The organism is Flavobacterium sp. Flavsp81 (genome assembly GCF_059491325.1).
On sequence record NZ_CP168505.1, the window covers coordinates 3863987 to 3921657 of the forward strand.

The 57671-nt window shown below is 34.2% G+C and carries 53 protein-coding genes and 1 tRNA gene; 36 read left to right on the forward strand and 18 right to left on the reverse strand.

Annotated features, from left to right (window positions below; translation table 11 throughout):
• Positions 1-5: 5 nt before the first annotated feature.
• Together accB and accC are read left to right on the forward strand one after the other, a co-directional pair.
• Positions 6-491: an acetyl-CoA carboxylase biotin carboxyl carrier protein gene (gene accB / locus ACEN92_RS16235; protein ID WP_495639384.1), complete on the forward strand. Its 486-nt coding sequence runs from the start codon at positions 6-8 to the stop codon at positions 489-491.
• A gap of 93 nt (positions 492-584) precedes the next feature.
• Complete coding sequence (gene accC, locus ACEN92_RS16240) at positions 585-1934, forward strand: acetyl-CoA carboxylase biotin carboxylase subunit (RefSeq protein WP_495639385.1); 1350 nt, start codon at positions 585-587, stop codon at positions 1932-1934.
• Positions 1935-2181: 247 nt separating this feature from the next.
• On the opposite strand, the gene ACEN92_RS16245 is transcribed toward accC, so the two are convergent.
• Both ACEN92_RS16245 and ACEN92_RS16250 read right to left on the reverse strand, forming a co-directional pair.
• Positions 2182-3489 (reverse strand): OmpA family protein, encoded by a 1308-nt coding sequence (locus tag ACEN92_RS16245; RefSeq protein WP_495639386.1) that lies wholly within the window; start codon positions 3487-3489, stop codon positions 2182-2184.
• 503 nt (positions 3490-3992) lie between these two features.
• A complete protein-coding gene (locus ACEN92_RS16250) occupies positions 3993-4148 on the reverse strand; it encodes a hypothetical protein (protein ID WP_495639387.1) in 156 nt (51 codons plus the stop codon).
• 543 nt (positions 4149-4691) lie between these two features.
• On the opposite strand from ACEN92_RS16250, the gene ACEN92_RS16255 reads away from it, so the two are divergent.
• From ACEN92_RS16255 to ACEN92_RS16280, 6 genes are all read left to right on the forward strand, one after another.
• A complete protein-coding gene (locus ACEN92_RS16255; RefSeq protein ID WP_495639388.1) occupies positions 4692-4988 on the forward strand; it encodes a hypothetical protein in 297 nt (98 codons plus the stop codon).
• 64 nt (positions 4989-5052) lie between these two features.
• Positions 5053-5349 (forward strand): hypothetical protein, encoded by a 297-nt coding sequence (locus ACEN92_RS16260; protein ID WP_495639389.1) that lies wholly within the window; start codon positions 5053-5055, stop codon positions 5347-5349.
• 26 nt (positions 5350-5375) lie between these two features.
• Entirely contained in the window at positions 5376-5660 is a 285-nt protein-coding gene (locus ACEN92_RS16265; RefSeq protein WP_495639390.1) for a hypothetical protein, read from the forward strand.
• Positions 5661-5671: 11 nt separating this feature from the next.
• Entirely contained in the window at positions 5672-5974 is a 303-nt protein-coding gene (locus ACEN92_RS16270) for a PepSY-like domain-containing protein (RefSeq protein ID WP_495639391.1), read from the forward strand.
• 15 nt (positions 5975-5989) lie between these two features.
• The gene (locus ACEN92_RS16275; protein WP_495639392.1) at positions 5990-6286 is read left to right on the forward strand and encodes a PepSY-like domain-containing protein; all 297 of its coding nucleotides are present in this window, start codon (positions 5990-5992) and stop codon (positions 6284-6286) included.
• A 127-nt stretch (positions 6287-6413) separates the two neighbouring features.
• A complete protein-coding gene (locus tag ACEN92_RS16280) occupies positions 6414-7751 on the forward strand; it encodes a sigma-54-dependent transcriptional regulator (RefSeq protein WP_495639393.1) in 1338 nt (445 codons plus the stop codon).
• Here the strand turns inward: ACEN92_RS16280 and ACEN92_RS16285 are convergent.
• Positions 7748-10183, reverse strand: coding sequence for a hybrid sensor histidine kinase/response regulator (locus tag ACEN92_RS16285; protein WP_495639394.1), 2436 nt, complete (start codon positions 10181-10183; stop codon positions 7748-7750). The two genes, ACEN92_RS16280 and ACEN92_RS16285, sit on opposite strands and share 4 nt — an antisense overlap.
• A gap of 141 nt (positions 10184-10324) precedes the next feature.
• Positions 10325-12226: a S9 family peptidase gene (locus ACEN92_RS16290; protein WP_495639395.1), complete on the reverse strand. Its 1902-nt coding sequence runs from the start codon at positions 12224-12226 to the stop codon at positions 10325-10327.
• 234 nt (positions 12227-12460) lie between these two features.
• Between ACEN92_RS16290 and ACEN92_RS16295 the strand changes: the two genes are divergently transcribed.
• The 4 genes from ACEN92_RS16295 to ACEN92_RS16310 all read left to right on the forward strand — a co-directional run bounded on the left by ACEN92_RS16295 (position 12461) and on the right by ACEN92_RS16310 (position 15735).
• Positions 12461-13573 (forward strand): NAD(P)/FAD-dependent oxidoreductase, encoded by a 1113-nt coding sequence (locus tag ACEN92_RS16295; protein WP_495639396.1) that lies wholly within the window; start codon positions 12461-12463, stop codon positions 13571-13573.
• Positions 13573-14331: a monofunctional biosynthetic peptidoglycan transglycosylase gene (mtgA, locus tag ACEN92_RS16300; protein ID WP_495639397.1), complete on the forward strand. Its 759-nt coding sequence runs from the start codon at positions 13573-13575 to the stop codon at positions 14329-14331. The genes ACEN92_RS16295 and mtgA overlap by 1 nt, the downstream gene beginning before the upstream one ends.
• Entirely contained in the window at positions 14332-15288 is a 957-nt protein-coding gene (locus tag ACEN92_RS16305; protein WP_495639398.1) for a lipid A deacylase LpxR family protein, read from the forward strand.
• A 117-nt stretch (positions 15289-15405) separates the two neighbouring features.
• Complete coding sequence (locus ACEN92_RS16310; protein ID WP_495639399.1) at positions 15406-15735, forward strand: YegP family protein; 330 nt, start codon at positions 15406-15408, stop codon at positions 15733-15735.
• Positions 15736-15952: 217 nt separating this feature from the next.
• On the opposite strand, the gene ACEN92_RS16315 is transcribed toward ACEN92_RS16310, so the two are convergent.
• Complete coding sequence (locus ACEN92_RS16315) at positions 15953-16516, reverse strand: DUF6642 family protein (RefSeq protein ID WP_495639400.1); 564 nt, start codon at positions 16514-16516, stop codon at positions 15953-15955.
• Between the two features lie 187 nt (positions 16517-16703).
• On the opposite strand from ACEN92_RS16315, the gene ACEN92_RS16320 reads away from it, so the two are divergent.
• The gene (locus tag ACEN92_RS16320; protein WP_495639401.1) at positions 16704-16877 is read left to right on the forward strand and encodes a hypothetical protein; all 174 of its coding nucleotides are present in this window, start codon (positions 16704-16706) and stop codon (positions 16875-16877) included.
• 53 nt (positions 16878-16930) lie between these two features.
• Here the strand turns inward: ACEN92_RS16320 and ACEN92_RS16325 are convergent.
• A tRNA-Ala gene (locus ACEN92_RS16325) sits at positions 16931-17004 on the reverse strand.
• 107 nt (positions 17005-17111) lie between these two features.
• Between ACEN92_RS16325 and ACEN92_RS16330 the strand changes: the two genes are divergently transcribed.
• The 3 genes from ACEN92_RS16330 (at position 17112) to ACEN92_RS16340 (ending at position 19351) form a co-directional block, all read left to right on the forward strand.
• Positions 17112-17876, forward strand: coding sequence for an enoyl-CoA hydratase/isomerase family protein (locus tag ACEN92_RS16330; RefSeq protein WP_495639402.1), 765 nt, complete (start codon positions 17112-17114; stop codon positions 17874-17876).
• Between the two features lie 164 nt (positions 17877-18040).
• A complete protein-coding gene (locus tag ACEN92_RS16335) occupies positions 18041-18490 on the forward strand; it encodes a 6-pyruvoyl trahydropterin synthase family protein (protein ID WP_495639403.1) in 450 nt (149 codons plus the stop codon).
• 117 nt (positions 18491-18607) lie between these two features.
• Complete coding sequence (locus ACEN92_RS16340) at positions 18608-19351, forward strand: UDP-2,3-diacylglucosamine diphosphatase (protein ID WP_495639404.1); 744 nt, start codon at positions 18608-18610, stop codon at positions 19349-19351.
• Here ACEN92_RS16340 and ACEN92_RS16345 read toward each other — a convergent pair.
• From ACEN92_RS16345 to recJ, 3 genes are all read right to left on the reverse strand, one after another.
• Entirely contained in the window at positions 19348-19704 is a 357-nt protein-coding gene (locus ACEN92_RS16345) for a PH domain-containing protein (RefSeq protein ID WP_495639405.1), read from the reverse strand. The genes ACEN92_RS16340 and ACEN92_RS16345 overlap by 4 nt on opposite strands.
• Before the next feature lie 168 nt (positions 19705-19872).
• Positions 19873-21153, reverse strand: a complete 1281-nt coding sequence (locus ACEN92_RS16350) for an MFS transporter (protein WP_495639406.1) — start codon at positions 21151-21153, stop codon at positions 19873-19875.
• Complete coding sequence (gene recJ / locus ACEN92_RS16355) at positions 21143-22843, reverse strand: single-stranded-DNA-specific exonuclease RecJ (RefSeq protein ID WP_495639407.1); 1701 nt, start codon at positions 22841-22843, stop codon at positions 21143-21145. Before recJ ends, ACEN92_RS16350 begins: the two co-directional genes overlap by 11 nt.
• A gap of 215 nt (positions 22844-23058) precedes the next feature.
• Between recJ and ade the strand changes: the two genes are divergently transcribed.
• Complete coding sequence (gene ade / locus ACEN92_RS16360; protein ID WP_495639408.1) at positions 23059-24711, forward strand: adenine deaminase; 1653 nt, start codon at positions 23059-23061, stop codon at positions 24709-24711.
• Positions 24712-24788: 77 nt separating this feature from the next.
• Here the strand turns inward: ade and ACEN92_RS16365 are convergent, their stop codons facing one another.
• From ACEN92_RS16365 to ACEN92_RS16375, 3 genes are all read right to left on the reverse strand, one after another.
• Entirely contained in the window at positions 24789-25136 is a 348-nt protein-coding gene (locus ACEN92_RS16365) for a HopJ type III effector protein (protein WP_495639409.1), read from the reverse strand.
• A 176-nt stretch (positions 25137-25312) separates the two neighbouring features.
• Positions 25313-26035, reverse strand: a complete 723-nt coding sequence (gene rsmI, locus ACEN92_RS16370; protein ID WP_495639410.1) for a 16S rRNA (cytidine(1402)-2'-O)-methyltransferase — start codon at positions 26033-26035, stop codon at positions 25313-25315.
• 138 nt (positions 26036-26173) lie between these two features.
• The gene (locus ACEN92_RS16375) at positions 26174-27184 is read right to left on the reverse strand and encodes a DUF8457 domain-containing protein (protein ID WP_495639411.1); all 1011 of its coding nucleotides are present in this window, start codon (positions 27182-27184) and stop codon (positions 26174-26176) included.
• 237 nt (positions 27185-27421) lie between these two features.
• Between ACEN92_RS16375 and ACEN92_RS16380 the strand changes: the two genes are divergently transcribed.
• Positions 27422-28012 (forward strand): thymidine kinase, encoded by a 591-nt coding sequence (locus ACEN92_RS16380; protein ID WP_007806373.1) that lies wholly within the window; start codon positions 27422-27424, stop codon positions 28010-28012.
• Between the two features lie 30 nt (positions 28013-28042).
• Positions 28043-28483, forward strand: a complete 441-nt coding sequence (locus tag ACEN92_RS16385) for a DUF8479 domain-containing protein (RefSeq protein ID WP_495639412.1) — start codon at positions 28043-28045, stop codon at positions 28481-28483.
• 238 nt (positions 28484-28721) lie between these two features.
• Here the strand turns inward: ACEN92_RS16385 and rpoN are convergent, their stop codons facing one another.
• The 3 genes from rpoN to ACEN92_RS16400 all read right to left on the reverse strand — a co-directional run bounded on the left by rpoN (position 28722) and on the right by ACEN92_RS16400 (position 34462).
• Positions 28722-30182 (reverse strand): RNA polymerase factor sigma-54, encoded by a 1461-nt coding sequence (gene rpoN, locus ACEN92_RS16390; protein ID WP_495639413.1) that lies wholly within the window; start codon positions 30180-30182, stop codon positions 28722-28724.
• A gap of 90 nt (positions 30183-30272) precedes the next feature.
• Positions 30273-31718 carry an asparagine--tRNA ligase gene (gene asnS / locus ACEN92_RS16395; protein WP_495639414.1) on the reverse strand — a complete coding sequence of 482 codons (1446 nt, stop codon included), beginning with the start codon at positions 31716-31718 and terminating at the stop codon, positions 30273-30275.
• Between the two features lie 377 nt (positions 31719-32095).
• Entirely contained in the window at positions 32096-34462 is a 2367-nt protein-coding gene (locus ACEN92_RS16400; RefSeq protein ID WP_495639415.1) for an efflux RND transporter permease subunit, read from the reverse strand.
• 179 nt (positions 34463-34641) lie between these two features.
• Between ACEN92_RS16400 and ACEN92_RS16405 the strand changes: the two genes are divergently transcribed.
• The 4 genes from ACEN92_RS16405 to ACEN92_RS16420 all read left to right on the forward strand — a co-directional run bounded on the left by ACEN92_RS16405 (position 34642) and on the right by ACEN92_RS16420 (position 38943).
• On the forward strand, positions 34642-34971 hold the full coding sequence (locus ACEN92_RS16405; protein ID WP_495639416.1) for a DMT family transporter: 330 nt from the start codon (positions 34642-34644) through the stop codon (positions 34969-34971).
• 21 nt (positions 34972-34992) lie between these two features.
• Positions 34993-35754 (forward strand): sensor histidine kinase, encoded by a 762-nt coding sequence (locus ACEN92_RS16410; RefSeq protein WP_495639417.1) that lies wholly within the window; start codon positions 34993-34995, stop codon positions 35752-35754.
• Entirely contained in the window at positions 35717-36436 is a 720-nt protein-coding gene (locus ACEN92_RS16415) for a LytR/AlgR family response regulator transcription factor (protein WP_495639418.1), read from the forward strand. The genes ACEN92_RS16410 and ACEN92_RS16415 overlap by 38 nt, the downstream gene beginning before the upstream one ends.
• 236 nt (positions 36437-36672) lie before the next feature.
• Entirely contained in the window at positions 36673-38943 is a 2271-nt protein-coding gene (locus ACEN92_RS16420; protein ID WP_495639419.1) for a cation:proton antiporter, read from the forward strand.
• A 283-nt stretch (positions 38944-39226) separates the two neighbouring features.
• On the opposite strand, the gene ACEN92_RS16425 is transcribed toward ACEN92_RS16420, so the two are convergent.
• Complete coding sequence (locus tag ACEN92_RS16425) at positions 39227-42358, reverse strand: leucine--tRNA ligase (protein WP_495639420.1); 3132 nt, start codon at positions 42356-42358, stop codon at positions 39227-39229.
• Positions 42359-42544: 186 nt separating this feature from the next.
• On the opposite strand from ACEN92_RS16425, the gene ACEN92_RS16430 reads away from it, so the two are divergent.
• The 6 genes from ACEN92_RS16430 to truB all read left to right on the forward strand — a co-directional run bounded on the left by ACEN92_RS16430 (position 42545) and on the right by truB (position 48616).
• The gene (locus tag ACEN92_RS16430) at positions 42545-42901 is read left to right on the forward strand and encodes a winged helix-turn-helix domain-containing protein (protein WP_495639421.1); all 357 of its coding nucleotides are present in this window, start codon (positions 42545-42547) and stop codon (positions 42899-42901) included.
• A gap of 200 nt (positions 42902-43101) precedes the next feature.
• Positions 43102-45660 carry a TonB-dependent receptor gene (locus ACEN92_RS16435; RefSeq protein ID WP_495639422.1) on the forward strand — a complete coding sequence of 853 codons (2559 nt, stop codon included), beginning with the start codon at positions 43102-43104 and terminating at the stop codon, positions 45658-45660.
• Positions 45661-45825: 165 nt separating this feature from the next.
• Positions 45826-46701, forward strand: a complete 876-nt coding sequence (locus ACEN92_RS16440; RefSeq protein ID WP_495639423.1) for a cell division protein FtsX — start codon at positions 45826-45828, stop codon at positions 46699-46701.
• 80 nt (positions 46702-46781) lie between these two features.
• The gene (locus tag ACEN92_RS16445; protein WP_495639424.1) at positions 46782-47036 is read left to right on the forward strand and encodes a DUF3098 domain-containing protein; all 255 of its coding nucleotides are present in this window, start codon (positions 46782-46784) and stop codon (positions 47034-47036) included.
• A gap of 87 nt (positions 47037-47123) precedes the next feature.
• Positions 47124-47921 (forward strand): undecaprenyl-diphosphate phosphatase, encoded by a 798-nt coding sequence (locus ACEN92_RS16450; protein WP_495639425.1) that lies wholly within the window; start codon positions 47124-47126, stop codon positions 47919-47921.
• Positions 47921-48616: a tRNA pseudouridine(55) synthase TruB gene (truB, locus tag ACEN92_RS16455; protein WP_495639426.1), complete on the forward strand. Its 696-nt coding sequence runs from the start codon at positions 47921-47923 to the stop codon at positions 48614-48616. Before ACEN92_RS16450 ends, truB begins: the two co-directional genes overlap by 1 nt.
• 352 nt (positions 48617-48968) lie before the next feature.
• On the opposite strand, the gene ACEN92_RS16460 is transcribed toward truB, so the two are convergent.
• Entirely contained in the window at positions 48969-49586 is a 618-nt protein-coding gene (locus ACEN92_RS16460) for a thioredoxin family protein (RefSeq protein ID WP_495639427.1), read from the reverse strand.
• Positions 49587-49775: 189 nt separating this feature from the next.
• Between ACEN92_RS16460 and pyrH the strand changes: the two genes are divergently transcribed.
• The 7 genes from pyrH (at position 49776) to ACEN92_RS16495 (ending at position 57056) form a co-directional block, all read left to right on the forward strand.
• Positions 49776-50483, forward strand: a complete 708-nt coding sequence (gene pyrH / locus ACEN92_RS16465) for a UMP kinase (protein WP_026983543.1) — start codon at positions 49776-49778, stop codon at positions 50481-50483.
• 139 nt (positions 50484-50622) lie between these two features.
• Positions 50623-51186 (forward strand): ribosome recycling factor, encoded by a 564-nt coding sequence (gene frr / locus ACEN92_RS16470; protein ID WP_495639428.1) that lies wholly within the window; start codon positions 50623-50625, stop codon positions 51184-51186.
• A gap of 118 nt (positions 51187-51304) precedes the next feature.
• The gene (locus ACEN92_RS16475; RefSeq protein WP_495639429.1) at positions 51305-53800 is read left to right on the forward strand and encodes a DUF5686 family protein; all 2496 of its coding nucleotides are present in this window, start codon (positions 51305-51307) and stop codon (positions 53798-53800) included.
• Between the two features lie 396 nt (positions 53801-54196).
• Positions 54197-55045 (forward strand): alpha/beta fold hydrolase, encoded by an 849-nt coding sequence (locus ACEN92_RS16480; protein WP_495639430.1) that lies wholly within the window; start codon positions 54197-54199, stop codon positions 55043-55045.
• A complete protein-coding gene (locus ACEN92_RS16485; protein ID WP_495639431.1) occupies positions 55045-55518 on the forward strand; it encodes an RNA polymerase sigma factor in 474 nt (157 codons plus the stop codon). Before ACEN92_RS16480 ends, ACEN92_RS16485 begins: the two co-directional genes overlap by 1 nt.
• Positions 55505-56095: a hypothetical protein gene (locus tag ACEN92_RS16490; protein WP_495639432.1), complete on the forward strand. Its 591-nt coding sequence runs from the start codon at positions 55505-55507 to the stop codon at positions 56093-56095. The genes ACEN92_RS16485 and ACEN92_RS16490 overlap by 14 nt, the downstream gene beginning before the upstream one ends.
• A 274-nt stretch (positions 56096-56369) precedes the next feature.
• Complete coding sequence (locus tag ACEN92_RS16495; protein ID WP_495639433.1) at positions 56370-57056, forward strand: zinc metallopeptidase; 687 nt, start codon at positions 56370-56372, stop codon at positions 57054-57056.
• Positions 57057-57198: 142 nt separating this feature from the next.
• Here ACEN92_RS16495 and ACEN92_RS16500 read toward each other — a convergent pair whose 3' ends face one another.
• Positions 57199-57669, reverse strand: a complete 471-nt coding sequence (locus ACEN92_RS16500; RefSeq protein WP_007811264.1) for an Lrp/AsnC family transcriptional regulator — start codon at positions 57667-57669, stop codon at positions 57199-57201.
• Positions 57670-57671 lie beyond the last annotated feature (2 nt).

Here is a 57671-nt window from a genome sequence, read left to right on the forward strand (position 1 = left end):
CCATTATGGATTTAAAAGAAATTCAAAACCTAATCAAATTTGTAGCAAATTCGGGTGTTGCAGAGGTGAAGTTAGAAATGGATGATGTAAAAATCACTATTAGAACAACTTTGGAAACAAATGTAACAGAAGCTACTTATGTGCAACAATTGCCACAGGCTGCATTGCCACAAGCAGTTCCTTCTCAACAAACTGCTCCAGCTGTTGTAAACGTAACTAGTGAGGCATCTGCTCCAGCTGAAGATTCAAAATATATTACTATAAAATCACCAATTATTGGTACTTTTTATAGAAAACCATCTCCGGATAAACCTGTTTTTACTGAAGTAGGTGCTACAATCGCTAAAGGTGATGTTCTTTGTGTAATTGAAGCAATGAAATTATTCAACGAAATCGAATCAGAGGTGTCAGGTAAAATTGTAAAAATTCTTGTTGACGATATGTCTCCTGTAGAATTTGACCAGCCTTTATTTTTAGTAGATCCATCTTAATTTTAGATTTTTAGATTTTAGATTTTCAGAATTATTTATGTCTGAAATCTAATTATCCAATAATCAATTGTCTAATTATCTAATTTTAAAAAGATGTTTAAAAAAATATTAATTGCGAATAGAGGAGAAATTGCACTTCGTGTAATTCGTACATGTAAAGAGATGGGAATCAAAACTGTAGCAGTTTACTCTACAGCCGATGCTGAAAGTTTACATGTTAAGTTTGCTGATGAAGCGGTTTGTATTGGTCCTCCTCCAAGTAACTTATCGTATTTGAAAATGTCAAATATTATTGCTGCTGCCGAAATTACCAATGCAGACGCAATACACCCGGGATACGGATTTCTTTCTGAGAACGCTAAATTCTCAAAAATTTGTCAGGAGCACGGAATCAAATTTATTGGTGCAGCTCCTGAAATGATTGATAGAATGGGGGATAAAGCTTCTGCAAAAGCTACAATGAAGGCTGCAGGAGTTCCATGTGTACCAGGTTCAGACGGATTATTAGAATCTTTCGAACAAACACAAAAGTTAGCCAAAGAATTTGGTTACCCGGTTATGCTTAAAGCTACTGCCGGTGGTGGTGGAAAAGGAATGCGTGCTGTCTGGAAAGAAGAAGAATTATTGAAAGCATGGGAAAGTGCACGTCAGGAAGCTGCCGCTGCGTTTGGGAATGACGGAATGTACATGGAGAAACTTATTGAAGAACCACGTCATATCGAAATTCAGGTAGTTGGGGATTCATACGGGAAAGCATGTCACCTTTCTGAAAGAGACTGTTCAGTTCAACGTCGTCACCAAAAACTAACTGAAGAAACACCTTCACCTTTCATGACTGATGAATTGCGTGCTGCAATGGGAGAAGCTGCTGTAAAAGCTGCTGAATATATTAAGTACGAAGGTGCAGGAACAGTAGAGTTTTTAGTGGATAAACACAGAAACTTCTATTTCATGGAAATGAATACCCGTATTCAGGTAGAGCATCCAATTACTGAGCAAGTTATAGATTATGATTTGATTCGTGAACAAATTATGGTAGCTGCCGGAATTCCGATTTCAGGAAAAAATTACTTACCGCAATTACATGCTATTGAATGTCGTATTAATGCTGAAGATCCTTATAACGATTTTCGCCCTTCACCAGGAAAAATTACTACACTTCATATGCCAGGAGGGCACGGGGTACGTTTAGATACTCATGTTTATTCTGGTTACAGTATTCCACCAAACTATGATTCAATGATTGCTAAGTTAATTACAACTGCTCAATCACGTGAAGAAGCTATTAGCAAAATGCGAAGAGCTTTGGATGAGTTTGTAATCGAAGGTATAAAAACTACAATACCTTTCCACAGACAATTAATGGATGATCCAAGATATATTGCAGGAGATTATACAACTGCATTTATGGATACTTTTAAAATGAATCCTATAGGAGAATAAATTTATTTTAATATATTTTATAAACCGCACATTTTTCTGTGCGGTTTTTTTATATGAGATTATGAATTTAGAATTCAAATCAGATTGTAATAATATTAAGGTAAACAAATATGTTGTAAGTTTATAAAATAATATAAGATTGATGAAAAAAACATAAAAAAAAGCTACATCTAATTGATGTAGCTTTTTTAAAATTATTTAACGGTTTATGAAATTAATTACAAATTCCAGGTAGTTAAACTTTGTATTAATCTTTTATTTTAAAAGTAGCCCTTCTGGCTAGTTTTCTGGCTAATGCTGAGCTTTTATCTACAGAAGTATCTTCACCCGCAGCAACTACAGAAATTCTTGATGCAGCGATATTAGCTTTAAGTAAAATATTTTTTATAGAGTTTGCTCTTTCATTTGATAATTTTTCGTTATACAAAGTATTTCCAATTTCATCAGCATGTCCTATAATCTCAACAGAAGCTGAAGGATTGTTTCTTAAGTAGTTTAGTATGAAATTAATACCATCTATAGAAGAATCAGTTGGGGTTGATTTGTTAAAATCAAAATAAGCTGCAACATAACCTCCGTTAACTAATTTTGTAATTGATTCACTATCTGTTAGCTGAGAATCATTATTAGTTTTGCCTGCACTTCCGTAATTTTTTGTTAAATAGTTTTCTAATTCATCCGGAATTCCGTTACTGTCTAAATCAATAGATTTTCCTTTAGAATTTACCATATGGTCTGGAATAGTACCAGCTTCCTGATCTAAATAATCAGCAATACCATCTTTATCAGAATCTGTCAGGTTATTTTCCAGATTATCAATTCTGCTTTTTAAAGCCAGTATATCTTTATCGACCAAACTATCAACCTTGTTTTTTAAAGCCAATAGATCCTTGTCAACAAGAATAACCCAGTCAGCATGTTTTTTATTTTTGCCTAGGTATAAAGTTAAACCGACAGTGCCGTTAAATAAAATCCCGGAGAAACCCTTGCTGCGACTTACACTTGCAGCATCAAAAGTATGATTTTGACGAGCATTAAGGATTGTTGTAAAATCACCCGTTAAAGCTAATCTATTTGATAATTTAATCTGTCCGGTTACTCCAATGATAAGATTAATCATTTTGTCTTTCATGGCTGAATTTTGATCTTCAAGTTGTGCAACACCAAAACCGGAATGAGCTAATAATCCAATTGTATTAGTCCAAGTTTCAAAATCCATCATTCTTCCTAAATTAGCTACAGCCTGAAGATCAATTCTGTAATATTTTGTATCGAAATCAGTTGATTTTTTTTCGCCTTGAAAACTATTATATCCTAAATCCGCTTTTAAGCCGAATTTAGTATTGAACATATATCTTACACCTAAATCAACTACGTATGGACTTGGAGTTGAAGTGAAATATGTCATTGGTTTTTGCGGTTTGTTAAAGCCTCCCGCTAATTCTATAGACCATTTATTATAATCACCATTTGTTGTAGGTTTGCTAGTATTTGTTTGTGCATCCATTGGTAAAAACCTTGCAATTAGAACAAATAAAAGTGTAATTTTTTTCATTACTATTGGTTTAAAAAATTTATGCAATAATACGATATAATTATTAATATTTATCCTGTTATAATGTATATTATTGAAGTATTATTGGTGATTTTCTAAAAAAAATGATTATAACACAAGGTTTTTCTTTGGACTAAGTATTAATACTTAGTTTGTTGAATATTGAGGAGTAAATGATGTTTTATAAATAGTTATGAATGAAGAAGATGCAGAATTTAATGTGAAATTGAATTGATGCGTAAAATAATTTCTTACCAGCTTGAAACTTCGCAGATGTAAATATTAAAGAGTAATATTTCTTAAATTTCCTGTTTAGAAGGTTTAATATTTAGTTTAAATTTTAACAATTTAGAGCTACTGTTTAAATAATTTCTATTCATGTCACTGAAAATTAAATAGGGAAAAGGTCAGAATTTAAATTTCATTTTATAAATTAAAGAAAAAGAGGGACTGAAAAAGCCCTCTTAAAAAATCTCTGCACTCTAATACATATATTAGCTGTTCTATTCTATTATTTTAAAAGTAACTCTTCGGACTAATTTTCGGGCTACTGAAGAGTTTTTATCTACCGATGTATCTTCGCCGGCTGCAACTATAGTTATTCTTGATGGTTTAATGTTAGCTTTAAGTAAAATGTTTTTTATTGTAGCATCTTTCATCAGATAATTTTTCATTGTATGTAATATCTCCAACCTCATCAGCATAACCTGTAATCTCAACTGTAGAAGGATTGTTTCTCAAATAGTTTAATACAAAATTAATACCGTCAAAAGATGTATCAGTTGGTGTAGATTTATCTCATTGGTTTTAATGGTTTGTTAAATCCGCCCCCGAATTCAATAGACCATTTGTAACACTTTCCCCATTACTTGTCTGGGCATTTACCACCATGAAGGTCATAATTAAGGACAGTAAAAGTAGATATGTAATGAAATTTTTTGTTGATCACTATAAGGAATATTAGACTAGGGGTTTGCTATAGCTTTTGATCTGTGTTTTATTATAAGTAAACACTTTTTGTGTATACTTTTTACACATAATTTTTAAAAAGTATACACTTTTTTGCATTTTATAAAAGTGATGTTTTTTGTTTTAGACCTTTAAATACGGGATGTTTAAGCGCATTGATGGTTTGGTTTAAGTTGCGGCACAATAATTTCATTATCTAAAGCAGAAACAATTATTAAATAAAATAACACATTATGAAAAAGATATTTTTATCAGCCGCAATCGTTTTGGGAAGCTTAACTGCATTTGCTTCAACTTCTCCAATTTCTAATACAATCGAAAAAATTATTTCTGTAGGAGACGAATATACTGAAATCAAATTAGAAGAAGTACCTGCTCCAATAACTGAAGCTTTGAAAAAAGCATATCCCGATGCAGTACTTACAAAAGCATATAAAAACGAAAAATCAGAATACAAATTAGATGTTACTGTTGGAGAAAAAGTAGGTTCTCTTTTTGCTAATGCAGACGGAACCTGGATTAAAAAATAATCATCCAATTTAAATCCATCACAATACATATCAAATAAACAAACAACTATTAAAAGACAATATTATGAAAAATTTATTTTTATCAGCCGCAATTATTTTAGGAGGTTTAACTTCATTTGCTTCAACTGCTCCAATTTCAAATGTTTCTGTAAAAACAATTTCTATTCAGGATGAATATACTGAAATTAAATTGGAAGAAGTACCTGCTCCAATAACTGAAGCTTTGAAAAAAGCATATCCGGATGCAGTACTTACCAAAGCATATAAAAATGCAAAATCAGAATACAAACTGGATGTAACAGTTGGAGAAAAAGTAGGTTCTCTTTTTGCTAACGCAGATGGAACCTGGATTAAAAAATAATTGAACAAATCCTTAAAATAATCATTATGAAAAAGTTAATCTTATCAGCAGCTATCATTTTAGGAAGTTTGTCAATTCAGGCATCAACGCTTAATACTTCAATGATCCAATCAGTGAATATTCAGGATGAATATAAGGAAGTTGATTCTGTACCGGCTGCTATTAAAACAGCATTGGATAATGCATATCCTGGTGTAAAACTGGAAAAAGCATATGTAAACGAGAAAAAAGAATATAAAATTGATATAATCGTTAGAGAAGTAAAGTCCACTGTTTATACAGATGCTCAGGGAAATATCATTAAAAAATAATTATCAGTATTATGAAAAAATTAATCTTATCAGCGACCATTATCTTAGTGGGATTGTCAGTTCAGGCAGGTATTTCTGGAGAACCTTCAATAGTTAATTCAATAATAATTAATTCAATCCAGGATGAATATAAAGAAGTTACTGCAGATGCAGTTCCGGCTGCTGTAAAATCTACAATTGAGAAATCTTTTCCAAATACAAAACTTGAAAAAGCGTATAAAAACGAAAAAAACGAGTATAAATTGGAAATTGCAAATGGTGATAAAAAGTATACTATTTTTACAGATGCTTCAGGCAACATCATTAAAAAATAATTAAAAATCAGCATTATGAAAAAATTAATCCTATCAGCAGCAATCATTTTTGGAAGTTTGTCGATTTACGCGACAACAAATTCAACTGTGGAGCCAGTAAAGATGACAATTCAGCTTCAATCAGAATATAAAGAAGTTACTGCAGATGCAGTTCCGGCTGCTGTAAAAGCTGCATTGCAAACGGCATATCCGGGAGCTAAGCTGGAAAAAGCTTTCGTAAACGAAAAAAAGGAATATAAATTAGAAATATCAGTTGGTGACCAAAAGGCTACTGTTTATTCAGATGTCAATGGCAACTGGTTAAAAATTTAATTAGGTGAATTAGATTTATGTTTTTGGTGAAAAAGAGATTGCTCCTTGCAATCTCTTTTTTTTTTGCATAATTTTATGAAAATACTACTTTAATAGTGTTATTTTAGCAGAAAAGTCCCTAAAACCAATGCCCAAGATATTATTAATAGAAGATGATATTTCATTTTGCAAATTATTAGAGAAATTTCTAATAAAAAAAGCATACGATGTAACTATTGCATTCTCAGCTGAAGAAGCCAGATTAGCCATCAAAAAAGAATCTTTTGATTTGATTTTGACAGACCTTCGTTTGCCTGATTCTGACGGTATTGGATTGATGGCTGAATTTAAGATTTTATATCCTGAAATTCCTGTTATCCTTATGACAGGTTATTCAGATGTGAATACTGCTGTTAAAGCAATTAAAAACGGAGCTGCTGATTATATCTCAAAACCTTTTAATCCTGATGAGGTTTTATTGGTTATTACCAATGCTTTGAAGGTGCCTCAAGCCAAAACTCCAATTAAGGAAAAGAAAACACCTGCCAGAAATACAGCTGTTGACAATGAATTTGTAAAAGGAATTTCTGTTGCATCCAAAAAATTATTGGATCATATCAAATTGGTAAGCCCTACAGATATGTCTGTTTTGATTATTGGAGAAAGTGGTACAGGAAAAGAAATCATAGCCAAAAGCATTCATCAGCAAAGCCATAGAAAAAGCAATAATTTTATAGCAGTTGATTGTGGTGCAATTCCAAAGGAACTGGCAGCCAGCGAATTTTTTGGACATTTAAAAGGATCTTTTACAGGAGCAATCAGCGATAAAATGGGTTATTTTGAAGCTGCGGACGGAGGAACCCTGTTTTTAGACGAAATAGGTAATCTTTCTTATGAAAATCAAATACAGCTGTTGAGAGCGCTTCAGGAACGAAAAATAAAACCTGTCGGGAGCAATAAAGAAATTAATGTTGATATCCGAATTATTACTGCTACAAATGAAGATTTACGTGAAGCAGTTAAAAACGGAGATTTCCGCGAAGATTTATACCACAGAATCAATGAGTTTTCGATTCAGTCACCTTCGTTAACTGAAAGAGGTGAAGATTTAATGATTTTTGCAGATTATTTTTTAGAGAAAGCCAATCAGCAGCTGAACAAGGAAATAATTGGTTTTTCGCCGGAAGTAGTCAGTATTTTTCAAAGATACAGCTGGCCGGGGAATTTACGTGAACTTCAAAACTGTGTGAAACGTGCCACACTTTTATCACAAGGAGATTTTATTGAAAGTGATGTTTTACCTGCAGAATTTTTTCAGGCACAAAAACAAAATAATGAAGGAGTCTTTTCTTTATCGGAAAATGAAAAAGAAACCATTATTCATGCTTTATCCAGAACACAAAACAACAAATCTGAAGCTGCAAAGCTGCTGAAAATTACCAGAAAAACACTTTATAATAAATTAAAACAGTATAATATCGATTAATTGATTTCTCTTTTCAAAGCTTCAAAAAGTACATAAATCTTTGCTTTTAGTGAATTGTAGCTAACTTTCAAATCAGAATCTTCAAAATTAGCCTCCTCCAGAGTTTTCAAAATCTCTCCAATTTCATGAGCCTGAATCTGTCTGAACATAGGAGCAATCCGATGCGCAATTGAATGAATTTCTGTTTCATTTTCTTCGATTATGGCTTTTTCTAAATCATTTAAATTCAGTCTTGTACTTTCCATAAACGATTCAATGAACTCTTTTGAGGACTGATCACTGCCTAAAAATTCCTTCAACGTTGTTAGTGAATACGATTTTGATGTAGGTTCCTGCTCCGTTTTTACAATCTCATTATCTAAAAGGATGTCATCATCTAAAATGCGCTGAATTGTTTCCAGCATGATTTTTGGAGAATATGGTTTTTTTATTACTGTAGAAAAACCAGCTTTTGTATAAACTGAAAAATCCAAATCTGCCCGTCCTGTTATTGCAACAATTGGCTGATTTTTATAAAATGAATTGGTGGTACTTTTTAGTTTTTTAACAAACATAAAACCATCCATTTCAGGCATTTGGATATCGGTAATAATAAAATCAAAATTAGTATTCTGAATAATTTCTAATGCTTCAATTGCTCTGTTAAATGATAAAACTTCATGATTTTGCTGCCTTAAAACGCTACTGGTTAAATTCAGCAAATTAATGTCATCATCAATAATAATAAAAGTTAGTTTTTTAAGGTTTGAAATAGCTTTTTCACGTGTTTTTTCTATAGTAGCACTCGTGTCAAATAACAACGGAAGCTTGATTTCAAAAATGCTTCCTTTTCCAAAAGTGCTTTCCAGATTCAGATCTCCTCCTAAAATAGCTATTATTTTTTGGCAGATAGAAAGCCCTAATCCTGTTCCTCCATATTTTTTTTCTATATTTTCATTGGCCTGTGTAAATTCGTCAAAGATTAACTCCTGATTTTCTTTTTCAATTCCTATTCCCGAATCTTCAATTCTAATCATGAAATAATGGTCATCATTGACAATATCGGCAGTTATTTTTATAAAACCTTCTTCTGTAAATTTATAGGCATTTCCAATAATATTAGTCAAAACCTGTTTTAGTCGAAACGGATCTCCAATAATTTTTGCAGCAAGTTTTTCGTCACTGGAGATAAGGAGTTCAATACTCTTTTGTTTGTAAACTGCCTGAACATTTTTTGCAACTTCCTCTATAACTTCGGGAAGTAAGAAAGGTACTTTTTCAATGGTGATTTTCCCCGCTTCAATTTGCGAGAAATCCAGTAAATCCTGAACTAGTTGTGTAATATATTCTGAAGAATTTTTAATGTTTTTAATGAAATATGATTGTTTGGTATTAATATCAGAATTGTCTAAAAGCTCGGTGTAGCCAACAATGGTGCTTAAAGGCGTTTTTAAATCATGACTTACCGTAGAAATAAGCTGCTCACGGCTTTTGAGCAGATTTTTGGTTTTGAAATTGGCAATTTCAAGCTGTTTTTTATACAATTGCGATTTAGAATAATCACTTACAATTAAAATAGAGAAAAATACGGTTAGCAATAAACCAATAATAGCCGATGCCGTGACAATCTCATTAACTTTTTTAAGTGATTTTTCTTTTAATGAATTGTTTTTTATCGAATTGATAATGATTTCACGTTCAATAAAACGAAGTACCTTTCGGAGTTGTTCAGAGATGGCAATTTCATTTTTCAGCAGTTTATTCTCTTCAAAATTCAGGGATTCTTTCTTCTTTTCAGCTTTTAATTTTACATTGCTTAAAAGCTTTTTCGAATTGGCCAATATAGAATCTGAAGCTTGTTTGCTCAGCGTATTGGTGCTGTCATCGGGAATGTTCTGATTTAGGTAATCTACATATTTCTGAAGCACATTTCGTTGATAACTCCCTAATTCATTTGGGTCTTTAGTAAAATCCTGAAGTTCTAATTTTCGGAGTTTAAACTCCATTTTGGTAATTTCGTCAATAGCAGTATTTACCGATACCTCATCATCAGCTTTGTTTTTTATGGTTTTTAACTGTCTGATATTCTCTGTTTTTTCAGATAATAAATAGGTTACACTATCTAATAATGTTTTTTGATATTGGGTTGTAACAATTTGTTTTAAAGTGTCAATTCTTGATTTTAGTGAATCCGTTTCAATAAGATAGCTTTTAAAATCTTTTTCTGAATTGGTCTGAATTGTTTTTCGGGCTAAACTTTCTGTTTTATATACATTTGAAAAAAGCTTGCTGACTCTCAGAATCTTCGTTTTTTCAAGCGCAATTTTATTTTCTAATTTATTGTAGACTACGTTTTCAGAATATAAAAACCATCCCACAGTAACAACTAGCGCCACTAATACAACATAGCTGAAGAGAATTTTAATTGGCGTATAACTTTTTTTACTCTCCATGGATTTTTATTATGAGTATGTATTTTAAAATTGGATATTGCAATTTATTCAATATTTTCTGTTTTAAAAAGCCAAACTTTCTTTAAAAAAATAACCACAGACTTTATGAATCTGTGGCTAATTGCAATTTTGTTTATTTAATTAAAGCGTTTCGTCCAGCCATTTAAAAAACTCATTCTGCCAAACCTGAGCATTTTGAGGTTTTAAAACCCAATGGTTCTCATCCGGGAAATAAAGAAAACGGCTTTTGATTCCTCTTAACTGGGCTGCCTGAAAAGCTTCCTGACTTTGTCCGATTGGAACACGGAAATCTTTTCCTCCCTGAATAATTAAAATGGGTTTGTTCCAGTTTCCTACTAAGGATGCAGGATTAAAAGTGGTGTATGTTTTTTGAGCAGCAACATTGTCTTTTTCCCAATATGCACCTCCAAAATCCCAGTTGTTAAAGAAAACTTCCTCAGTAGTTCCAAACATACTTTGCGTATTGAAAACGCCATCGTGAGCAATAAAAGTTTTAAAACGATTCTTGTGGATTCCGGCCAGATAAAAAACAGAATATCCTCCGTAACTTGCACCTACACATCCTAAACGGGATTTATCAACGTAGTTTTCTTTGGCAACATTATCAATGGCAGATAAATAATCATCCATAACCTGTCCTCCCCAGTCTTTACTGATTTGTTCGTTCCATTCTACACCGTGACCCGGCATGCCGCGACGGTTTGGTGCAACAACTATGTAACCCTTGGCAGCCATTAATGAAAAATTCCAACGGAAAGAATAGGATTGTGTCAAGGCAGCTTGTGGTCCGCCCTGGCAGAATAATAAAGTCGGGTATTTTTTTGAAGCATCAAAATTTGGAGGTAAAATTACCCAAACCAACATTTTTTTACCATCAGTAGTTGTAACATAACGTTTCTCAGTCTTGCTAAGCGTTAATGTTTTGTAAGTTTCAGTGTTTATATTTGAGATTTGTTTCCAGGTGTTTTTCTTCAAATTATAAGAAAAAATCTCTCCGGCATGATTCATATCCGTTCTGGTTACGATAATATCATCTCCTGAAAAACCAACTAAATCATTCACATCAAAATCCCCATTTGTCAATTGACGAACCTGAATTGCAATTCTGGTCAATCCCGGAAAGTTAACTTCAAAAAGTTGTTTTGTACCATCAATTGGAGCTATGAAAAACACTTTTTTACCATCTTTACTCCATATAAAACTATCTACAGTACCATCCCAGTTTGCAGTTAGATTGGTTTTGATTCCTTTAAATTCAACAATAATATCATTTTTATCAGATTCATAACCATCACGTTTCATTTGTAACCAGGTCAGGTTTCCTGTTGGAGAAAATTGAGGAGCTGTATCGTAACCTAAATTGTCTTCGGTTCTGTTAGTGGTTTTCTGTGTTTCTAAATTATACTCATATATATTGGTATTTGTAGAAATGGCATATTCGGTTCCTGCTTTTTTCTTGCATACATATAAGATGCTTTTTCCGTCCGGTGACCAAATATAATCTTCGTCGCCGCCAAAAGGTTTTTGAGGACTATCAAAAGTTTCTCCTTTTAAGATATCAATACCCACAGCGTCTTTTTTATTTTCTTTATAAAAAACATGGTTAAATTTACCTTCATTCCAGGTATCCCAATGACGATAATCTAAACCATTATAAATTTGCACGTCAGATTTATCCAGATTTGGATAAAAATCCTTACCTAAAACCTTATCAATTTTTACTTCTTCATTGTACAGTAAAAATTTTCCGTCAGACGAAATGTTTTTATCCGCCAAAATATCTTTAGTATCTTTGATTTCAGTTGCATTTCCGCCATTTACAGGCAAAATATAATATTTAGAATTCGATTTGTTTTCTTCTACTGAAGGAGTAGAAACTTTGAAAACCACATTTTTTGCATCTTTAGAAAGCCCAATAGGCGTTACTCTTCCTAATTTCCATAACAATTCCTGTGACATCACATTCTGCCCGATTGCATTTAAACTCATCATTATCAATGTTGTAAATAATATTTTTTTCATAATAAAACTCTGATTTATTCGAGCTAAAAGTACAAAATATATTTTAGCAAGTTTGTTATTCCAGACTGGTGACTGTCATAAATAAATGATAAAAAATAAGTATTTTGTTGTCACTCTGAACGGAGTCGAAGGGCTTTTAAGGTAAAAAGGATTTCGATTCCGCTCAGCCTGACATGAGCTTTAATTTTTGTAGTATGATTTAAAAAAATCAGTATTTTTATAAAAAAATCAGAAATGGAATTGAGTTATTGGGAACTTAAAAACTGGTTTACGAATGTAGATTATACGATTGTCGGCAGCGGTATCGTAGGTTTACATACTGCTTTACGCTTACGCGAAAGATTTCCAGCGGCAAAAATTCTGGTATTGGAAAAAGGAATGCTGCCACAGGGCGCAAGTACCAAGAATGCCGGTTTTGCTTGTTTCGGAAGCCTTTCAGAAATTATGGATGATTTAAAAACCCATTCAGAAGAAGATGTGGTACAGCTTATCGAAAAACGTTGGCAGGGTTTACAATTACTCCGAAAAAGATTAGGAGATTCTGTTATAGATTTTAAACCTTACGGCGGATATGAATTATTTCTGAAAGAAGATGAAATTGGTTTTAATGCTTGTGTAAGCAGGTTACCTTTTATTAATGAAATTCTAAAACCACTTTTCAAAGCTGATGTTTTTACTAAAGAAGTTGATCGCTTTGGATTTGAAAATATTCAGGAGTATTTAATCTTTAACCCGTTTGAAGCACAAATTGATACTGGAAATATGATGCAGGAATTGCTTAGGCAAGCCGTTGCCGCAAATATTTTAATTTTGAACCGGCAAACAGTAAGTTCTTATTCTGATTCGGGCAGTAATGTTGAAGTTGTGCTGAATGATTTTAGTTTTATTTCAAAAAAAATACTTTTTACAACAAACGGTTTTGCAAATTCCTTGACAAAAGGAGCAGTTCAACCTGCCAGAGCGCAGGTTTTGATTACCGAACCAATTCCGAATTTAGATATTAAAGGAACTTTTCATTTAGATCGTGGTTATTATTATTTCAGGAATATTGATGACAGGATTTTAGTTGGAGGAGGTCGAAACCTGGATTTTGAAACGGAAAATACAACTGAATTCGGCCAAACTAAAATTGTACAAAATAAATTGGAAGATTTACTGAAAAATGTAATTTTACCAAACCAGGAATTCCGTATTGCCCATCGATGGAGCGGGATAATGGGAGTAGGAAACAGTAAAAAACCTATTGTTTCACAACTGTCTGAAAACGTGTTTTGTGGAGTGCGTTTAGGCGGAATGGGTGTGGCGATAGGAAGTTTAATAGGAACAGAATTAGCAGATTTAATATAATGGCAGTAAAAAAACCGGCACCAAAGAAAACAACCGCAAACAAACCAAAAGCATCTCCTAAGAAGTCAAATCGAACTTTTTTGGGAAAAGTAAAATGGTTTTTAATTAAATGCCTATTATGGTTTTTCGGACTCTCAATAGGATCAGTCATATTTTTTAAATTCGTTCCGGTACCATTTACGCCACTCATGGTGATTCGTGCCATCGAAAATAAAATGGATGGCAAAGAAGTGTATTTTGATCATGACTGGGAACCGATTGACAAGATTTCCATGAATCTTCAAAAAGCAGTTATTGCCAGTGAAGATGGTACTTTTTTAACACACAATGGTTTTGATTTTAAAGCACTTCAGAAAGCGTATAAAAGCAATGAGCGTGGCCGCAGAATACGTGGAGGAAGTACTATTTCGCAGCAAACCGCAAAAAATGTTTTTTTATGGCAGGGCAAAAGTTACCTCCGTAAAGGACTCGAAGCTTATTTTACGGTTTTAATAGAAATTATCTGGGGCAAAAAACGCATTATGGAAGTTTACTTAAATAGTATCGAAATGGGTGATGGCGTGTACGGAGCTTATGCGGCAACAGAACATTGGTACCGTCGTGATGCTTCGAGCTTAACACCAATGCAGGCAGCAGGAATTGCAGCTATTTTGCCGAATCCGAGAAAGTTTAAAGCAACAGGATCTTCGAGTTATATCAACAGGCGAAAACAAAGAATCGTTCGTGAAATGCGTGCTGTAGGTAAAATAAATTATTAAATGGATTTGAAAAGAAGATTTTTTGCACTTTTGATATTGACATCTGCCTTGGCTTTAGGACAAGGAAAAACTATAGAAATTGGTTTTATTACGGATAATGATTTATATACATCATCCAAAAATGATATGTATTACACCAATGGTATAGAGCTTTTCTACCGGTTTTTATCGAAGAACAGTAACGAAAAAATCAATAAAAAGATTACTGAATTTAGAATTGGTCAATATATTTATAATCCGAGATTTATTAATGAAGAAGCTGTTACAATAAATGACAGGCCATTTACCGGCTATCTTTTCGCCGAAGCTGGTCGAAGTTTTTTCTACAATAGTGAATCGGCTTTGAAAACAGATTTTCAATTGGGTTTTATTGGTCCAAATTCTTTGGGAAAAGAAATGCAGGAAGCTTTCCACCATGTTATCGGATATAAAAAAGTGTATGGTTGGGAAAATCAGATTCATAATGCTTTAGCCGTACAAACACACGTTTTATATTCGAAGAAATTATTTAGAAACATGCACAACGATTTTCTGGATCTTCATTTTCAGTCAGAGGGTAATTTGGGAACTATTTTTACAGGTGTTTCCACTGGATTTTTAACCCGGATAGGTTTTAAAAAATTACTGCCTGTTTACGATTCTAACTTGTATGATGCATCAGTGAGCAACGCACCAGAAGTTAAGGTACGTGAATTTTATATTTATGCCATGCCAAGTGTCAATTACCAGTTTTATAATGCTACAATTCAGGGAAGTTTGTTTAATGATACGAGCCCGGTAACTTTTGATTTGGTTCCTTTGCGTTTCAATGCTGAGTTTGGGATTAAGTACAGACATGATAGTTTTAATTTATCCTACACTTTTATGTACCGCGGAAAAGAATTAAAAGATCCTCTTACCAATACCAATTCGGGATATTTTTATGGTTCGATTCGGGTTTCTTATTTGTTGAAGTAGTTTTGTAAATTTATTTATTTAATAATTTATGGTTAACCGTAAATTTTGTGTTTTTAAGTTTTGTAATTTTATCATATTGTAGCATAAAGCTATTTCTTAACATAAACAAAAAACAGTATGGGGAAATTTGTAATTACCAAGAGAGCCAACGGAGAATTTCAATTTAATTTAAAAGCCGGCAATGGTCAGACCATTTTGACAAGTGAAGGATATTCGAGCAAATCAGCTTGTTCAAACGGAATAGAATCTGTGAAAACAAACTCGCAGGATGATTCAAAATATGATAAAAAAGAATCTTCAAGCGGAAAACCGTATTTTAATTTAAAAGCATCAAATGGTCAAATCATTGGAGCAAGCGAAATGTATGAAAGCACAGCTGCGAGAGACAACGGAATTGCATCTGTAAAAACAAATGCTCCTGACGCCACTACTGACGATCAGGCTTAGGTTATTTGAAAATATAATTGGAAAGCTCTCGTAATCGAGGGCTTTTTTTGTTGAGGTAAAGATTAGTTCTTAAAAATATATAAACCTGTAGCCTAGCCCCGATGGCAGCGGTATCCTTTTTCTGGCTCCTTTAGACAGAAAAAGATATAGCGGACAGCGGGACAAAAGTTCTTACTGAAGCTAAATATCTGCTCCTGAAATGAAAACAGGATGAGATTTAATAATACAATCTAAAATCGAGGAGTGTGCAAAGCTCATAATGCTTTTCGTATAGGGTTTCCACAATTTCCATCAGATCGTCTTCCTTCTGGCATAAGCGAAAGAAAGCTTTGTCGACAGAACTGGTGCTGGTAAATTTGTTAGAGACTGTTCCATAGCCGGAAATCGCTCTTGCACCGGTAATATCCAGGAAATATTGTGCTTCTTCTTCGTTTAAATCCAATATTTTTGAGTTGGCAAAATGCAGAATCTTACCTTTCATTCTCCCTTCAAAGAGTTCGGCAATTTCTTCTAAACTATAATAATATTCATTGAGGCAAATATTGTTTGCTTCGCCTTTCATAACGAGATAGATTATTTCGTAATGTTTAAAGTTATGATCGTTATAAAGCAATGTATTCAGGCTCTCTTCGAGTCCTTCGATGGTATCGCAGGTTTTATAAATACTCGTAATACCTTGATTAAAGGCTAGTTTTTCCAGGTTTTTGACTACTTCAGTAGCTGCGTCGTTTTCTACATCGGGAACACCTTCAAGGCAGAAAATAAATTTATCAGAATCCATGATATTTAATTTAGTGCAGCGAAATCATGTAAAAAAGATGTCGCTCCTTTAATCTCTGAAAGCAATTTAATTATAATTGCTTAGATACAAAAGCCAACCGAAGCAGATTAACATAATTATTGAGGTTTAACATTTTGATAATGTCCTGAGGATTTAAAAACAATAACTTTAATAAAAATTTAAATCTATGGAAATCAATTGGATACTGATAGGAGTTGTGGCAATTGTGTTAATTGTTTTGATTCTGTTTATGATTAAAAAAAATCAAAAGGAGAAAAAGAAGTATACTGAATTACTGAATAATGATTTTAAGAAATCTGAAGAAGATGAAACGGATTTTGATAATACCAGCGAACGGTGATTTAAATTTAAAAAATAAAAAAACCGCATCACAATTAAGTAATACGGTTTTTGTGGAGAATACCGGATTCGAACCGGTCACCTCTTGCCTGCCAGGCAAGCACTCTAGCCAAATGAGCTAATCCCCCATTGCGTTAGGCAAATTAAGTCAATTAATTTTCAAAAAACAAATTTCAAATCGCTTCTGTCAAAAAATAGTTGCCAAAATTGTAACTTTACGTTCAAAACTATTTTTATGAGTTCAGAAAATCAAAACGGATCTTTACAAACTACTTTCCAAAATGCCGTTGCAATAGTGCAATTTGGTCACCCGGCGAGCAATTCTTTCCCGCGTGAATTGTTGGACCGTCTAACAGCCGAAATCAATTTGTTGAGCAGAAATGAAACCATTTCGGTGATTGTGCTGCAAAGCGAAGGTTCTAAAGTATTTTGTTCCGGAGCTTCTTTCGATGAACTTTTAGTAGTACAAAATGAAGAACAGGGGACTGAATTTTTCTCAGGTTTTGCCCATTTGTTAAACGCCATGCGAAACTGTACTAAACTCATTATCGGTCGTGTTCAGGGAAAAGCTGTTGGCGGTGGCGTTGGTATAATTGCTGCCTGTGATTATGTTTTGGCGACACCAGAGAGCGCCATAAAGCTCTCTGAACTTGCAATTGGCATTGGTCCGTTTGTGATTGAGCCTGCCGTTTCCCGAAAAATTGGAAAGCCTGCAATGACCGAAATGACTTTGACAGCGCACGAATGGAAATCGGCAAACTGGGCACTTCAAAAGGGGCTTTTCTCTGCTATTCACGAAATGTCTGAACTCGATACTGCGATAGAAAATTTTAGCCAAAAATTAAGTAGTTACAATCCTGAAGCATTATTAGAAATGAAGAAAATCATTTGGGAAAATACTGAAAATTGGGAATCACTACTTTTCGAACGTGCCGCCATTACAGGAAAATTGGTTCTTTCTGATTTTACCAGAAAGGCTTTACTGCAATTTAAGAAGTAGTTTTTTCAGGAGCTGTTTCCTGCTATCCGTTACAATCTTTTGTGCCGAACCCCGGCACAAAAGGATTTCCTCTACTATCAGGGCTAGAACCGTAAATCAAGACCTTTTTGCAATAAAAGACTATTTCTCGCTTCTATTTCCTAAATTTGCAAAAAAAATAATCGATGAGTAATATCAGAATTACAAAACAATTTAGTTTCGAAACCGGACACGCTTTGTACGGCTACGACGGAAAATGCAAAAACGTTCACGGACACAGTTACAAATTATCGGTGACAGTTATTGGTTCGCCAATCACAGACCGGTCAAATGTAAAATTCGGAATGGTAATCGATTTTTCGGATCTAAAGAAAATTGTAAAAGAAGAAATCGTCGATCAGTTCGATCATGCAACTGTTTTTAACGAAACAACACCGCATATCGAATTGGCAAACGAATTAAAAAATCGTGGTCATCACGTAATTTTGGTTGATTATCAGCCAACCAGCGAAAATATGGTAGTTGATTTTGCAGACAGAATTGTCGCAAGATTGCCTTCAGGAATTAAACTTTTCTCCTTAAAACTTCAGGAAACCGAATCTTCATTTGCAGAATGGTTTGCTTCTGATAATTAGTGAAAAAGGCAGAAGTTATATGTTAAGAGTTAAGCGTAAAGCTGAAATACTTAACTCATAATTTCTAATTTGAACTCATAACTCCTAACATATAACTCCTAACTCCTAACTCACTACATGAAAAAAATATATTTTGCTTCTGATCAGCATTTTGGAGCTCCAACTCCGGAATTGAGTTTGCCACGTGAAAAAAAATTTGTAGCCTGGCTTGATGAGGTGAAACAGGATGCTGAAGCTATTTTTTTATTAGGTGATTTATTTGATTTTTGGTTCGAATATAAAACGGTTGTTCCAAAAGGTTTTGTTCGTGTTTTAGGCAAATTGGCTGAAATTCGTGACAGTGGAATCCCAATTTACTTTTTCGTGGGAAATCACGATTTGTGGATGAACGACTACTTTCAAACCGAATTGAATATCCCGGTTTATCACGATAATAAGGAGTTTACTTTTAACGGAAAAACATTCTTAATTGGCCACGGTGACGGAAAAGGTCCCGGTGATAAAGGATATAAAAGGATGAAAAAGGTATTTACAAATCCGTTTTCAAAATGGCTATTCCGTTGGCTGCATCCGGATGTTGGCGTAAGTTTAGCACAATATTTATCGGTAAAAAATAAATTGATTTCGGGAGATGATGATGTGAAATTTTTGGGTGAAGAAAACGAATGGCTGGTTTTGTACGCCAAACGTAAACTCGAAACCAAACATTATAATTACTTTATTTTTGGCCACCGTCATTTACCTATGATTATTCCGGTAGGAGAAGAATCTAATTATGTAAATCTGGGCGACTGGATTGGTTATTTTACTTACGGTGTCTTTGATGGCGAAACTTTCGAACTTAAAAAATTCGAAAACTAATTTTTGCCTGCACCATACACATATTCATCTAAATCAATTTTAAACAAAGTTCCTTCAACCAAATCTTTTATTGATTTTATTTCTTTCATCGAAACCGCTAAATCCACTTGGGATAAAGGCGTTTTCAATAAAAATTTATGACAGGAATTTTTCAATTCGCAAGTTTCGCAACAAGAGTTTTCAGTAAGGCTATCTTCAATCAAATCACAAAACTGATTTAATTCTGCTATTGTAAGGTAAAATCCTGTTTCCCTAAAAACCAATTGTACTTTGTCTAATATTGTTCCATCTTCCTTTTTCCAGTAAAAGGAAATTCCGAAGTTGTTATGGTATATCTGTTCAATATCTCTCATTGTAGAATGCTTTATTTCAACAAATATAAATATTATTTATATTAATTCTAAATAAAAAATTCATAAAATTGTGAAAAAATATCTTTACCATATAAGTGATAGAAGTTCATTTCAGTTATTGCAATCTTTTTTTTAATTTATATCACTTATATGGTTTAAAAAGTTTTATTACTCCATATTTTGATGATCTTCCATGTCTTTTTGAAGATCCAGATTTCTAAAGGTTGGTGATTTGATCCCGAAGCCCAAAACGGTTAATAATGTCATACTTCCGCCAAATACAACAGAAGTTACAGTTCCCATCAACTTAGCTGTTAAACCGCTTTCAAAAGCACCTAATTCATTCGAAGATCCAACGAACATTGAGTTTACGGCAGCAACACGCCCACGCATATGATCGGGAGTTTTAAGCTGTAAAATCGTTTGGCGAATAACAACTGAAATTCCATCAGCAACTCCGCTTAAAAACAATGCCACAACAGATAACCAAAAAATAGTTGAAATTCCGAACAGAATAATACACAATCCGAAAACAAAAATGGCGATTAAAAGTTTCATTCCCGCTTTTTTATACAAAGGCACATAAGCCGAAATTAACATGGTGATAAAAGCGCCAATGGCCGGAGCAGCCCTTAAAATACCAAAACCTTCCGGACCAACTTTTAGAATGTCCTGAGCAAAAACAGGTAATAATGCTACGGCACCTCCAAAAAGAACTGCAACCATATCAAGTGAAAGTACTCCTAAAATTGTTTTATTATTAAATACAAATTTGATTCCTTCTCTCAGGCTTTCCATTACGGGTTCACCAATTTTTGGATTCAGAATAGGTTTTTTACTGATTTGTGATAAAGCAATTAAAGCAAAAATTGAACAGACTAAAACAGTACACATAGACCAGTGAACTCCAATATAATTAATTGAAAAACCTGCAACGGCAGGTCCTAAAACTGCACCAATCTGCCAGACAGAACTGCTCCATGTAGCCGCATTTGGATACGCTTTTTTAGGAACAATTAAAGATAAAAGCGAAAAGATAGTTGGTCCCAGAAAAGCACGAACCAATCCGCCTAAGAAAACTAAGAAGTAAATAGAATATAAAATAAGATCTGATGAAAACCCACTGACGATTTTTGGCCAGGTAAGTAAAAATAATCCAAGACTAATTACGGAGAAGCCAAGGATACATTTTACCAATAATCCTTTTTTCTCACGCTGATCAACCATGTGACCGGCAAATAATGCCATCGAAACGGCTGGTATAACTTCCATTAATCCAATCATTCCTAAAGAAAGAGGATTTTTAGTTAAGCTGTAAACTTCCCATTCGATTACTATAAATTGCATTGACCAGGCAAAAACCATAGCAAAACGCAACAATAAAAACACGTTAAATTCTCTGTAACGTAACGCCTGGTACGGATCGTTTTTCTTTGTTTTATTCTTCATTTGTTTTAATATCTTTTAACATAAGCTGCGTAGAAACTTTATCATTCCATTCGTTTTCACAAAGGGAATACGCTAACTGAAACGGTTTTTGATTTTTTGTGATGTCGATTTTTTTTCCCAGCCCAAAACCTATCGCGGCAATTCCTTCTGAATTGTCCTGTTTGACGAAAAGTCTCAAATGCTCATCGTCAGCACCTAAAGTTTTGGCGTAACCGGTATCTTTTACATTGGAAGACATAAAAACCGGTGTCATATTCTGTGGGCCGTAAGGTTCGAATTGTTTTAAAATCCGGATTAGTTTCGGAGTAATATCTGAGAAATTAATCTCGGCATCAATTTCGATTTCCGGAGTTCTCATTTCCGGGAGAATGGTTTCTTCGACTTGTTTTTCGAAAGCTTCCTTAAAAGTTATATAATTTTCGGCTTTCAAAGTCATTCCGGCCGCATACATATGACCTCCAAATTGTTCCAAATGCTCAGCACAGGCATCCAAGGCATTGTAAACATCAAATCCTTTTACTGATCTTGCCGAAGCTGCATATTTGTCACCACTTTTGGTAAAAACCAAAGTAGGACGATAATAGGTTTCGATTAATCTTGAAGCAACAATCCCAATAACGCCTTTGTGCCAGTCTTCCTTAAAAACAACCGTCGAAAATCGTTCTTCTTCCTGGTTTTCCAGAATTTGCTGAAACGCTTCTTTAGTGATTTTTTTGTCTAAATCTTTTCGGTCTGAATTGTATTGTTCAATTTCAGAAGCAAATTGCTGTGCCTGTTCAAAATTAAATTCAGTTAATAATTCAACTGCATGATTGCCGTGTTTTATTCTTCCGGCGGCATTTATTCTTGGAGAAATAATAAAAACGACATCCGTAATGTCTAAAGTCTTCTTTTTTATCTGATGAACCAAAGCTTTAATTCCGGGTCTTGGGTCGCTGTTGATAACCTGTAATCCGAAGTAAGCTAAAACACGGTTTTCACCTGTAATAGGAACAATATCCGCAGCAATTGCAGTAGCAACTAAATCCAGATATGGGACTAAATCTTCAATAGTTTCATTTCGATTCTGGCCTAAAGCCTGAATTAGTTTAAAGCCAACACCGCAACCACATAATTCATCATAAGGGTAAGAGCAGTCTTCTCTTTTTGGATCTAAAATGGCAACCGCATCTGGAAGAAATTCTCCCGGTCTGTGGTGATCACAAATAATGAAATCGATGTTTTTTGCTTTCGCGTAGGCGATATGATCGATTGATTTAATTCCACAATCTAAAGCAATAATTAATGAAAATCCGTTATCATCGGCAAAGTCGATTCCTTTAAAAGAAATGCCGTAACCTTCATCATAACGATCCGGAATATAAGTAGCAATGTTTGGATAATGTGATTTTAAATAGGAGGAAACTAAAGAAACTGCAGTTGTTCCATCAACATCATAATCGCCAAAAACCAAAATGTTTTCTTGATTTTCAATGGCAGATTCGATTCGGGCAACGGCTTTATCCATATCCTTCATCAGGAATGGATCGTGGAGATGTTCTAATGAAGGGCGAAAGAAGTTCTTTGCATCTTCGAAAGTTTCAATCCCACGCTGAATCAAAAGTGTTGCCACAAAATCTTCTACATTTAAGGCGGCTGCAAGATGTTTTACCTTTCCTTCTGAAGGTTTTGATTTGATTGTCCAGCGCATAAATAATTATGAATTGAAAATTATGAATTAGGATTTTATGTGAGAGAACAAATTTAGTTTAAAATAGCTAATCATTTTAATCTTCTTCAATGCAAATTTAATCAAATACAAACCTTAGGTTATCTGTCTTAATAAGCTATATTAAGGTCATTTGAGAAAAGAAAAAATGAAAATTTGTTATTACTTTTGATTAAATCATTTTTAAAACAAACAAAATGCAAATTCAGGGACAAATTATTGACATCCAAAACCGACGTATTTATGCTGGGGAAATTACTGTCGAAAACAAAAAAATCACTTCGATAATTGAGAAAAACCACAATGTAAAAAATTACATTATGCCGGGGTTTATTGATGCCCATATTCATATCGAAAGTTCGATGCTCGTTCCTTCTGAGTTTGCAAAAATTGCAGTACTTCATGGGACAGTCGGTACCATTTCTGACCCACACGAAATCGCAAATGTTTTAGGAACGACAGGTGTTTATTATATGATTGAAAACAGTAAAAAGGTACCGTTGAAATTTCATTTTGGCGCACCGTCTTGTGTTCCTGCTACTTCTTTCGAAAGTGCTGGTGCTATCATAGATTCAGACGGAATTAAGGAATTATTGGCTTCTCCCGATATTTATTATTTGGCAGAAATGATGAATTATCCCGGTGTTTTATTAAATGACGAAGAAGTTTTAAAGAAAATTAAATGGGCGAAACATTTCAATAAGCCCGTTGATGGCCATGCACCGGGATTAAGAGGTGAAGCGGTTAAAAAATATATTTCAGCCGGGATTTCTACCGACCACGAATGCTTTACTTTTGAAGAAGCCGAAGAAAAATTATCTCTGGGAATGAAGGTAATTATTCGTGAAGGAAGTGCCGCCAAAAATTTCGAAGCACTCATCGATTTACTTCCGGAAAATTTCGAAAACATGATGTTTTGTTCAGACGATAAACATCCTGATGATTTAATCATAAGTCATATTAATTCGCTTTGCGCTCGTGCAGTTGCGAAAGGAATTGACATTTTTAAAGTCTTACAGGCAGCTTGTATAAATCCTGTGAATCATTATAAAATTGATGTGGGTTTATTGAAAGTAAACGATGCTGCCGATTTTATCGTAGTCGAGGATTTAGTTGATTTCAAAGTGAAACAAACTTACATCAACGGCGAATTAGTGGCCGAAGATGGTGAGTCTTTTATAAAACATATTCTATTTGAAACGCCTAATAATTTCAATATCACTTCCAAAGAAATAAGCGATTTTGAAGTTTCGGGTTCGGGTTCAAAAATCAGGGTAATTGAAGCTTTGGAAGGACAATTAATTACCAATGAAATTCACCATCAATCATTAATTGTTGATGGAAAAATCGTTTCAGATACTGAAAATGATATTCTGAAAATGGCTGTTGTGAATCGTTATCAGGATACCACACGAGGTGAAGCCGAACTGAGCGAAGCTAAACCTGCTATTGCCTTCATTAAGAATTTTGGTCTGAAAAAAGGCGCTATCGCCAGCTCTGTAGCACACGATTGTCATAATATTGTTGTTGTGGGAACTTCTGACGAAGAAATTTGCAATGCTGTCAATCTGATTATTAAAAACACTGGTGGAGTTTGTGCCGTAAATGGTTCTGAAAGCAAAATGTTGCCGTTGCCTGTTGCCGGAATTATGAGCGACAAAAACGGTTGGGAAACTGGAAAATTATATCAGGAAATCGATGCAATGGCAAAAGAATTGGGAAGCAATCTGAAAGCGCCTTTTATGACGCTTTCGTTTATGGCTTTACTGGTTATTCCCGATTTAAAGTTATCCGATAAAGGATTATTTAGCGGAAATAGTTTTTCATTTGTTGATTTGGAAATTATTTAATCATATAAAGGTCGATTAAGAAATAACTTATTTTTCTCAATATTAGTGAAAATCTATTTTATCTGTGGCAAAAATATTTAAGATTTCAAAGTCAAAGCTTCTCCTTGAAATTGAACTCCATCCCATCCTAAATTGATGAAATTTCTAATATTTTGATGATTTGTTCCGTTTGGATCTTTTAAAACTTCTTCAAAATAGAAAGCGCCAAAGCAGGCTAACGTTTCTTCTTTACTTAAGTTTTGCAACTTTGCGAAAGAAAATAATTTGCAGGAACCTGAATTTTCTCCGGCAGCATTGTGTTGCGTTCCATTTTGGAAAGCAGTTGGTGTAAAATTATAATTATCCTCAATTACTGCAATAGTTTCAGGGAATGTTATTTCGTTTGGAGTTTGTTTTACTTTTTCTAAAAAGGCTTGTATTGTCATAATGTTGGGCTTTAGTTTTTTGCCGCAGATTTAGAGGATTGAAGTCATTTTTCACTTTTATTTTTTACCGCAAATTCCGCAAATTCCCGCGAATTAATTTTACATACCCATTTGTGAAAATTTGTGCAATTTGTGGCTAAAAAATTCAATCCATATTAATTTGTAGCATCCATATTTTATTCTTCATCATCATCCTTAGAAAACTTACTTTTCTTAGGTTCTTTAATTATTGTTTTTCCGGCAACCACAACGACAATTTCTCCGCGCGGTGCTGTTTTTTCAAAATGGGTTAGAACTTCTCTTGCAGTTCCGCGTACATTTTCTTCATGCATTTTTGATAATTCACGCGAAACGCAAACTTGTCTCTCTTCTCCAAAATACGTGATAAATTCTGCTAAAGTTTTGACTAATTTATGTGGTGAAACATACAAAATCATCGTTCTGGTTTCTTCGGCTAAAGCCAAAAATCGGGTTTGACGTCCTTTTTTGTCGGGCAGAAAACCTTCAAAAACAAATTTGTCATTTGGTAATCCGCTGTTGACCAAAGCCGGAACAAAAGCCGTTGCACCAGGTAAACATTCAACGTCAATTTTATTTTCTACACAGGCACGTGTCAATAAAAAACCGGGATCTGAAATTGCGGGAGTTCCCGCATCTGAAATTAGTGCGATGGTTTCCCCTGCTTTTAAACGTGCAATTAAATTTTCGGTTGTTTTGTGTTCGTTGTGCATATGATGGCTGTGCATGTGCGTGCCAATTTCAAAATGCTTCAACAATTTCCCACTGGTTCTGGTGTCTTCGGCCAAAATCAAATCGACTTCTTTAAGAATCCGAATGGCACGAAAAGTCATGTCTTCAAGATTGCCAATTGGCGTAGGAACGATATATAATTTAGACATAGTTTTTATATTATAACACGAATTTACTTCGTCAGTTCGCTGTCGCTCGAGTCACTAATTGACACAGATTGTAACTGCTTTTAAAAATTTCACAAAGCAGGAATTCGTATTAATTCGTGCAATCTGTGTTTTATTTTTTTAAGAGAATTTTTTCTCTACAATTCCCAGAAAACGTTCTGCGTAATCATCTTTTCCTTCCCAATTGTTGTAATCCGGTTTTACCATGTTTTCAATAAATTCCTGTGCTTCGGTGTAATTGTCGAAAGTTAATAATTGGTTCAAAACCCGGCTATAATCTTCTGTGTTGTTTCCGAAAAGATTTTTGGTAAATGCGATTCGGTCATTAAGATCAATATGAAAACCTTTGGCTAATTTTTCGTTTAGCGGAACTGTTTTTGGTTTCGATGATTCTAAAATTGCAGTTTCTGCGGGAGCTTTTATCTCTTTAAATTCAGATATCGGCGGAGCAGGAGTGATAGGTTCTAAACTATCTACTTTTACAAACTGTGCATCACCATAATTAATTCCCAAATCTTCAAATGAAATCTGTACAGGATTTGATTTGGAAGAAGCTTCAGGTTGAGGTTCTTCTGCTTTTTCCTTTTCTTTTTCTATCTCAAAGGCAGGTTTAAAGTCAGGAATTGGTTTTAAATCACTTATCGTTTTAAACGAAAGTTCTTCAGCAGCCTCAGTTTCTTTTTTGGTTTCAAAAACGGGTTCTTCAATCTTTTCAGCAATCTCTTCGACTACTTCTATCGGAACATCAACTACAACTTCATGCTTTTCAGCAATTACTTCCGGAGTTTCAGCAACGACTTCTATCGGAGTTTCGTCAATAATTTCTGTTTCGGCAATAGCTTTTGCTTCAATTACAGTTTCTTCAACAGCAACCGGAGTTGTTTCTTCAGCTTTAATTTCTATAGGAAGATTTTCTTCTTTTTCAAAAATAGTTTCAACCTGAGATTCTATTTCGCTGTATCCGATAGTTGGTTTTACCTCGTCGAAATTATCGTCTATAAATTTTAAAACTGCTAGTTTTTCATATAATTTCTGCGTTTCGAGATATAATTGATTGATATCGGATTTGTTTTTAAGTTTTAAAATTCGATGTGCAATGCTGATTAAATCGGCTTCCAATTTTTTTTTCATAACATTTGAAATTATAGTGAATAGGGTATTTTAGTATATTTTGTATTTGAATGTCTTTATAACGAAAAGAAATCAATAATAAATTTTTTTATTTCTGTTAATAAGCGATTGCGAATCTTCGATTTGATAAAAATTTTCTACTTTTGAAAAAACGTAAAAACAGTAATTTTTTGCGTCAATTTATTACCAGTACAAAGTAATAAAAACTATTCATTTTTAAAGGTAGAAAAATACAAAATGTTTCTCGAAAATACAGTAAATCACAAAGAACAATTTGGTTGGATTGAAGTTATTTGTGGATCAATGTTTTCGGGTAAAACCGAGGAGTTAATCCGCAGATTAAAACGCGCCCAATTTGCCAAACAAAAAGTCGAAATCTTCAAACCTGCTATTGATACCCGCTATCATGACGAAATGGTGGTATCGCACGATGCCAACGAAATTCGCTCAACACCGGTTCCTGCTGCAGCCAATATTGCGATTTTAGCACAAGGCTGCGATGTAATTGGAATTGACGAAGCTCAGTTTTTTGATGATGAAATTGTTACGGTTTGTAATGATCTTGCTAATCAGGGAATTCGTGTGATAGTTGCAGGACTTGATATGGATTTTAAAGGGAACCCTTTCGGACCAATGCCGGCACTTATGGCAACAGCCGAATATGTTACTAAAGTCCATGCCGTTTGTACGAGAACCGGAAATTTAGCCAATTATAGTTTTAGAAAAACCGATAATGATAAATTGGTAATGCTTGGTGAAACCGAAGAATATGAACCGTTAAGCCGTGCAGCATATTTTAATGCCATGAAGAAGAACCAGGAAAAATAATTTTCTAACGACATTAAGCTTAAATAAATAATGCAACAAAAGCAAAGTAAAAGAAAACAGAATATTCGACTGCTATTTATAATTGTAATTGCCGTAGTGTTGGTTGCTTCGTTTCAATTGTATCTTTATAAAAGTACTGGTACTGTCAATACTGAAATAGTAGAATTGGTCGGTAAGTATAATAAAAATTGCCCTTTAATAATTCAGGAAGGGATTCGTTTAGATAGTGTAAGCTTACATGAAGAGGATAGGGTTGTTCAATATAATTTGACATTGATGAATGTGGAAAAAGAAACTGCAGAAATCAATATCATACAAAAGGAAATCGAGAAAAGCCTGATAAGCACAGCCAAAGCAAATACTGGTCTTAAAGTTTTCAGAGATAATGATTTTGCATTGGTTTATAAGTACAGTGACAAAAAGAAAGTGTTTTTGTTTAAAGTTACAATAATGCCTGATCTGTATAAATAAGTTGTTTTTTTGAAAACTATTGTCATCCTGAGCCCATTCGGCTACGCTCAGAATAAACTTAGTCGAAGGCTGGCTTTTTTACAAAAGAGCTTCGACTCCGCTCTGCCTGACAGATAGTTAAGCTTAAATGTTTACAAAACAAAACCCGACAAATTCATAAATCTGTCGGGTTTGCTATTTGATATAAATTAAAAACGAACTTAATCTTTCTTAAATCTCTTAATGGCTAGAAAAAAACCTAAATTTTCTTTCTCATTCTTGCCACCGGAATATCAAGCTGTTCACGATATTTTGCAATCGTTCTTCTCGCAATTGGATAGCCTTTCTCTTTTAAGATTTCAGCCAATTGATCGTCCGGTAAAGGTTTCTTTTTGTCTTCTTCTTCAATTGTGTTTTTCAGGATCTTTTTGATTTCTAAAGTAGAAACATCTTCTCCCTGGTCATTTTTCATCGCTTCAGAGAAAAATTCCTTGATCAGTTTTGTTCCGTATGGCGTTTCTACATATTTGCTGTTGGCTACACGCGAAATCGTCGAAATATCCAAACCAACCATATCCGCAATGTCTTTTAAGATCATTGGTTTTAGTTTGGTTTCGTCACCGTCTAAAAAGAATTCTTCCTGATAATGCATAATCGCATTCATCGTTACAAAAAGTGTTTCCTGGCGTTGTCTGATCGCATCGATAAACCATTTAGCCGAATCCAGTTTCTGCTTGATAAACTGAACCGCATCTTTTTGAGCAGTCGATTTATCACGGGAATCTTTATACGTCTGCATCATTTCCTGATAATCCTTGGAAACGTGCAGGGAAGGAGCATTTCTTCCGTTTAAGGTCAATTCCAATTCGCCATCAACAATTCTGATTGCAAAATCCGGAACCACATTCTCTGTTACTTTATTGTTTCCGGTGTAAGATCCTCCCGGTTTTGGGTTTAGTCTTTCGATTTCGTGAATGGCTTTTTTTAGCTGTTCGTTTGAAACCGCATATTTCTGCAATAATTTATCGTAATGCTTTTTGGTAAAGGCGTCAAACTGATTTTCGATAATATCAATTGCTAAATCAACATATTCGCTTGGTGTTTTATGTTTTAACTGTAACAATAAACATTCCTGTAAATCACGTGCACCTACTCCGGAAGGTTCCAGTTCGTGAATTACATGCAGCATTCTTTCGACCATTTTCTCATCGGTGTAAATACCCTGAGTAAAAGCCATATCATCGACCATGTCTGCAATACTCCTGCGGATGTAGCCCATGTCATCAATACTCCCGACGAGGAATTCAGCGATTTCGCGCTCCTCATCATTCAGGATAAAAGTATTCAGCTGATTGATTAAATCCTGATGAAAACTTATTGGCGAAGCAAAAGGCGTTTCACGTTCCTCGTCTTCACTGTAATTATTGGCTTGTGTTTTGTAATCCGGTGTATCGTCGTCGCTTAGATATTCATCAATGTTAATGTCGTCTGCTTCGATTCTGTCAGATTCTGCATCATCATAATCATCGTATTCTTCATTAGCAAATTCATCGGCTTCATATTCCTCTTCTTTTCCAGCTTCCAGAGCTGGATTCTCGTTCATTTCTTCCAATAAACGTTGCTCAAAAGCTTGCGTAGGCAATTGAATTAACTTCATCAGCTGAATTTGCTGTGGAGATAACTTTTGGGATAATTTTAAATTTAAAAATTGCTTTAGCATTTATGTTTTTATTCTTTATAGTTTAATGTTTCAAGTTTCAGGTTGCTGAACGTCCAACAACCTGAAACTTGAAACCTGAAACAAATTTTTCTAAAACTCTGCGTTTCCTGGAGTTCTCGGGAAAGGAATTACGTCTCTGATGTTTGTCATTCCTGTTACAAACAATACCAAGCGCTCAAATCCTAAACCGAAACCTGCATGTGTTGCAGAACCAAATCTTCTGGTGTCTAAATACCAGTATAATTCTTCTTCGTCGATTTCTAAGGCTTTCATTTTTTCTACCAAAACATCGTAACGCTCTTCTCTTTCAGATCCACCAACGATTTCTCCAATTCCGGGGAAAAGGATATCCATGGCACGAACTGTTTCTCTTCCAGGTTCTGTGTTGTCATTCAAACGCATGTAAAACGCTTTGATATTTGCCGGGTAATCGTATAAAATTACCGGACATTTAAAGTGTTTTTCAACCAGGTAACGCTCATGTTCTGATTGTAAATCAGCACCCCATTCTTCGATGATGTAACTGAATTTTTTCTTTTTATTTGGAGCTGAATCTCTTAAAATGTCAATTGCTTCCGTATAAGAAACACGTTTGAAGTTGTTCTCCAAAACGAAATTCAATTTCTCTAACAAAGCCATTTCGCTTCTTTCTGCCTGAGGTTTTGATTTTTCTTCTTCTAAAAGTCTTCCTTCTAAGAATTTCAAATCGTCTTTACAGTTGTCTAAAGCATATTTAATTACGTACTGAATAAAATCTTCAGCCAAATCCATGTTGTCATCAAGATTGTTGAAAGCAACTTCCGGCTCAATCATCCAAAATTCTGCCAGGTGACGGGAAGTATTTGAATTTTCTGCTCTAAAAGTGGGACCGAAAGTATAAATCTGACCCAAAGCCATAGCGAAAGTTTCTCCTTCTAATTGTCCTGAAACCGTCAAGTTGGTATGTTTTCCGAAGAAATCTTTTTTGAAATCAATATTTCCTTCTTCTGTTTTTGGCAAATTGTCAAGTGGCAATGAAGTTACCTGAAACATTTCTCCGGCACCTTCAGCATCAGCTCCGGTGATAATTGGTGTGTTTACATACACAAACCCTTTTTGTTGAAAATAGCTGTGAACCGCAAACGACAATACCGAACGCACACGCATAATCGCACCAAAAGCATTCGTACGCACACGTAAATGTGCATTTTCGCGTAAAAATTCAAGTGAGTGTTTTTTAGATTGCATTGGGAATTTCTCCGCATCAGAATCTCCAAGAATTTCAAGTTTAGTAACCTGAATTTCATATTTCTGACCCGCACCTTTACTTTCAACCAAAGTTCCCGTTACAGAAACCGCTGCCCCGGTAGTGATTCTTTTTAAAGTTTCTTCCGGTGTATTTTCAAAATCAACAACACATTGTAAATTATTAATGGTAGAACCGTCATTAAGCGCGATGAACTGATTATTTCTAAAAGTTCTCACCCATCCTTTTGCATTAACTTCCTGAAGCGTCGTAGTACTGTTTAATAAGTTTTTAACTTTTGTGTGTTTCATTTTATATATACTATTGAAATTAAATTATTTGTTGTGTAATAACTGCAAATATAAACGATAATTATTAAAATTAGAAGCTATTTCCCGCTCTCCGCTATATCTTTTATTGCTTAAAGAAAGCAACAAAAGGATACCGCTGCGATCGGGGCTAGGGCAATCGTTTTCAAATGAACTGAATGTTTTCCGGTTTATTGAAAATTTTCCGTTTTTTTGTCATTCCGAGGAACGAGAAATCTCCGCAAGTGATTCTACAAAGATTATCGATTCTCGGTGCGGAGATTTCTCGTTCCTCGGAATGACAAGTTTGTGTTTTGAACTTTGACAAAGTTCAAACTATCAATTCGTGCTAATTCGTGAAATTCGTGGCAAAAAAAACTTTACCCTTCCAAATTCTCCAGATCCTCTTTCTTAGCTTTCTTCTTTTCAAAAGTCAAAACCAAAGCGGGTAAAACCAATAAGTTGGCAAACATGGCAAAGGCTAATGTGCAGGAAATTAATGCACCAAGAGCAATGGTTCCGCTAAAACTGGAAAGCGTGAAAGTAGCGAATCCCAGAATTAATACAACCGAAGTGTAAAAAGTACTGATTCCGGTTTCTCTCAAAGCACTGAAAACGGATTTCTTTATCTTACCATTGTTTTGCAGGAAATCATGACGATATTTGGCCATGAACTGAATAGCATTGTCTACCGAAATTCCGAACGCAATACTAAACACCAAAATAGTCGATGGTTTCAATGGGATTCCTAAATACCCCATTAATCCGGACGTAATGCAAAGCGGTAAAATATTCGTAATTAACGATGCAAAAACCATTTTGAACGATCTGAATAAATACAGCATCAAAGCAGCAATAACCAAAATTGCAAAAATTAACGATTCAATTAAATTGTCAACCAAATAGGATGTTCCTTTCTGGAAAACCAATGCTTTTCCGGTTAGCGTAACTTCAAAACGATCTTTTGGAAAAATTTCATCAATTTTAGAATGCAGTTTTTTCTCTACTTTCGCCATTTCATCCGTACCAATATCTTTCATGAAAGTGGTGATTCGGGCGTATTGTCCGGTCGAATCAACATAAGCCTTCATTAAATTATCCTTGCTGTTTTTGGTAGCATTTTTGGCATAACCCAAAATAAAAGTCTGTTCCTGTGAAGTTGGTAATTGGTAATATTCCGGATTTCCGTTATAAAAAGCCTGTTTCGAATATTTTACCAGATTTACTATCGAAACCGGTTTTGATAATTCAGGCATCGAAGCAATCGTATTTTGAAGATCGTCCATTTTACGCATCGTCGACAATTTCATAACACCTTTCTTGCGTTTGGTGTCAATCATAATTTCGAGAGGCATCACACCATTAAATTCTTTTTCGTAAAATAAAATATCCTTAAAGAATGAAGCGCTTTTGGGCATCTCTCCAATCAAACTTCCGGAAACCTTCATTTGCGAAACTCCGATAACGCTAAAAATCAAAAGCAAACCATAAATGGCATAAATTACTTTTCGTTTGTTTTTTACAATATTCTCTACCCAATCCAACAAAGTCGAAATATAGGTTCTTGTCAAATGATATAAATGTTTTTCTTTTGGTAACGGCATAAAACTGTACATAATAGGCACAATTACCAAAGTCAGTAAGTAAACCGAAATTACATTGATGGATGTTACGAGGCCAAACTCAAAAAGCAAATCATTACCTGTAATCATAAAGGTGGCAAAACCAATTGCCGTAGTCAAATTTGTCATTAAAGTCGAAACCCCAATTTTCGAAATGATACGCTGCAAAGCTTTTGCCTGATTGCTGTGGAGTTTAATTTCCTGTTGGTATTTGTTAATCAGGAAAATACAATTCGTGATTCCGATTACGATAATCAGCGGAGGAATAATAGCCGTTAAAATGGTAATCTTATAATGAAATAATCCCAGCGTTCCGAATGACCACATTACTCCGAAAATTAAAATACAAATCGAAATAAAAGTTGCTCTGAACGAACGGAAAAAGAAAAAGAAAATCAAAGAAACAACACCTAAAGCTGCACCAATAAAAAGGCCGATCTCACCTTTCATATTGTTTGCATTGATCGTTCTGATGTAGGGCATTCCGGAAACCTTAAGGTCAATACCGGTCGTTTTTTCAAATTTATCAATTTTCGGAACTAAATTCTCCAGGATAAATGTCTTTCTTTCAGCTGTATTAACCAAATCTTTGTTGATGTAAACAGCAGAACGAACGCTTCCGCTTTCTTTATTAAACAGCAATCCTTCATAAAAAGGCAGGTTGGTGAATAAATCGTGTTGAATTCCTTTTAAATATGACGCATCGATTGTTTTTTCCTGATTAATAAATGGAGTAAGGACAAATTTTTCGTTAACGGTATCTTTTTCTAATTTTTTCAAATCATTCAGGGAAACCACCAGATCTATTTCCTTAGACTTTTTAAGGCTTGTCATCAATTCATTCCATGCAGCATAATTTTTTGGCGTAAAAAAGTTAGGGTCTTTAAAACCAATTACAACCAAATTGCCTTCTTCACCAAACTTATCCAGGAATTTTTGATACTCCTTATTTGCTATATGATCTTTTGGAAGCAGGTTGGCTTCGTTATAGGACATAGAAAGATTCTTCCATTGAAAAGCAAGGAGAATGGTTAAGATAACAAGAATAATTAATATTGTTATTCTGTTTTTAAGTATGATTCGGGCTATTTTTTCCCAAAACCCAACTTGTATGGTGTTTTTCATAAATTCTGTAAAAAGGTGCAAATGTAATGAAAAGTGCTATAAATCATAAACAAAGAGCTTTGTTTTTGCGATTTGTTAACATTAATTAACAGACTAATTTTTTAGTATATTTAGATGTTTTGTATAATTCTCCATTAGCTTTTCTCATATTTGTACTTAATTTAAAAAAGCGAAAAAGAATGAACTGGATTTTATTAGTTATTGCCGGACTTTTTGAGGTTGGTTTCGCGTCATGTTTGGGCAAAGCAAAAGAAACGTCAGGAATTGCATCTGCCTATTGGATGGCTGGTTTTTTTGTTTGTCTCTCGATTAGTATGATTTTGTTGTATAAAGCGGCTCAGGTTCTGCCAATTGGTACTGCTTATGCCGTTTGGACAGGAATTGGTGCCGTTGGAACTGTTTTGATAGGTATTTTTATTTTTAAAGAACCGGCAACTTTCTGGAGAATATTTTTTCTTTCGACTTTAATTGCTTCAATCATCGGGCTGAAGTTTGTGTCTAGTCATTAATGAGTTTAATTTATTAGAAATATGCAGGAAAATAACACTGTGATTTATATTTTTTCAGCAATTATTGTATTGTTGATTGCTGTCATTTGTTTTATGGTTTATCAATTAATGGAAGCAAAAAAATCGAAAGAGGATGCTGAAAAGAGTTTTTATGCACTCGAAATGAAAGTGAATGATCTGCAATTAGAAACGTTGGAGTCTAAACTAAATCCGCATCTTTTTAAGAATATTCTAAATTCAATTCAATCGCATGCTTATCAGACTTATTTTGCTTTAGACAAACTGGCCAATGTCCTGGATTATATTTTATACGAAAGCAAAAAGAAATTTGTTACGGCAAAAGAAGAAATTGACTTTGCACTGAATTTAATCGAAATCAATAAAATCAAAATCAGTCCGCTTTTTGAATTAAAGATAAAAACAAACATTAATGATGAAGATAAATTATATGATCAGCCTTTGCTGGCACCGCTAATTTCTATTGATTTAATTGAAAATGCTTTTAAACATGCCGATTTGCAAAGTGCCGATGCTTTTATTTCGGTAGTTTTTGAGTTCAGGGACAATGCTTTTTTTATGACGGTTTCTAATAAAATCTCCGATAAAAAAGTATTAAAAAAGGAGCGGAGCGGTTTAGGGCACGCTACTTTAGAACACCGTTTGCGGATTATTTATAAAAATAATTTCAAACTTGATAAATTCGTAGAAAACGATGTTTATATTGCTCATCTAAAAATTAATCTGCTTGAATACAAAACTGAAATGCTTGCTGCTGGACGATGAATTACCCGGATTAACGTATCTGAAAATGCTTTGTGAACAAATTCCTGAAGTAGAAATCATAAAAACGTTTAATAATCCCGGGAAACTCCTTGCCGAAATTTCGGATCTCGATTTTGATTTATTAATTTCAGATATCGAAATGCCCGGAATTGACGGTTTGCATCTGGCCGAAATGCTGCAGGACAAATTAATTATTTTTTGTACAGCCTATAAAGAATATGCTGCTGACGCTTTTAACATCGATGCGGTAGATTATATTACCAAACCGGTAAAATTAGAGCGTTTGCAAAAAGCGATCTCAAAAGCTTTTGAACGTTTTCATAAACCGGATATCGCAAAGAAATTCATTCAGTTGAATACAGATAAAGGGAAAACCCTATTGTATTTTAATCAGATTCAGTACATCAAAACTGCTGTTAGCGATAGCCGTGATAAAACAGTACTTCTTACTGACGGCACTTTCCTGAATTTGAAAAATGTCAAGTTTGATACACTTTTGAAAGAATTACCGGAAGCTGACTTTTGCCGCATAAATAAAAAAGAAATTGTTGCGGTAAAAGCAATTAAATTTTTTAATCATAACGAAATTGTTTTGCATCATTTAGAAAAAAATGAGAAAAATAGTACCTTAATTTTGAGTGAAACCTATCGTTCTGACTTTTTGAAAAAGGTTAAAGTTTAAAATATTTTTTATTTACAAGAATAAAAATAGTATGCGTCAGGCTAAGCGGAGTCGAAGCCTCTATTTGTGATATAAGCCTTCGACTCCGCTTAGGATGACAGAGTTTTTTCGGCAATAATCTAACTTATTACAAAGTTTTTCAGACTTGTTACATAGATTGAAAATTAGGTTTGAATTTACTTTTTCACTTAAAAATCAGTTTGGATATTTGCCGCAATAAATTTAAAAAACGGGTTATGAATAATTTTAAAAACTCCTTATTTTACATTACTGTTATTGGTGGTTTCACCGCTCTGATATATTGGGTAATTTCAAAAGGCGCTGTACTTGAAGTGGGGCGGGGTATTGTTCAGAAAAAAACAGAAGGTAATCATTGGAATGATTTTCTTCATTCAATGGTTGAAAACTTACAGCATCCATTAGCCATTTTATTAGCGCAGATTGTCACTATTATTTTGGTTGCGCGTTTGTTCGGGTGGTTTTTTAGAAAAATAGGACAGCCTTCCGTAATTGGCGAAATGATTGCCGGTATTGTATTAGGGCCGTCTTTGGTCGGAATGTATTTTCCGGAATTTTCAGCCGCTTTATTTCCAAAAGAATCTTTAGGGAACTTACAATTTTTGAGCCAGATAGGTTTAATACTTTTCATGTTCGTTATAGGGATGGAATTAGATTTGAAGGTGCTTAAGAATAAAGCACATGAATCTGTGGTAATCAGTCACGCCAGTATCGTGATTCCGTTTGCTTTAGGATTGACTCTGGCTTATTTCGTTTATGGTACTTTTGCGCCGGAAGGAGTTGCATTTTCTTCCTTCGGATTGTTTATGGGTATTGCGATGAGTATTACGGCTTTCCCGGTTTTGGCCAGAATCGTGCAGGAACGCGGTATGCAGAAAACAAAATTAGGAACTATTGCCATCACTTGTGCTGCTGCCGATGATATTACGGCCTGGTGTATTCTGGCGGTTGTAATTGCAATTGTAAAAGCGGGTTCGCTTGTGAGTTCATTATATGTTATTGGTCTGGCTATTTTGTATGTTATTATCATGCTAAAAATAGTTCGTCCATTCCTGAAACGTGTTGGAGATTTAAATTCTACTCGTGAAAGCCTGAACAAACCTGTTGTTGCAATTTTCTTTTTAACGCTTTTATTTTCTGCTTATGCTGCTGAGTTAATTGGAATTCATGCCTTATTCGGAGCATTCTTAGCCGGAGCAATTATGCCGGAAAACAATAAGTTCAGAAATATATTTATTGAAAAAGTCGAAGACGTTTCTATAATTGTCCTATTGCCATTATTTTTTGTATTCACAGGTTTACGTACTCAGATTGGTTTATTAAATGACCCGTATTTATGGAAAGTTACCGCAGTAATTATTGCGGTTGCTGTAACCGGGAAATTCTTTGGAAGTGCTTTGGCAGCTAAATTTGTTGGACAAAACTGGAAAGATAGTCTGGCAATTGGAGCTTTAATGAATACTCGTGGTTTAATGGAACTGGTAGTTTTAAATATTGGATATGATTTGGGTGTTTTGTCTACAGAGATTTTTACAATGATGGTAATAATGGCTTTGGTGACCACTTTTATGACAGGTCCGGCTTTAGATTTCATCGGTTTTATTTTTAAGGAAAAGATCACAGCTATTCCACAGGAAATTGGAAACAAAAGCAAATACAAGATTTTACTTTCGTTTGCAACTCCGGAAAGAGGTAAAAAGTTATTGAAAATTGCCAATAGCTTAGTCAGAAAACAACCGGATAACTCGATTGTTACAGCAATGCATTTGTCTTTAAGCACAGAAGTGCATTCATTTGATGTGAAAGACCATGAACGCAAAATGCTGGTGCCGGTTATTGAAGAATCGGAGCGTCTGAACCAAAATATGGTAAGTGTTTTTAAAGTCACAAATGATATTGATACCGATATTATTGATACCGCCAATCAGGGAGAATATGATTTGTTATTAGTTGGCTTAGGCCAGTCTATTTTTGAAGGAACTTTACTTGGAAAAATACTTGGTTTTACGACCAGAATAGTAAACCCTGACCGTTTGATAGATAAGTTTACGGGAAAAGAAGGTTTGTTCGAAAACTCGCCATTTGATGAAAGAACACGTCATATTATAGCGAAGAGTAAAATGCCTGTCGGAATTTTTATCGATAAGGATTTAGAAGAAGTCAATCAGGTTTTTATGCCGGTCTTTAGCAAAGAAGATGCTTTTTTAATTGATTATGCTAAGAAATTAATCAATAATAATGGTTCTCAAATTACTGTTTTAGATGCAAGCGGCGAAGTAAAAAGCACTCGTGATCTTCAGGAAACAATACGTTCTATTGAGCAGATTGCTCCAAATCATATCATGATTATGCACGAAAGAACAATTAAAAAAGAATTTTTAGAAAGTCAGAACTTAATGATTATTAGCCTTGACAGTTGGAAAAAGCTGATAGAATCTCAAAGTACCTGGCTGAATAATACGCCTTCTGTTTTGATTTTGAAACCGTAGAGAGTTTTAAATTCCAAAATTGAAATCCCTAATCCCAATCTTTAAAAATTGGGATTAGGGATTTTGTTTTTATACAATTGTTTTACCACGTTTTATTTGTCAGGAACAAGGAATCTTCGTTAGAAGCTCTACAAAGATTGGCGCTTTTGCTTGCGGAATTTCTAGTGTGATTTCTCTTTCGTCGAAACGACAAACTTTGCGCAAAAACCATAAAAAAACAAAAAATTCCAAACCCCAATCATAAAATTGGAATTTGGAATTTAAAATATTGGAATTTATTTGATTATCCAACCAAATTAATAATCTTCCCGGGAACAATAATCACTTTATTCGGTATTCTTCCGTCTAATTGTCTTAACGTTCTTTCATCCTTCATAATGATTTCTTCGATTTGTTCCTTGGTTAAATCCAAAGGCAATTCGATCGTGAAACGCATTTTTCCGTTGAAAGAAACCGGATATTCTTTGCTGCTTTCTACCAAATGATTCGCGTCAAAAACGGGGAAAGCAACTGTCGAAATGGAACCTTTATGTCCCAATTGCGACCATAATTCTTCAGCAATATGCGGTGCATAAGGCGAAACCAAAATAGCCAATGGTTCTAAAATCGCTCTTGAATGACAATTTTGAGAAGACAATTCATTCACACAAATCATAAACTGGGAAACCGAAGTATTGAAAGAGAAACTCTCAATATCGTCTGCTACTTTTTTGATGGTTTTGTGTAATGATTTTAAGTTGTCTTTTGTTGGTTCGTCGTTGTTTACGATTAAACCGTTATTCTCATCAAAATACAAACGCCATAATTTTTTCAGGAAACCAAAAACTCCCGAAATTCCAGCGGTATTCCAAGGTTTTGCCTGCTCTAACGGGCCCAAAAACATTTCGTACAAACGCAATGTATCAGCGCCGTATTCCGCACAAATATCATCTGGAGTTACTACATTGTATTTTGATTTTGACATTTTTTCGACTTCGCGGCCTACAATGTATTTTCCGTCTTCATAGCAAATGAATTCAGCATCTTTATATTCAGAATATAATGGATTATTACGGAATTTTTCAGTATCCAATTGGTTTGTTGATTCATCGATCACCTTCAAATCTACGTGTAAAGGCTGCAAAGAAGCCACAGCAATAGACAAGTTTGTTGTAGACTCAGAAAATCTAACAAATAACTTATTACAAAAATCATTTAAAATATCACTTTCAACTTTTTCTAAATCAAAATAAACACCATTACGTGTAAAATTAAATTTTTGATCACTTTTTAAATTAAATTTACTCGATACCTTTATTAGCTCTTTATAATATTCCGCAGAAACTAAAACCTTATTCCAAGTATCAACTGTTTCAATATATCCCGCTTCATTTTCTCCTCCTATAAAATCAAAACTCAAGAATCTATAAACAAAAGCACTAGTCCCCAAAATCATTCCCTGATTGATCAGTTTTTTGAATGGCTCTTCGGTTGGAGCAAAACCTTTGTCTTTTAAGAATTTATTCCAAAAACGAGAATACAATAAATGTCCGGTTGCGTGCTCGCTTCCGCCAATATATAAATCAACGCTTTCCCAATATTTCAACGCTTCTTTACTTGCAAATTCGGTTTCGTTGTGTGCATCCATATAACGCATCCAATACCAGGAACTTCCCGCCCAACCTGGCATGGTGTTCAATTCAAGAGGAAAAATTTCAAAATTATCAACTAAATCAGTATTAACAATTTCATTGTTTTTGGTATCCCAAGCCCAGATTGTTGCATTTCCTAACGGAGGCAAGCCATCTTCGGTTGGCAAATATTTCTCTACTTCAGGTAAAATAATCGGTAAATGTTCTGCAGCAATCATTTTTGGCAAACCATTTACATAATACACCGGGAAAGGTTCTCCCCAATAACGCTGGCGAGAGAAAACGGCATCACGCAAACGGTAATTTGTTTTTCCGGTTCCTTGGCCTATATTTTCTAACTCAGCAATTACTTTTTGAGTTGCCGTTTTATAATTTAATCCGTTTAGGAAATCAGAATTGGCGATTTCAACGTTGTCTTTTGAACCGTAAGCTGCTTCAGAAATGTCAACATTAGCAAAAATATTTTTGATTTCCGGCATTCCGTTTTGACCTTTAAAGAAATTCGCAAAAGCATAATCTCTTTCATCTCCGCAAGGAACCGCCATAACAGCACCTGTTCCGTAGCCAGCCAAAACGTAATCTCCAATCCAGACCGGAATTGGTTCTTTCGTAAAAGGATGTTCTGCATACGCTCCGGTAAATACGCCCGAAATGGTTTTTACATCGGCCATACGCTCACGCTCTGAACGTTTTGCTGTTTTTTCGATATAGGCTTCTACAGTTGCTTTTTGTTCCGGAGTTGTAATTTTAGCTACCAAATCATGTTCGGGAGCCAAAGTCATAAAAATTACTCCAAAAATGGTATCAGGTCTGGTTGTAAATACAGAAATTTCTAATTGCTCTTCGACTCCGCTCAGAGTGACATCAGAAGAAATAACTTTGAAAGAAACCATAGCTCCGACTGATTTTCCGATCCAGTTTCTTTGCGATTCTTTTATAGATTCGCTCCAGTCGATATCATTTAAACCTTGCAGCAAACGTTCTGCATAGGCAGAAATTCGCATGCTCCATTGGGTCATTTTTTTACGGATTACAGGATATCCTCCACGCTCGGAAACTCCGTTTACGATTTCGTCATTCGCCAAAACAGTTCCTAAACCGGGACACCAGTTTACTTCGGTTTCAGCCAAATAGGTTAATCTGTATTGCAAAAGGATTTTTTCCTGCTCATCTGCTGAAAATGCATTCCATTCGCCTGACGAAAAAGAAACAATATTATCATCACAAACAGCATTTACATTCGTATTTCCTTCTTTTTCGAAGATGGCAGCCAAAGTTGAAATATCTTCAGCTTTGTCTATATTTTTATTATACCAGGAATTAAATAACTGAATAAAAATCCACTGGGTATGTTTGTAATAATCCGGATTTGAGGTACGTACTTCACGGCTCCAATCGAAAGAAAAACCAATTTTATCCAATTGTTTACGGTAACCCGCAATTTGTTTTCCTTCTTTATCAACCCCACCGTCAATATTTACGCGTGTTGTATCTTCCGGACGCTGCCCGGTCTGGATTGCATATTGCTCTGCCGGTAATCCAAAACTGTCGTAACCCATTGGATGCAAAACATTGAATCCCTGATGTCTTTTGAAACGAGAATACACATCTGAAGCAATATAACCCAGCGGATGCCCAACGTGTAGTCCTGCTCCGGATGGATAAGGAAACATGTCTAGCACATAATGCTTCGGTTTTTCAGAATTGTTTGATGCAGCAAAAGTTTGGTTTTCAGCCCAATATTTTTGCCATTTTTCTTCGATTTCGTTTGGATTATACTTCATTTCTAAGGTTCAAAGGTTCAGAGTGACAAGGTTCAAAGGTTTTATCACTAAATTATTTAAGTCCGCAAATTTACATTTATTACACATTGTACCAAAGCTATTTCACTGACAAACAAATAAAATAACAAAATACTTATTTTTAATTACGTAAAAATACTTATTATTGCATTTGAAATACTTATTTGCATGGAACCAATTACAGAAAATAAGAAATACAACATTGAAGTCCGTCTTTGGATTGAGGAAGCTGAAGGACCATTTTTAGGAATTGGGAAAATCTGGCTGCTCCAAAACATCCAAAAAACCGGTTCCATTACTAATGCAGCCAAGGAAATGAAAATGGCGTATCGTCAGGCCTGGCAATTAGTCGAAGAAATGAATCAGCGTGCAGAAAGCCCATTGGTACAAAAACTTTTGGGCGGAAAAGGCGGCGGCGGTGCAAGACTAACAGAAGCCGGAGAAAAAGCGATAACCATTTTTTATGAGGTTGAAAAACGAATTAAGGATTTTGCTCTGAAAGAAACTCAAAATCTGAAATTCTAAAAATTTAAATCACACTATTCATTTTTAAACACCCTGAATTTCATTAAAAATTAAATACAATTCAACACTTGGTGCCAGGATGAAGGGAGTCGAAAAAAGCTTTGATCATCAACTAGATTAAAAAAAATTTAATAACCAAAACCAGTTTTAACAATTTTCAGTATTCATTTTAAAACATACTGAAAATCTAATTCGAATTTATGAAAATAAAAATCTATCTATTTCTGTTTTTTATAAGTTTTAAATGCTTTTCACAAATAGAAAATTCAAAAATAAACCGGGACAGTATTAAAAAGGAAGTTCTGAATGAAATTGTGATTACTGCCTCCCGTCGTTCAGAAAATTTAATGCGTTCTCCTATAAGTATCGAGCAATTAAAATCGGCGGAAGCCAAAAATATGGGATCATCAAGTATTTATGAAGCGCTTGAAAATGTAAAAGGTGTTCAGATTATTACGCCAAGTTTGGGTTTTAAGGTTATAAATACACGAGGTTTTGCCAATTCGACGAACGTTAGATTTGTACAATTAGTAGACGGAATCGATAATCAGGCTCCGCATTTGGGTGCTCCAATTGCCAATGCCTTAGGAGCGGACGATCTTGATATCGATAAAATAGAAATTATTCCGGGAACGGCTGCGGCTTTATATGGAATGAACGCCATAAATGGTCTGGCCAATATTCGGACTAAAAACCCTTTTGAATATCGAGGCATCAGCATTCAGCAATTGACGGGTGTAAATCATGTTGGAGACATCGATCGGTTTTCACCGAAAGTATATTCGCAGTTTAATTTGAGATTGGCAAAAGCATTCAGTGAAAAATTGGCACTTAAAATAAATGCTTCAACAACAGGAGGAACGGATTGGGTTGCCGATGACCGAACTGATCTGGCTCCAAACGTCAATGCTTCAACAAACTTGTATGGCTCAGATAATCCGGCTTATGACGAAGTTAACGGTTACGGAAACGAATCGGCAAACAGAAAAACACTGAATTTAAATGGCAAAAATTATGTCGTTGCAAGAACAGGTTATCGCGAAACTGATATTTCAGATTATAACATTGAAAATTACAAGGCTGATGTTGGTTTTTATTTCCGTCCAAAAAAAGGAAACGAATTGGCAATAACTTATAAAACAGCATTAATCAATACAATTTATCAGCGTTCGAATAGGTTTAGACTGGACAATTATACCTTAAATCAATTTGCTGTTGATTACCATACTCCAATTTTTCAGGTTAAGGGATATTTAACTTCCGAAAATACCGGGAACTCTTATAATATGCGTTCATTAGCCGAAAACATGGATCGTTCTTACAAATCAGATAATCAATGGTTTGCAGATTATACCACGGTTTATAAAAATGCAATAACTAACGGAGCGAGTGTAACTGATGCTCATAAAATAGCCAGAACCAAATCTGACCAAGGTCGTTTTGAGCCCGGAACTGAAGCTTATAAAAAAAAGAAAAATGAATTAGTAGACATTAATAATTGGGATATTGGTGCTGCTTTGCGTGTAAAATCGTCTTTGGTCCATGCAGAAGGTTTACTCAATTGGGATAAGACTTTTGCTGGTTTTTTCGAAAAAATTGACGCAAAATTATTAAGCGGTTTCGATTACAGAACCTATATTATTGTACCTGACGGAAATTATTTTATCAATCCCAAAAGTGCTTCCGGGAATTTGACTTATCAAAAAACAGGTGGTTTTACACAATTGACAAAAACTTTATTTAATGACAAACTAAGCATGGGCGCTATTTTAAGAGTTGATAAAGCCGATTATTTTGATGCTAAATTTACGCCTCAGTTTACGGCAGTTTATGCTCCAAAAGAAACAATTAGTTTTAGGGCATCCTACCAAAACGGCTATCGTTTCCCGAGTATTTTTGAAGGTTTCTCTAATGTAAATAGTGGCGGTGTAAAACGTGTTGGTGGTCTGCGAATTATGTCTGACGGTATTTTTGAAAATTCATATACAAAAGCATCGATAGATCAATTTCAGTCGCAGGTAAATAGTGACGTAAATACGCTGGGGCTGACTCAGGCGCAAGCGATTGAAAAGAATAAAAATACAATTCAGAAAAATCCATATACCTATTTAAAACCTGAATTTGTAAAATCATTTGAATTTGGTTTTAGAGGACTTGCACTAAATAAAACAATGTTTATAGATGCCGATTTCTATTACAACTCTTATAAAAATTTTATCGCCCAGGTCGAAGCAAGTATTCCAAACACTACGGATCCTGCACTTATTCCAACAGCTTTGTTTTCTAAAACAACCCAAAACAGATATCGTTTGTGGACCAATTCAAAAAGTAAAATTTATAATTATGGAGGAAGTTTAGGTTTGAAATATCGATTTGATCAAACTTTTACGGCTTTAACGAATGTAACGTATACCAAGCTTGACCGAACTGATGATAAGGATGGTCTTGAAGATGGTTTTAATACTCCTGAATTTAATGTAAACGGAAGCCTTATAGCAGAAAATATCTGGAAAAACCTTGGCGCAGGTATAAATGCTCGCTATCAAAACAATTTCGATTATGTATCTTTTTTAGTCAGCGGAAATGTTCCTTCTTATTGGTCAATGGATGCGCAGGTAAATTACAATTTCAAAAAAGGAATTACTGCGAAATTAGGAGGAACCAATATTATGAATAAACCTTATAATTCAATACTTGGCGGACCGTCAATTGGCGGATTATACTATTTGTCATTGGTATGGGAAGTTCGAAAGATCTAATTTTTGAGGTTCAAAGCTGCAAAGGTTCAAAGTAACAGAAGTTTTTAATGGTGATTATTGTAACATCTAATTGTACATTTATTGTACGAAAGTTAAAAGTTTGGACGTTATTAACTTCAAATAAAGAAATTCTTTATTATTTTTACCACATAATTTAAGCATATTATGAGTTCGAACTTTGATAAATTTCAAAAACGCAGGTTAATTTCTTCTTATTTTTCGGTTGTATTAAGTGTTTTTCTGGTATTATTCCTTTTGGGGGTGCTGGGATTATTCATTATAAATTCTAAAAAACTGGCCAATGATTTTAAGGAAAAAATCGCAATGACGGTTTTCTTTAAAAATGAAGCTAATGATAGTGTTATAAAAGCATTCAATACCGAATTGAAAAGAGCTCCGTATGCAAGATCGTTTGTTTATGTTACCAAAGAAAAGGCTGCAAAAGAGCACACTGATATTATTGGAGAAGATTTCCTGACTTTTTTAGGCGAAAATCCGTTATTGAATTCTTACGACATTCATTTAAAAGCTGATTATGTTGAAAGGGACAGTATCTCCATAATTGAAAACAAATTACGCAAAAACACTATGATTTCAGATATTGTTTATGATAAGCAATTAGTAAATCTTGTAAATGATAACATCAAAAAAGTCAGCATGTGGATTTTGATTATCACCGGCTTTCTAACTATTATTGCTGTTTTATTAATCAATAGTTCATTACGATTATCCATACATTCAAATCGTTTCATTATTAAAACCATGCAGATGGTTGGCGCAACAAAAGCCTTTATCCGCAAACCTTTTGTAATGCGAAGTGTAAAATTAGGAATGTTAGGCGCCGGATTAGCCATTATTGCTTTAATAGCACTTTTAATTTATGTAGAAACCAATTTCCCGGGATTAGGAATTTTAGAAGACAAAATATTAATCGGATTAGTATTATTAGCCGTTTTCGGATTAGGCGTTTTAATTACCTGGGTAAGTACACACTTTGCAACACAACGTTTCCTTAATTTAAGAACTGACGATCTTTATTAATTTTAGATTGCTGATTAACGATTTATGATTAAAAACTTAAAATATTGGAATGAGATTGCTTCGTTCCCCGCAATGACAAAATGAAAAACAATAATAACACAGAAGAGCCACAACAAAAACAGGAATTCCTTTTTGACAGTATCAACTACAAAATTCTTTTGATAGGAATTGCAGTAATTGCACTGGGATTTATTTTAATGTCTGGCGGAGGGAGTGATAATCCGAAAGTTTTCAGTGAAGATGTTTTTAGCTTCAGACGTATTCGTTTGGCACCAACTACCGTTTTAATTGGTTTTGGAATCACGATTTATTCTATTTTCAAAAAATCCAAATAAATAGATTTTGTAGATTTTTTTGTAACCCTGAGCGAAGTTGAAGGGCACAGCAATTTAAAATCTGAAATCTAAAATCTAAAGTCCTCCATGAATACATTACAAGCTATCGTTCTTGCCATTATTGAAGGAATCACAGAATTTTTACCTGTTTCTTCAACTGGCCACATGATTATTGCCTCTTCTTTTTTTGGAATTGCCCACGATGATTTTACTAAACTTTTTACGATCGTAATTCAGCTTGGCGCTATACTTTCTGTAGTCGTTTTATATTTCAAACGTTTCTTTCAAACACTTGATTTTTACTTTAAACTTATAGTTGCTTTTATTCCGGCAGTAGTTTTAGGATTATTGTTGAGCGATATCATAGACGGATTATTAGAAAATCCGGTTACAGTTGCTATATCTCTATTGATTGGCGGAATTATTTTATTGAAAGTTGACGAATGGTTCAACAAACCAAATACAGCCGAAACTTCTCAGGAGATCACTTATTTACAGGCTTTTAAAATTGGATTATTTCAGTGTATTGCCATGATTCCCGGAGTTTCCAGAAGCGGTGCAAGTATTGTGGGCGGTATGTCTCAAAAACTATCAAGAACTACTGCTGCTGAATTTTCATTCTTTTTGGCTGTTCCGACAATGTTGGGCGCAACCGTAAAAAAATGTTATGATTATTATAAAGCCGGATTTGAATTATCCCACGATCAGGTTAATTTATTGGTTATCGGAAACGTGGTAGCTTTTATTGTAGCTCTTTTGGCAATTAAAACTTTCATTGGATTTTTAACTAAAAATGGCTTTAAGGTTTTTGGTTATTACCGAATAATTGCCGGAATCATTTTATTGGTGATTCACTTTTTCATTCACCCGCTTACGATTATATAATGACACCTGAAGAATATCTAGACGGACAAATTTTACTGATAGACAAACCTTTAAAATGGAGTTCGTTTCAGGCAGTCAATAAATTAAAATACCTTTTAATTAATAAAGTCGGACTTCCAAAAAAGTTCAAAATCGGTCACGCAGGAACTTTAGATCCTTTAGCTACCGGATTATTATTAATTTGTACCGGAAAATTCACCAAAAGAATTTCGGAATTGCAGGGTCAGGCCAAAGAATATACCGGAACTTTTTATATCGGAGCTACTACACCATCTTATGATTTAGAGACAGAAGTCGATCAGACTTTTCCAACGGAGCATATTGATGAAACTTTGGTTTACGAAACCGTAAAACAATTTTTAGGTGAAATCGATCAAAAACCGCCAATTTTTTCAGCAATTAAAAAAGATGGCGTTCGTTTGTACGAACATGCGCGTGCCGGGGAAACTATCGAAATTGAAAGCAGAAAAACTACGATTCACGAATTTGAAATTACGAGAATTGCATTACCCGAAATCGATTTTAGAGTAGTTTGCAGCAAAGGGACTTACATTCGTTCTTTAGCTTTTGATTTTGGAAAAGCAATGAATTCAGGATCACATCTAACCGTCCTGCGACGAACCAAAATTGGCGATTACGATGTGAAAGATGCAATTGACATTACTTTGTTCGAAGAAAGTCTTAAACTGCAATAAAAATAAAAAAGCACATTATAAAAGGCTATATAATGTGCCTCTACTTCTAAAGTATATCTGTTTCATACTTTGTTTTTTTAATAATGAGGTATGTTTTTACCTCCAAATAGAAAACCTGAAAAAAAATCATAAAACTTTTCAAATAAACTTTTCATAATAGTGAGTTTTAATAGTTAGACATTAAATAAACACCATAAAAAAAGTAAATCAAATAGTAGAAGTGGGATTCGTCTTACAAAGATAAAAATATTTTTTTTAAAACAAAATATTTTTTCAGATTTTAAAAGCGTAGTGTATTTATTATCAATTAATTAACAAAATTTTAAGGGAAATTTATACTTACAGTAAAAACTTACAATCGATTATATTTGATATTCTCCATAATTTCAAGTAATTCTTTCTGAACCGAAATTCCTTTATCGGCCAGATACCATAGCTGTAAATCGGTTTTAATTTTTTCATCAATTACTCCAAATTCTTTTTTATAATCAGCCATCAATTCAGTTGCCCCTTTTGGTCTTGGTCCCCAATCTGTACGAACAATCCCCGCTTCTTTACAAATCACAATAACTTTAGGAATTGCTCTTCCGCCATTTGTCAGATAATGGCTCATTAATTCATCATTTGTATCACGCAAAACAATTCGGAGATCGATCTTTTTATTTGACTCTGAAGCCATTTTATTTATGATCGGAAGTATTTGTGCCGCATCTCCGCACCATCCTTCAGAAATTACCAGCCAGATATAATGATTGTCTAATTTTTGCAGCTTATCGATAGTATCTTCAGAAATTTTAATCGTTTTCTCGAGACGATTCATTCGGGCTTCATTCAAACCTGTATATCGCGTGAGATTTTCAGACTGTTCGTTACCCGTTGATTTTCCTTCGGACAATAAATCAGTAACTAATTTTCGATATTCAGAATAAGAATAACTATTGAATAATGCTTTGGCTACAATACTTTTCATATTTGTTTCGTTTTGATTCCTATAAATTTAGGAAAGTTTAAAAAGAAGGAAAATGATTTTTATCACATCGAAAAAATGAGCTCTAAAAAAACATCAATAAATTTAAAAAGAAAAGAGCAATTAATTTTTAAAAACATTATTTTAAAAAAACAGAATATGTCTATATTTGCACAAATTAACGCAACACACATGAAATATAAAAGAATTCTTCTAAAACTTAGCGGCGAGGCCTTGATGGGTGATTTACAATACGGAATTGACCCTAAAAGATTAGCCGAATATGCTGAAGAAATTAAGCAAATTCACAGTAAAGGAGTAGAAATTGCTATTGTTATTGGAGGAGGAAATATTTTTAGGGGCGTTGCTGGTGCAAGTGCCGGTATGGATAGAGTACAAGGCGATTATATGGGAATGCTTGCTACCGTAATTAATGGTATGGCTTTGCAGGGAGCCCTAGAAGATAAAGGAATGAAAACCCGTCTTCAGACAGCGCTAAAAATGGAATCTATTGCGGAACCTTATATCAAAAGAAGAGCAGATCGTCATCTTGAAAAAGGAAGAATCGTAATTTTTGGTGCCGGAACCGGAAATCCATATTTTACTACTGATACTGCAGCTGTTTTAAGAGGAATCGAAATTAATGCAGATGTTATTTTAAAAGGAACCCGTGTTGATGGTGTTTATGATTGTGACCCTGAAAAAAATGCTTCGGCCGTAAAATTTGACTTCATCTCATTTGATGATGTGCTTAAAAAAGGACTGAATGTAATGGATACAACAGCCTTTACTTTAAGTCAGGAAAACAAATTGCCAATCGTTGTTTTTGATATGAACAAAATTGGAAATTTATTAAAAATCTGTGAAGGAGAAAATATAGGAACCGTAGTTAATATATAAACACTTATTTATTAGAGTTTTAACTATAGTCTAAACGAATAATCTTAAAATATTAAATCATATTAGTTAGTATAATTAGATGCTGACATTTTTAGAAGATCTGGAAATCAAGCAATCTAAAATCTAAAAATCTAAAAAAATGACTGAAGAAATAGAATTTATATTAGATAGTACTGAAGAATCAATGAATGGTTCGATTGCGCATTTAGAGAAAGAATTTCTTAACATTCGCGCAGGAAAAGCTTCACCTGCAATGCTTGGAAGTGTTTTTGTAGATTATTACGGATCTGCAACACCACTTTCTCAAGTGTCAAAAATCAGTGTACCGGATGCACGGACAATCACTTTGCAGCCGTTTGAAAAAAACATGCTTCAAACTATTGAAAAAGCAATCATGGTTGCTAATATTGGTTTCAATCCAATGAATAACGGAGACGTTATCATTATCAGTGTTCCGCCTTTGACAGAAGAACGTCGTAGAGATCTGGCAAAGCAAGCAAAATCTGAAGCGGAAGATGCAAAAATTGGTGTTCGTAACGTACGTAAAGATGCCAATACTGAAATTAAAAAATTAGAAAAGGAAGGAACTTCTGAAGATATTTGCAAATCAGCTGAAGAAGAAGTTCAGAACTTAACAAACACGTACATCAGAAAAATTGATGAATTACTGGCCGCTAAAGAGGCTGAAATTATGAAAGTTTAGTTAATTTAACATATAATTAAAAATCCGTTTAGTAAAATTGTACTGGACGGATTTTTTTATTCTTATTTTTGCATACCAAAATCAAATACTTTTCGTTTTTGAATCTATAATACTACGTATGAAGCTATTCTGTTTTTTAACTTTGTTTTTTACGCTTACTATACAAGCGCAATTTCAAATAAACGGAATTGTAAATGACCCAAAAAGCAAACCACTTCCGTTTGCCACAATTACAACTTCAGACAACAACAATACTATTACTGATGTTGATGGGAAATTTATACTTTCATCCAAATCAAAGATTACATCTTTTACAGTTTCTTATATAGGTTTCAAAACCAGAGTTATTACTGTAATAGAAAATAAAAAATATTACCCTGTTTCGCTTTCTGAAAAAACAGATGCTTTAAAGGAAGTTGTTATTTCTAATGAAAATCCTGCCTTAGCTATCATAAGAAAAGTTATTGCCAATAAAAACAATAACAATCCACAAAAAAAGCTAAGTAGTTTTGATTATAAAACATACAATAAACTTATCGTTACAGCGAATCCGGATTCTATCGATGGCAGAATTGATTCATCAGCAGTTTATAAAGACTTCAATAAGAAACGAATAAATATTGATTCGTCTGATTATAAATTTAAAGAGATTATTAACAAACAGCACTTATTTCAAACAGAGAAATTATCCCAATACCAGTTTGGAAATAACAAACTGAAAGAAACAATTTTGGGAACTAAAATGGCCGGTTTCAAACAGCCTGTATATGAAATCATAGCTTTCAATTTACAATCTATTTCTATTTATGATTCGAATTATGAGTTATTCGAAACGAAACATCAAAGTCCAATTGCGAACAATGCCCTTTCGGATTATAACTACAAACTTCTCGATACTGTTGCCATCAAAGGTCGAAATACCTATATGATTTATTTCAAAAACAAAAAAAGAAGAAAATCAAATGGACTGGAAGGTGTTTTATATATTGATCAGGAAAATTTTGCTGTTGCCAAAGCCGTAATGCGGACAAAAGCCGTTTTAGATATCAGCGGCATACATGAATTTGAATATGTTCCAAGTGAAAAACTATGGTTTCAGAGCAATACAACATTCAAAATTGTAAAAGGAAAAAACAAAGAAGATATAAAAATTTTAGGTGGAACTATTCAGTTTGATGCAGATGCAGGTGAAAACTTTGAACCAAGAAAAAAAGTAGCTTCAGATTTTACTTATTTACTTTCTGAAAGCAACAATTTTGATGTTCATTACAACACTAATACACCAATAAAAAATCCATCTCTTTATATTGAAATTAAAGATGATGCCAGCAACAAACCTGAAACCTTCTGGAATAAATACCGAAAAGACAGCCTCGATTTAAAAAGCGAAAAAACATATCTTTTATTAGACAGTCTTTCTTTGGACAGAAGAATAGAAAAAAGGCTGAGATCGGGACGAAAAATCATCAATGGTTATTTTCCTATTGGTCCGGTTGACCTTGACTTAAAGAAAATAATAAGTTACAATAACTATGAAGGTTTTAGATTAGGTCTTGGCGGAATAACCAATGACAGGTTTTCTAAAAATTTCAGAATTGAAGGTTACGCTGCTTACGGTACAAAAGATGGCGTTACGAAGTATAGTATAGGTTCAGGGGTTTTGCTTGACAAGTATACCAATACCTGGCTGAATGGATATTATACCGATGATATTAGGGAAATTGCAAGTACTCTTTTTGCGGTCGACAAACGTGTTTTTAAAATTTATGATCCACGTCCGATTAATATTAGTACTTTTTACGAATACATTAGCTGGAGAGCCAATCTTCAAACTAAAATAATTCCTAAAACCGAAGCTGTTCTGGAATTATCACGAAACGATATTACTCCAAAATTTGACTATCTTTTTAATTTAGACGGAAAATTATATTCGAGTTACATCATGACTACAGCAATGCTTTCGATTGTCTGGGCACCATTTAGTGATTTTATGCAAACACCCACCGGAAGAACCGAATCTGATAAAAGGTTTCCCAGATTTACTTTTCAATACACACAATCACTGCCGGATGTTTTAGGAAACGATTTTACTTTTGGAAAGATCGATTTTAAAACAGAGTATGAAAAAAAATACCTGAACGGACAAAAAACAAGTTTATTATTTCAGGGAGGTTATGCAATGGGCGATGTTCCCATGACTCATTTATACAATACCGCACCTAATAACCTGACTAAAGAAACAATTGCTCAGCGTATTACTTTTTCGGGAAGAAACAGTTTTGAAACTATGTATTTTAATGAGTTCTTTTCCAGTCAATATGCTTTATTTCAGATTAAACATGGTTTTGACCGAATTAAATTACTGAGAAAAGTCCGTCCTTCATTAGTGCTTGTGACAAGAATGGCGTGGGGAAATATGAAAAATCCCGAGCAGCACGCTGGACCAATTTATAAAACTTTGGATAAAGGTTATTTTGAATCCGGAATTGAGTTAAACAAAATCTATAAAGGTCTTGGCCTGAGTGGATTTTATCGTTACGGACCAAATCAGTTGCCAAAATTTGAGGATAATATTGCGGTTAAAATATCTTATGTTCTTGATTTAGGTTTATAAGTTAAGAATCGTTTTAAGAAGCTGTTTCCTGCTGTACACTATATCTTTTATGTCTCGTTCAATAACGAGACACAAAAGGATGACGTTCCCATCAGGGCTATGGCTTTAGATTTCAAAAGAAATTTCATTATTGATAAATCAACTACAATCTTGTCAATTTCGACGGATATTCATATATAAAACTAAAAAAAACCAATTCCAAACTTAGTTTGTTATTCCGATTTCTATGATAACCTTTGCGGCTTCGCCTTTGCGAGCAAAATAACCTCGAGTACTTTGCGGTAAAAGACGATATTAGTATTTAAAAATTAATTTTTTTCTAAGATTCGTAACATTTTAATAGTTCTCGTATCCAAAGGGCGGATCCGATTAATTAACAATTTAAAACTATTAAAAATGAAAAAGTATATTTTGATTACCGCCCTTTTATTTTCTGCATTATGTTTAAATGTTTTTGCGCAAGCTAAATCGTATCCGTTTGAGGTTGCCAAAACCGGAAAAGGAAAACAAGCTATTATTTTCATTCCAGGATTTGCTTCTTCAGGAGATGTATGGAATGAAACCAAAGCCAATTTTGAAAAAAAATTTACCTGTTACACTTTGACAATGGCCGGTTTCGCCGGAGTAAAACCACAGCCGAATCCTTCATTTGAAAATTGGAAAACTAAAATCGCCAATTATATCAAAACCAATAAAATTGAAAAGCCAATCCTAATCGGTCACAGTATGGGAGGAGGATTAGCGCTTGCCATCGCAGCTGATTATCCGGAATTAATCGATAAAATTGTGGTGGTCGATGCACTTCCGTGTTTGGCGGCTTTGAGTGACCCCTCTTTTAAATCAAAAGAAAATAACGACTGTTCTGCGATGGTAAATCAAATGATGGCGATGACAGATGCTGAGTTTTATGATATGCAGAAAAAAATGATGCCGAGACTTTTAGAAGATATTTCAAAACTGGAAATGGTAATAGATTGGAGCATGAAATCGGACAGAAAAACCTTTGCTCAAATGTATTGTGATTTCTCTAATACCGATTTAAGAGAAAAAATTGCAGCTATAAAATGTCCGTCTTTAATATTGCTGGAATCTTATTTTATAAATTTAAAACCTGCCATTGAAAGTCAATATCAAAACTTAAAAACAGCTAATTTTCAATATGCGAATAAGGGAATGCATTTTATAATGTACGATGATACAGCATGGTATTTAGAACAATTAAACAACTTTATAAAATCTAAATAATGGAGTTTGAAAATATCTATAAAACATATTGGGACAGAATATTCAGACTTTGCATGGGCTTTGTCAACGATTATGATATTGCGCAGGATCTGGCTCAGGAGACTTTTATAATTGTCTGGCAAAAGCTGGATAGTTTTAGAAATGAATCTGCTATAGGAACCTGGATTTTCAGAATTGCATCTAATAACTGTTTGAGGCAGATTGAAAAAGAAAAACGTTTCCCAAAATCAGATTTGCCGATTAATTTAAGCGAAGAAAAACAAACTTCAATTGAGCCACAAATTCGGTTTCTCTATAAATGTATTGCCGAATTGCCCGAAACAGAACGTATCATTATTTCGCTGGAACTCGAAGATGTAAAACAGGCAGAAATCGCCAAAATCGTTGGACTTTCTGAAGCTAATGTAAGAGTGAAAATTCACAGAATTAAAGAAAAACTGACTCAAAAATTTAAAGAAAATGGACAGCAATAATATAGACTTTAAAGATTTATGGAAAAAACAAACCGTAAGTCAGCCCAATATCGAGGATTTGATGGCAAGGCTAAAACAATTTAAAAAAGCAGGCTTGAGAAGTTTATGGAAAACCAATATTTTGCTTTTTGCGACATCTGCTTTTATCCTTTTTGTCTGGTATTATTATCAGCCACAGTTTATTTCAACTAAAATCGGAATCGTTTTGGTAATCCTGGCAATGATAATGTATGTCGCAGTTTACAATGGTTTACTGCGTATTTATAAAGATATTGACGCGACTCAAACCAATCAGGAATATTTGCAGAAACTGATATTAATCAAACGGAAACAGCAATTTCTGCAGTCTGTAATATTGAGTTGGTATTTTGTTTTGCTTCTTGCCGGAATATGTTTGTATATGTATGAATATGCCTCAAGAATGACTGTTTTTTATGCACTGATTACATATGGCGTAACATTGCTTTGGATTGGTTTTAATTGGTTTTATTTACGTCCGAAACAAATTAAGAAACAACAGGAAAAAATTAATGAGCTGATTACAAAGTTTGAAAACGTAAATAAACAATTGGATTAATAAATTCCAATATTTAAATTCCAAATTCCAATTTTACGATTGAGGTTTGGATTTTTTTTTGTTTTCAGCGAACAGTTTGTCATTCCGTAGAATCTCAGAATCCAATTGGTTTTACGTATAGATTCTTACGGAATAACAAGTTTGTGTTTAGTTTTTTCGCGAAAGAATTCATAATTAAAATTTAAAGTTGAATGTCATTTTGGCATTTTATAAAAATGGTTCGTAAATTGTTGTGAGTTTACGAAGACAAAACATAAACTAAAAAAATATAGATATGGGAAGTGGATATTTAATTCTCGCGGGACTTATCATGTTATTTAGCTGGTTGGTAAGTTCAAGATTAAAGAGTAAATTCGAGCTATACTCGAAATTGCAATTACAAAACGGAATGAGCGGCAGAGAAATTGCAGAAAAAATGCTTGCCGATAATGGTATTCGTGATGTTCGTGTTATTTCGGCTCCGGGACAATTGACAGACCATTATAATCCTGCAGATAAAACGGTTAATTTGAGTGAAGCAGTTTACAATCATCGTAATGCGGCTGCGGCTGCGGTTGCGGCTCATGAGTGTGGTCATGCTGTCCAGCATTCTATTGGTTATGAATGGTTGACAATGCGTTCTGCATTAGTGCCTATTGTAAGCGTGGCATCAAATTATGTACAATGGATTTTGTTGGCTGGAATTTTAATGATTAGGACTTTTCCGTACTTATTGTTAATTGGGATCATCATTTTTGCAGCAACAACTTTATTTACAATTATAACTTTGCCGGTTGAATATGACGCAAGTAATCGTGCCCTTGCCTGGTTAGAAAATAAACATATGCTCACGCAACAAGAACAGGCGGGCGCCAAAGATGCTTTAAAATGGGCAGCAAGAACTTATGTTGTAGCTGCAATTGGTTCTATTGCAACATTATTGTATTATATCTCCATTTATTCGGGAAACAGGAGGAATTAATTTTTTTAATGAGGTAATTTAATACTTAGTCAATTAGATAATTTATAAACCCGGATAGATTTTTTTAAAATCTATCCGGGTTTTTGTTTTTAAGCATTTTTAAAAATTATCTAATTATCAAATTGACACATTATCAAATTTTCTAAAGCTGTATCTGCCTGTCAATCTGCTGGTCCAGCGAAATAAACGTTTCTGTTCTTGAGACGCCTTCGATTGCCTGGATTTTAGTATTTAAAAGCTGCATCAAATGTTCATTGTCGCGACAAATAATCTTAATCAAAACAGACCAGTTTCCGGTGGTGTAATGACATTCCAAAACTTCTGGAATCTTTTTTAGATCTTTTACGGCTTCAGAGTTTCTGGAAGCTTTGTCGAGATACACTCCAATAAACGCCATGGTGTTATACCCCAATACTTTTGGGTTTACAGTAAATTTTGATCCTGAAATCACACCGGATTGTTCCAGTTTTTTCAACCTCTGATGAATAGCTGCCCCTGAAATTCCTATTTTATTAGCGATTTGTAAAATAGGTTTTCTGGCATCATCCATTAAATAACGAAGGATTTCTTTGTCGATGCCGTCAATTTCAATTAAAAGAGAGTTGATTTTCATAA

Excerpts from the sequence above, each read along its gene's own strand:
- ade (WP_495639408.1), top strand. The coding sequence starts at position 23,059 with ATGCAAATTCAGGGACAAATTATTGACATCCAAAACCGACGTATTTAT.
- recJ (WP_495639407.1), bottom strand. The coding sequence starts at position 22,843 with ATGCGCTGGACAATCAAATCAAAACCTTCAGAAGGAAAGGTAAAACAT.
- rsmI (WP_495639410.1), bottom strand. The coding sequence starts at position 26,035 with ATGTCTAAATTATATATCGTTCCTACGCCAATTGGCAATCTTGAAGAC.
- ACEN92_RS16400 (WP_495639415.1), bottom strand. The coding sequence starts at position 34,462 with ATGAAAAACACCATACAAGTTGGGTTTTGGGAAAAAATAGCCCGAATC.
- ACEN92_RS16255 (WP_495639388.1), top strand. The coding sequence starts at position 4,692 with ATGAAAAAGATATTTTTATCAGCCGCAATCGTTTTGGGAAGCTTAACT.
- ACEN92_RS16295 (WP_495639396.1), top strand. The coding sequence starts at position 12,461 with ATGGAATTGAGTTATTGGGAACTTAAAAACTGGTTTACGAATGTAGAT.
- ACEN92_RS16310 (WP_495639399.1), top strand. The coding sequence starts at position 15,406 with ATGGGGAAATTTGTAATTACCAAGAGAGCCAACGGAGAATTTCAATTT.
- ACEN92_RS16435 (WP_495639422.1), top strand. The coding sequence starts at position 43,102 with ATGAAAATAAAAATCTATCTATTTCTGTTTTTTATAAGTTTTAAATGC.
- rpoN (WP_495639413.1), bottom strand. The coding sequence starts at position 30,182 with ATGCTAAAGCAATTTTTAAATTTAAAATTATCCCAAAAGTTATCTCCA.
- ACEN92_RS16305 (WP_495639398.1), top strand. The coding sequence starts at position 14,332 with ATGGATTTGAAAAGAAGATTTTTTGCACTTTTGATATTGACATCTGCC.
- ACEN92_RS16280 (WP_495639393.1), top strand. The coding sequence starts at position 6,414 with ATGCCCAAGATATTATTAATAGAAGATGATATTTCATTTTGCAAATTA.
- pyrH (WP_026983543.1), top strand. The coding sequence starts at position 49,776 with ATGAAATATAAAAGAATTCTTCTAAAACTTAGCGGCGAGGCCTTGATG.
- ACEN92_RS16500 (WP_007811264.1), bottom strand. The coding sequence starts at position 57,669 with ATGAAAATCAACTCTCTTTTAATTGAAATTGACGGCATCGACAAAGAA.
- frr (WP_495639428.1), top strand. The coding sequence starts at position 50,623 with ATGACTGAAGAAATAGAATTTATATTAGATAGTACTGAAGAATCAATG.
- ACEN92_RS16265 (WP_495639390.1), top strand. The coding sequence starts at position 5,376 with ATGAAAAAGTTAATCTTATCAGCAGCTATCATTTTAGGAAGTTTGTCA.
- ACEN92_RS16405 (WP_495639416.1), top strand. The coding sequence starts at position 34,642 with ATGAACTGGATTTTATTAGTTATTGCCGGACTTTTTGAGGTTGGTTTC.
- ACEN92_RS16410 (WP_495639417.1), top strand. The coding sequence starts at position 34,993 with ATGCAGGAAAATAACACTGTGATTTATATTTTTTCAGCAATTATTGTA.
- asnS (WP_495639414.1), bottom strand. The coding sequence starts at position 31,718 with ATGAAACACACAAAAGTTAAAAACTTATTAAACAGTACTACGACGCTT.
- ACEN92_RS16285 (WP_495639394.1), bottom strand. The coding sequence starts at position 10,183 with ATGGAGAGTAAAAAAAGTTATACGCCAATTAAAATTCTCTTCAGCTAT.
- ACEN92_RS16245 (WP_495639386.1), bottom strand. The coding sequence starts at position 3,489 with ATGAAAAAAATTACACTTTTATTTGTTCTAATTGCAAGGTTTTTACCA.
- ACEN92_RS16440 (WP_495639423.1), top strand. The coding sequence starts at position 45,826 with ATGAGTTCGAACTTTGATAAATTTCAAAAACGCAGGTTAATTTCTTCT.
- ACEN92_RS16315 (WP_495639400.1), bottom strand. The coding sequence starts at position 16,516 with ATGGATTCTGATAAATTTATTTTCTGCCTTGAAGGTGTTCCCGATGTA.
- ACEN92_RS16460 (WP_495639427.1), bottom strand. The coding sequence starts at position 49,586 with ATGAAAAGTATTGTAGCCAAAGCATTATTCAATAGTTATTCTTATTCT.
- ACEN92_RS16490 (WP_495639432.1), top strand. The coding sequence starts at position 55,505 with ATGGACAGCAATAATATAGACTTTAAAGATTTATGGAAAAAACAAACC.
- ACEN92_RS16345 (WP_495639405.1), bottom strand. The coding sequence starts at position 19,704 with ATGAGAGATATTGAACAGATATACCATAACAACTTCGGAATTTCCTTT.
- accB (WP_495639384.1), top strand. The coding sequence starts at position 6 with ATGGATTTAAAAGAAATTCAAAACCTAATCAAATTTGTAGCAAATTCG.
- accC (WP_495639385.1), top strand. The coding sequence starts at position 585 with ATGTTTAAAAAAATATTAATTGCGAATAGAGGAGAAATTGCACTTCGT.
- ACEN92_RS16330 (WP_495639402.1), top strand. The coding sequence starts at position 17,112 with ATGAGTTCAGAAAATCAAAACGGATCTTTACAAACTACTTTCCAAAAT.
- ACEN92_RS16260 (WP_495639389.1), top strand. The coding sequence starts at position 5,053 with ATGAAAAATTTATTTTTATCAGCCGCAATTATTTTAGGAGGTTTAACT.
- ACEN92_RS16495 (WP_495639433.1), top strand. The coding sequence starts at position 56,370 with ATGGGAAGTGGATATTTAATTCTCGCGGGACTTATCATGTTATTTAGC.
- ACEN92_RS16430 (WP_495639421.1), top strand. The coding sequence starts at position 42,545 with ATGGAACCAATTACAGAAAATAAGAAATACAACATTGAAGTCCGTCTT.
- ACEN92_RS16335 (WP_495639403.1), top strand. The coding sequence starts at position 18,041 with ATGAGTAATATCAGAATTACAAAACAATTTAGTTTCGAAACCGGACAC.
- ACEN92_RS16375 (WP_495639411.1), bottom strand. The coding sequence starts at position 27,184 with ATGAAAAAAAAATTGGAAGCCGATTTAATCAGCATTGCACATCGAATT.
- ACEN92_RS16380 (WP_007806373.1), top strand. The coding sequence starts at position 27,422 with ATGTTTCTCGAAAATACAGTAAATCACAAAGAACAATTTGGTTGGATT.
- ACEN92_RS16275 (WP_495639392.1), top strand. The coding sequence starts at position 5,990 with ATGAAAAAATTAATCCTATCAGCAGCAATCATTTTTGGAAGTTTGTCG.
- ACEN92_RS16425 (WP_495639420.1), bottom strand. The coding sequence starts at position 42,358 with ATGAAGTATAATCCAAACGAAATCGAAGAAAAATGGCAAAAATATTGG.
- ACEN92_RS16420 (WP_495639419.1), top strand. The coding sequence starts at position 36,673 with ATGAATAATTTTAAAAACTCCTTATTTTACATTACTGTTATTGGTGGT.
- ACEN92_RS16350 (WP_495639406.1), bottom strand. The coding sequence starts at position 21,153 with ATGAAGAATAAAACAAAGAAAAACGATCCGTACCAGGCGTTACGTTAC.
- ACEN92_RS16445 (WP_495639424.1), top strand. The coding sequence starts at position 46,782 with ATGAAAAACAATAATAACACAGAAGAGCCACAACAAAAACAGGAATTC.
- ACEN92_RS16480 (WP_495639430.1), top strand. The coding sequence starts at position 54,197 with ATGAAAAAGTATATTTTGATTACCGCCCTTTTATTTTCTGCATTATGT.
- ACEN92_RS16320 (WP_495639401.1), top strand. The coding sequence starts at position 16,704 with ATGGAAATCAATTGGATACTGATAGGAGTTGTGGCAATTGTGTTAATT.
- ACEN92_RS16365 (WP_495639409.1), bottom strand. The coding sequence starts at position 25,136 with ATGACAATACAAGCCTTTTTAGAAAAAGTAAAACAAACTCCAAACGAA.
- ACEN92_RS16385 (WP_495639412.1), top strand. The coding sequence starts at position 28,043 with ATGCAACAAAAGCAAAGTAAAAGAAAACAGAATATTCGACTGCTATTT.
- mtgA (WP_495639397.1), top strand. The coding sequence starts at position 13,573 with ATGGCAGTAAAAAAACCGGCACCAAAGAAAACAACCGCAAACAAACCA.
- ACEN92_RS16485 (WP_495639431.1), top strand. The coding sequence starts at position 55,045 with ATGGAGTTTGAAAATATCTATAAAACATATTGGGACAGAATATTCAGA.
- truB (WP_495639426.1), top strand. The coding sequence starts at position 47,921 with ATGACACCTGAAGAATATCTAGACGGACAAATTTTACTGATAGACAAA.
- ACEN92_RS16270 (WP_495639391.1), top strand. The coding sequence starts at position 5,672 with ATGAAAAAATTAATCTTATCAGCGACCATTATCTTAGTGGGATTGTCA.
- ACEN92_RS16290 (WP_495639395.1), bottom strand. The coding sequence starts at position 12,226 with ATGAAAAAAATATTATTTACAACATTGATAATGATGAGTTTAAATGCA.
- ACEN92_RS16450 (WP_495639425.1), top strand. The coding sequence starts at position 47,124 with ATGAATACATTACAAGCTATCGTTCTTGCCATTATTGAAGGAATCACA.
- ACEN92_RS16340 (WP_495639404.1), top strand. The coding sequence starts at position 18,608 with ATGAAAAAAATATATTTTGCTTCTGATCAGCATTTTGGAGCTCCAACT.
- ACEN92_RS16250 (WP_495639387.1), bottom strand. The coding sequence starts at position 4,148 with ATGAAAGATGCTACAATAAAAAACATTTTACTTAAAGCTAACATTAAA.
- ACEN92_RS16475 (WP_495639429.1), top strand. The coding sequence starts at position 51,305 with ATGAAGCTATTCTGTTTTTTAACTTTGTTTTTTACGCTTACTATACAA.